Genomic DNA, 56,267 nt, shown 5'->3' on the forward strand with positions numbered 1-56,267 from the left:
AACCCAAACAGAAACAACCACTTCTGCCACTCATCACCGCCTGCAACGTGTGCCCGTCGCCGGCAGCGGATGCGTACTTTACGGATTATCCCGAGGCCGCGCAAGGCCCTCGGGAATAAAAATGTCGCGACCACCGGCTGTGGATGACATGCCCCACGGGCAGAGACGACAACGCCCGCGCGAAGCGGGCGTATCGGGGCATGACTGGCCAGGCTCAGCGGGTGGTCGGCGTGTGCTTCAGCTTGCGCATCACCGCCATCGCCGGTCCGGAGATCACGTAGGCACCGAACAGCAGCAGCAGCATCACCGAGGGCTCGATGGAGATGACCACGAAGCCCAGCACGATGGCCAGCAGGAAGACGAAGGGCACCGGTCCCTTGAGATCCACGTCCTTGAAGCTGTAATAGCGGATATTGCTGACCATCAGTATCCCCGCGGTCCCCACCACGAAGAGCATCAGCAGCTTGAAGCCGAAGGCATCGGCATCGAAGCTGTGGAAGGTCCAGACACTGGCCGCGACCAGGGCCGCCGCCGAGGGGCTGGGCAGGCCGATGAACCACTTCTTGTCGACGCTGCCGATCTGCACGTTGAAGCGGGCCAGTCGCAGCGCGGCGCAGGCCACATAGAGGAAGGCCACCACCCAGCCGGTCTTGCCGATGTCCTGCAGGATCCAGATGAACGCCACCAGGCCAGGCGCCACACCGAAGGAGAGCATGTCGGAGAGACTGTCATACTCGGCGCCGAAGTCGCTCTGGGTGTTGGTCAGGCGGGCCACCCGACCATCCAGGCCATCCAGCACCATGGCGATGAAGATGGCGATCGACGCCGTGGTGAAGTCCCCGTTCACGGCGGCCACCATGGCGAAGAAGCCGGAGAAAAGGGCGGAGGTGGTGAAGAGGTTGGGCAGCAGGTAGACGCCCTTGCGCCGCACCTTCCGGCCATCCTCCTCGGCCTCCTCGATCACCTCCGACTCGCGCACGAAGGTGCTCGCCAGGTCCTCGTCGCCTGGCTGGTCCGGCTCTTGCTCGCTGTGGTGCGCATCCCGACTCATCTGTCTCTTCCATCGGCTTGGGTGTCGCCCCATTCTACACACAGAGCGGCCGACGACTCACGACGATACCGGAAGCGCGACGACTCCAGACGCAGCGAGGGCGCGGAAACCCGCGCCCTCGCATCAGCCGGAACGGATCGCGGGGATCAGTTCTTCGACTTGTCGACCAGCTGGTTGGCGGCGATCCACGGCATCATGCCGCGCAACTTCTCGCCGACCTGCTCGATCGGGTGCTCGGCGTTCAGGCGGCGACGCGCGGTCATCGAGGGATAGTTGCTGTTGCCCTCGTTGATGAACATCTTGGCGTACTCGCCGGTCTGGATGCGCTTGAGCGCATTACGCATGGCCGCGCGGGACTGCTCGTTGATCACCTCGGTGCCGGTCACGTACTCGCCATACTCCGCGTTGTTGGAGATGGAGTAGTTCATGTTGGCGATGCCGCCCTCGTACATCAGGTCGACGATCAGCTTGAGCTCGTGCAGGCACTCGAAGTAGGCCATCTCCGGGGCATAGCCCGCCTCGGTGAGGGTCTCGAAGCCGGCCTTGACCAGTTCCACGGCACCGCCGCACAGCACGGCCTGCTCGCCGAACAGGTCGGTCTCGGTCTCGTCCTTGAAGGTGGTCTCGATGATGCCGCTGCGACCGCCGCCGATGGCCGCCGCGTAGGAGAGCGAGAGCTCCTTGGCGTTGCCGGTGGCGTCCTGGTGGATGGCGATCAGATCGGGGATGCCGCCGCCGCGCACGAACTCGGAGCGCACGGTGTGTCCCGGGGCCTTGGGCGCGATCATCACCACGTCCAGATCCTTGCGCGGCTCGATCTGGTTGTAGTGGATGTTGAAGCCGTGGGCGAAGGCCAGGGTGGCACCCTGCGCCAGGTTCGGTGCGACCTGGTTCTCGTAGATCGCCTTCTGGTTCTCATCCGGTGCGAGGATCATCACCACGTCGGCGTTCTTGCTGGCTTCCTCGACGGAGGCGACCTTGAGGCCGGCGGCCTCGGCCTTGGCCGCGGAGGAAGAGCCTTCGCGCAGGGCGACGGTGACGTCGACACCGGACTCCTTGAGGTTGTTGGCGTGGGCATGGCCCTGTGAACCGTAGCCCACGATGGCCACCTTCTTGCCCTGGATGAGGGAGAGGTCGCAGTCCTTGTCGTAGTAGACGCGCATAGGGGGTCTCCTGAACGTAATAGCGTGGAATCGAGGTCAGCGTTGATGGCCACCCGCGCCGTCTGTCGCGGCGCTGGGATGCGTTGCAGCCGATGGGGATCACCTTACGCCAGCCCTCGCGTTGCGTAAAACGCGATATTTGCAATATCACATCCCGAAATATGCAATACTGGCGACATGGACATGCGCCCCCTCAAGCACTTCCTCGCCCTGGCCGAGACCCTGCACTTCGGCCGCGCCAGCGAGGCCTGCCACGTCAGCCCCTCGACGCTCTCACGCACCATCCGCCAGCTCGAGGAGAGCCTGGGCGTGCGGCTCTTCGAGCGTGACAACCGCCATGTGGTGCTGACCCGCCAAGGCCGCAGCTTCCAGGCCTATGCCCGGGACACCCTGGAGGAGTGGGAACGGCTGCGCCAGTCGCTGATGAGCGAGGCGCGCACCCTCACCGGCGAGATCAGCATCTACTGCTCGGTGACCGCCAGCTACAGTTTCCTCTACGAGCTGCTCAGCGAGTTCCGCACCCGCCACCCCGGTATCGAGCTCAAGCTGCACACCGGGGACCCGGCCCAGTCACTGCCCCGGGTGCTGGCCGGCAACGAGGACATGGCGATCACCCCGCGGCCGCGCCAGGCCCCGGATGCCCTGGCCTTCAAGTCGCTGACCCGCTCGCCGCTGGTGTTCATCGCGCCCCACGAGGCCCATGACTGGATCCCCACCACGCCGGAATCGCCCTCCGCCAAGCAGTGGCGCGAGGTGCCGATGATCCTCTCCGAGGCCGGCCTGTCGCGCCAGTACAGCGACACCTGGTTCCGGGCGCTGGGCGTGGCACCGCGGATCTATGCCCAGGTGGCCGGCCACGAGGCCATCGTCAGCATGGTGGGACTGGGGTTTGGCGTCGGGGTGGTGCCGCGGATCGTGCTCGACACCAGCCCCCTGGCGGAGCGGGTCAGGGTCCTGCCGGTCAAGCCGGAACTGCCCCACTACGACGTCGGGCTCTGCGTGCTCGAGCGCCGTCTGAGGAGCCCGTTGATCGCCGCCCTCTGGGACGAGGTGATAGAGCACTGAACCACCACCCCAGACAGACGAAGGCCGCCCCGAGGGGCGGCCTTTGCGGTGCGGCAGATGGCACACTTGCAGGCACACTTACAGGGAAAGAACCTTGTCGCCGCGGGCAATCCCCGACACCCCGGTGCGCGCCACCTCGAGGATGCCCACTGGCGCCATGGCCTGCAGGAAGGCATCCAGCTTGCCGGCGTCACCGGTGATCTGCACCGTGTAGAGGCTCGGCGTCACGTCGACGATCTGCGCGCGGAAGATGTCCACGGTGCGCTTGACCTCATCGCGGGCCGCGCCCAGCGCCTTGACCTTGACTAGCATCAGCTCGCGCTCGATGTGGTTGCCCTCGGTCAGGTCCACCAGCTTCACCACGTCGATCAGCTTGTTGAGGTGCTTGGTGATCTGCTCGATCACCCGGTCGTCCCCCACGGTGGTCACGGTCAGCCGCGACAGGCTCGGGTCCTCGGTGGGCGCCACGTTCAGCGTTTCGATGTTGAAGTTGCGCTGGGAGAACAGCCCCACCACGCGTGACAGGGCGCCCGGTTCGTTTTCCATCAGAATCGAGATGATATGGCGCATCAGGTCCGCTCCGTCTTGGAAAGCAGCATGTCACGCATGGAGCCCAGGGGCACCTGCATCGGATAGACGTGCTCGTGCGGGTCGACGAGAACGTCGAGGAACACCAGCTCGTGCGTGTCGGCAAAGGCGCGTTCCAGTGCCGGCTCGAGATCCGCCAGTGTCTCCACCCGCAGCGCGGTGAAGCCATATGCTTCGATCAACTGCTGGAAGTCGGGCAGCGACTCCATGTAGGAGTGCGCATGGCGGGACTTGTAGTTGAGGTCCTGCCACTGGCGCACCATGCCCAGCGAGGCGTTGTTGAGGTTGACGATCTTCACCCCCCCACCGAACTGCTTACAAGTCGAGAGCTCCTGCATCATCATCTGGAAGCTGCCCTCGCCGGTGACGCAGATCACCTGCTCCTCCGGAAAGTTGTGCTTGATGCCCATGGCCGCCGGGAAGCCGAAGCCCATGGTGCCGAGCCCCCCGGAGGTGATGAAGCGGTTGGGCTTGTCGAACTTGTAGTACTGGGCCGCAAACATCTGGTGCTGGCCCACGTCGGTGGTCACGTAGGCCTCACCGCGGGTCACCCGGCACAGCGCCTCGATCACCTCCTGGGGCTTGATCGGCTCGCCGGGCTTCGAGGGCTCATAGAGCTTGTCGCGGCGCTCCTCGCGCCAGCCGTCGATCTGCTTCCACCAGTCGCCCAGGGCCTCGGGATTGGCGATCTCCTTGCCCTGCACCATGCTGATCATCTCGTTGATCACGCTGCCGGCCGGGCCGACGATGGGCACGTCCGCGCGCACCGTCTTGGAGACCGAGCTCGGGTCGATGTCCACATGGATGATCTTGGCCGTGGGGCAGAACTTCGAGGTGTTGTTGGTGACGCGGTCGTCGAAGCGCGCGCCGATGGCGATGATCAGGTCGGCATGGTGCATGGCCATGTTCGACTCGTAGGAGCCGTGCATGCCCAGCCAGCCCAGGCACTGGCGGTCGCTCTGTGGGTAGGAGCCGATGCCCATCAGGGTGGTGGTGATGGGATAGCCCAGCCGCTGGACCAGGTCGGTCAGCCCCTCGCTGGCGTGGCCGGTGACCACGCCCCCGCCGGTGTAGAAGACCGGGCGCCGGGCCTTGAGCATCAGCTCCACGGCCTTCTTGATCTGGCCGGTATGGCCGCGGGTGACCGGGTTGTACGAGCGCATCTTCACTTTCTTCGGGTAGACGTACTCGTAGCGCTCGGTAGGTGCGGTCATGTCCTTGGGAATGTCCACCACCACCGGGCCGGGACGGCCGGTCGCGGCCAGGTAGTAGGCCTTCTTGAGGACCTCGGGAATCTCGGTCGGGTGCCGGATCGAGAAGCTGTGCTTCACGATCGGCCGCGTCACGCCGATGATGTCGGTCTCCTGGAAGGCGTCGTCGCCGATCAGGTGGCTCATCACCTGGCCGCACAGCACCACCATGGGGATCGAGTCCATGTAGGCGGTAGCGATGCCGGTGACGGCGTTGGTCGCCCCGGGACCGGAGGTCACCAGCACCGTGCCCGGTTTGCCGGAGGCCCGGGCGTAGCCGTCGGCGGCATGAGTGGCCGCCTGCTCGTGGCGGACCAGGATGTGCTTGACCTTGTCCTGGCGGAACAGCGCGTCGTAGATGTGCAGCGCCGCCCCCCCGGGATACCCATAGATGTATTCGACGCCCTCGTCCTGGAGGAAGCGGGCAATCATGTCTGCGCCGGAAAGCAGTTCCACAGATGTATCTCCCCTGGAGGTCTCGAGTGCGATCCGCGCCCACCGTGTGGACACGAAGTCGAGTGCGGCGGTATGCCGCTGCCGGCCGTGCCGGCACCTGATGCCAAACCCTGGCAAAAAGCCCTGTTGGGGCCTGCACTCTTTCGGGAACGCTGATGCATTGCGACGTGAATCAGCCGTTCCCTTCACGGCGGTTCACCGCGTCGGGGGCGTTGGCCGACCCGGGCGGTTGGCCCGGATTCGGAAGTCCTTCGGCGGGTAGAGGCGCTCGGCCCACCCTTCGCGCGGGAATGGGGGGTTGCCCGCTGGAGTCCGCGCCCGTATCAGGAAGGCTCAAGATTCCATTAGCACTGTGGAAGTGTCAACCGCGGAAACGGCGTGGGTAGCCCAAGATGGGCCATCCGGCAAGGTGGTCGTGTCACCCGGGCCACCACAAAAGAGCCCGTCCACTCGCGGGGAGGGACGGGCAAGGGGGTTACAGGACGCAACCTGATGTCAGTTTAGACCGTCGCCGCCCGGTCGCCCGGGCGGCAAGGTAACGCTTTGTGGCGCAATGTGACGCCGCTTTACGGCGTGCGGTCTCAGCTCTGGAACACCAGCTGGTCGCCTTCCGCCTCCACGTGGATGACCTCGCCCGGCGAGAACTTCCCGGCCAGCAGGTCCTGGGCCAGCGGGTTCTCGATGCGGCTCTGGATCGCCCGCTTGAGCGGCCGGGCACCGAACACCGGGTCGAAGCCTGCCTCGGCCAGCAGGACCAGCGCCGCCTCGCTGACCTCGAGACGCAGGTCGTGCTCCGCGAGCCGCGCGCGCAGGCGGTCGAGCTGGATCTCGGCGATGGCCTGGATCTGCGCCTGGCCGAGGGCGTGGAAGACCACCACCTCGTCGATGCGGTTGATCAGCTCCGGACGGAAGTGGTCGCCGACCACCGCCATCACCATCTCCTTCATCTCGGCGTAATCGCTGTCGTCGCCGCCCATGCGCTGGATAATGTCCGAGCCCATGTTGGAGGTCATCACGATCACCGTGTTGCGGAAGTCCACGGTGCGGCCCTGTCCGTCGGTCAGGCGACCATCCTCCAGCACCTGCAGCAGGATGTTGAAGACGTCGGCATGGGCCTTCTCCACCTCGTCGAGCAGCAGCACCGAGTAAGGCTTGCGGCGCACCGCCTCGGTCAGGTAGCCGCCCTCCTCGTAGCCAACATAGCCGGGAGGCGCGCCGATCAGCCGCGCCACGGAGTGCTTCTCCATGAACTCCGACATGTCGATGCGCACCATCGCCTCCTCGGTGTCGAAGAGGAAGTTCGCCAGCGACTTGCAGAGCTCCGTCTTGCCCACCCCGGTCGGGCCGAGGAACAGGAAGGAGCCGTTGGGCCGGTTGGGGTCGGCGAGGCCGGCCCGCGAGCGGCGCACGGCGTTGGCCACGGCGGTCACCGCCTCGTCCTGGCCGATCACCCGCTCGTGCAGCGCCTCCTCCATGCGCAGCAGCTTGTCGCGCTCGCCCTCGAGCATCTTGGCCACGGGGATGCCCGTCCAGCGCGAGACCACCTCGGCGATCTCCTCCTCGGTGACGTTGGAGCGCAGCAGGGTGTGCTTGGAGGTATCGGCCTCGGCCTCGCTGGACTCGGCGATCTTCTTCTCCAGCGCAGGGATCACCCCGTACTGGATCTCCGACATCCGCGCCAGGTCACCCTGGCGCTTGGCCTGCTCCAGCTCGATGCGGGCCTTGTCGAGCTCCTCCTTGAACTGCCCTGCCCCCTGGATGCTGGCCTTCTCGGCCTTCCAGATCTCGTCGAGGTCGGCGTACTCGCGCTCGAGCTCGTCGATCTGCTCCTCGAGGCTCTCGAGACGCTTCTTCGAGGCCTCGTCGGTCTCCTTCTTGAGGTGCTCACGCTCCATCTTCAGCTGGATCAGCCGGCGGTCGAGGCGGTCCATCTCCTCGGGCTTGGAGTCGAGCTCCATGCGGATGCGCGAGGAGGCCTCGTCGATCAGGTCGATCGCCTTGTCGGGCAGCTGGCGGTCGGTGATGTAGCGGGTCGAGAGCTTGGCCGCGGCGATGATCGCGCCGTCGGTGATGTCGACCTTATGGTGGACCTCATAGCGCTCCTTGAGGCCGCGCAGGATCGCCACGGTGTCCTCCTCGGAGGGCTCGTCCACCAGCACCTTCTGGAAGCGGCGCTCCAGGGCGGCGTCCTTCTCGATGTACTTGCGATACTCGTCCAGGGTGGTGGCGCCCACGCAGTGCAGCTCGCCGCGGGCCAGGGCGGGCTTCAACATGTTGCCGGCATCCATGGAGCCCTCGGCCTTGCCGGCACCGACCATGGTGTGCAGCTCGTCGATGAACAGGATCACCCGGCCCTCCTCCTGGGCCAGCTCCTTGAGCACCGACTTGAGGCGCTCCTCGAACTCGCCGCGGAACTTGGCCCCGGCCAGCAGCGCGCCCATGTCCAGCGACAGCACGCGCTTGTCCTTGAGCCCTTCCGGCACCTCGCCGTCGACGATGCGCTGGGCCAGGCCCTCGACGATGGCGGTCTTGCCCACGCCGGGCTCGCCGATCAGCACCGGGTTGTTCTTGGTGCGCCGCTGCAGCACCTGGATGGTGCGGCGGATCTCGTCGTCGCGGCCGATCACCGGGTCGATCTTGCCGCTGGCCGCCCGCTCGTTGAGGTCCAGGGTGTACTTCTCCAGCGCCTCGCGCTGGTCCTCGGCGTTGGGGTCGTCGACCTTCTCGCCGCCGCGCACGCTGTCGACGGCGCTCTCCAGCGCCTTTCGGGTCACCCCGGCCTGGGTCAGCAGCTTGGTCACCGCGTGGCCCATCTCCAGCGCGGCCAGCAGCACCAGCTCGCTGGCGATGTACTGGTCGCCGCGCTTCTGGGCCTCGCGGTCGGTGAGGTTGAACAACTTGATCAGGTCGCGGGAGGGCTGTACCTCGCCATCGAAGTTGGCGACCTTGGGCAGGTCGTCCAGGTGGCCCACCAGGCCGTCGCGCAGCCGGGCGGCATCGCCGCCGGCCTTCTGCACCAGCGCCTTCACGCCGGTATCGGTGGCCTCCAGCAACGCCAGCAGCAGGTGGCCGGGCTCCAGCTGGTTGTGGCCACGGCCCACGGCCAGCGACTGGGCATCCGCCACGGCGTTCTGCAGCTTGGCGGTGAACTTGTCGAATCGCATTCGCTTTCCTCCATCGGGGTGACGGCGCGGTCGGACGCACCGTTTGGCCCTGTCTATGTGTCTTGACGGTATCAATGGAGTCAGCCTGGGCGGCTTTCAAGTCGACGGCCAGGGAAAGGGCGCGACGAGTTGACGCTGGTCAAGCGGGCAAGGGGCAAGGGGCAAGGGGCAAGGGGCAAGGGGCAAGGGGCAAGGGGCAAGGGGCAAGGGGCAAGGGGCAAGGGGCAAGGGGCAAGGGGCAATCCAGCATCAACCCCGGACTGAAGGCCACAAGGATCTTTTCCTTGTGGCTGGCCGAAGGCCTCGGGGTTTCCTTGAACCTTGCTCCTTGAGGCTTGTGCCTCGCGTCAACGCAACCAGATCACGCTGGCCATGCGGCCGGTAATGCCGTCGTCGCGGCGGTAGGAGTAGAAGCGGGGCTCGCAGGCGGTGCAGAAGTGGCCGCCGCTGATATGGGAGACGCCCAGGCGCTCGAGGCGCAGGCGGGCCAGCTTGTAGAGGTCGCCCATGTAGTGGCCGAGCCGGTAGGGGCTGGGGTCGAAGGCGGCCTCGGCCTCCGGGTGCACGCCGACGAAGGCCTGCTGCACCTCGGGGCCGACCTCGAACTGGGCGTTGGAGATCGCCGGGCCCAGCCAGGCCATCAGCTCCTCAGGCGGCAGGCCCATCGCCCCCACGGTCGCCTCGATCACGCCGCCGGCCAGCCCGCGCCAGCCGGCATGGGCCACCGCCACCCGCTCGCCGCGACGGTCGCAGAGAAACACCGGCAGGCAGTCGGCGGTGAGCACCACGCAGGCATAGTCACTACTCATCGCCACGGCGGCGTCCGCCTGGGGCCGGGCATCGGAGTAGGCCTGCTGTACCCGGGCACCGTGCACCTGGTCGAGCCACAGCAGCGGGCGGCCGTCGCCGACCTCCTTCTCCAGCTGCCGGCGGCACAGCGCCACGTGGTCCGGGTTGTCGCCCAGGTTCTCGGCGGGATTGAAGGCGGCGAAGGGGCCCTGGCTGGGGCCGGTCTCCCGGGTGGTGACGAAGGCGCCCACGCTCTCCGGCGCCGGCCAGTCGGGCAGGATCGGGGTCGGGCGCAGGTCGAAGGTATCGCTCATCACGGGGTCCTTAACGCATGGTCTCGCGGTCTTCGCGCAGGTAGTCGAGCAGCATCAGCAGGTCATCCGGCAGCGGCGCACGGAAGGCCATCCGCTCGCCGCTGACCGGATGCACGAAGGCCAGCTTGCGGGCATGCAGCGCCTGGCGGGGGAACTCGCGCAGGATCTCCTTGAGCGTCTCGCCGGCGCCGGCCGGCAGCTTGAGGCGCCCACCGTAGACCGGGTCGCCGATCAGCGGATAGCGCGCATGGGCCATGTGCACGCGGATCTGGTGGGTGCGGCCGGTCTCGAGCTTGCAGCGCGCATGGGTATGGGCGCGGAAGCGCTCCACCACCCGGTAGTGGGTCACCGCCGGCTTGCCCGAGGCATTCACCGCCTGGCGCTTGCGGTCGCGCGGGTGGCGGCCGATGGGGGCGTCCACGGTGCCGCCGGCGGTCATCACCCCGACCACCACGGCATCGTACTCCCGCGAGACGGTGCGCGCCTGGAGCTGCTCGACCAGGGCGGTCTGGGCGGCCAGGGTCCTGGCCACCACCATCAGCCCGCTGGTGTCCTTGTCCAGGCGGTGCACGATGCCCGCCCGCGGGATGGTGGCCAACTGCGGGTCGTGGTGCAGCAGGGCATTGAGCAGGGTGCCGTCGGGGTTGCCGGCGGCGGGATGCACCACCAGGCCCGGCGGCTTGTCGATCACCAGCACCTCGTCGTCCTCGTACACCACCGTCAGGGGGATGTCCTCGGGCTCGAAGCGGGTGTCGTCCTCGATCTCGGCGGCCAGGACCAGGGCCTCGCCGCCGTAGACCTTGTCCTTGGGCTTGGCGGGTTGGCCATCCAGGGTCAGGGCCCCGCTCTTGATCCAGGCCTTGAGCCGCTCCCGGGAAAAGTCGGCGAAGAGTTCGGCGGCGGCCTGGTCGAGGCGCAGGCCCGCCATGCGTTCGGGAACGCGATGCTGTGCGTCGAGGGTCTGGGACATGGGTCGGGACAGGGCTCTTTGCGCACCGGGAGCGATGACTGCGTTTCGCCGCAAGGTGCTTTATAGTGGGCGGATATCGGCCGATTCTATCACGGCCGTCCGGGTTGTTAGACACGAGGATCACGATGCGCGTTATCACCTCCCCCGCCCGCCTGGCGTCCCTGCTGATGGCCGGCGTCCTGCTGGCCGGCTGCGCCAGCACCGATTCCCAGGAAGACGAGCTCGATGGCGTCGCCGAGCGCCAGCTCTACGAGGAGGGTCGCGAGGCCCTGGAGGATGGCAGTTACACCACCGCCATCAACCGGCTCGAGGCCATCGATACCCGCTTCCCCTTCGGCGAGCATGCCGAGCAGGCGCAGCTGGAGCTGATCTACGCCTACTACGAGACCGACGACTGGGAAGGCGCCCGCGCCGCCGCCAGCCGCTTCATTCGTCTGCACCCGGACCACCCCCAGGTGGACTACGCCTACTACATGCGTGGCCTGGCCGCCTGGCAGGCGGGGCGCTTCAGCCTGGAGCGGCTGCGGCTGATCGATATCGCCAAGCGCGACCCGGGCGCCACCCGCGATGCCTACGCCGACTTCCAGGAGCTGATCCAGCGTTTTCCGGACAGCCAGTACGCCCCGGACGCCCGGCAGCGCATCGTCTACCTGCGCAACGTGCTGGCCCGCCACGAGCTGCACGTGGCCGACTTCTACCTGCGCAAGGGGGCCTACCTGGCCGCCGTGGAGCGCGGCCGCTGGGTGATCGAGAACTACCCGCAGTCCGAGGCCACCCATGATGCCCTGGCGGTGATGGTGGAGGGCTACCTGGGCCTCGAGATGCGCGACCGCGCCCGCGAGACCCTCCAGGTGCTGATCGAGAATGCGCCGGACCACGAGCGCCTGCGCGGCCGCTCCTTCCGCCCGGAGCACGTCAAGGCCGACGCCCTCTCGGCCTGACGCCGCCGAGCGCCGAGCGCCGAGCGCCGAGCGCCGAGTAGGATGATGCCGCCACTGTGGCCGGCATCATCAAAGGTTCTTCGCAGATCAGCGTGAATGCACTGACAGTTCCCTGTGGGAGTGCTGCTTGCAGCGCGATCCGCCGCATAGCGGCGGCCTCAGCGGCGTACCAATCGCTTTGCAAGCAAAGCTCCCACGACAACCTGTCCGGTGGCTCCGCACCCTGTGGGAACGGAATTCATTGGGCGATTGGCGCCGCCAGGCACATAGGGAGTCGCCGATGCATCGCGCAGCAGTGAGGTAGCCCTCTATGAAAGCCCATGATCTCGATAACCGTTTCGATGAAGGTGACGACATCATCGATGAGCTCGACCTGTCGCAAGCCAGTCGTCCGCTCAGGAAGCAGAAGCGCGTCAATGTCGACTTCCCGACATGGATGATCGACTCGCTGGACCGGGAAGCCGCTCGTCTCGGCGTCACCCGCCAGTCCATCATCAAGATCTGGCTGGCCGAGCGCCTGGAGCAGCACGGCTCGCATTCGCACTGACCCTGCCCTCTTGACGGAAGAACGCCACCGCCCGAAAGGGGGTGGCGTTTCTCGTTTCTATTGGCCCGGCGCTTGCGGCTTGACGCCGTCAGTCCCCCGGCTGCCAGCCGTTGACGATGGGGTAGCGGCGGTCGCGGCCGAAGCCGCGCCGGGTGACGCGCACGCCCACCGGCGCCTGGCGCCGCTTGTACTCGCAGCGGTCCACCAGCTTGACCACCTTGTAGACATCCTCACGCTCGAAGCCCGCCTCGATGATCGCCTCGGCGCTCATGTCGCCCTCGATATAGCGCACCAGGATGGCATCGAGCACGTCGTAGTCCGGCAGGCTGTCGCTGTCCTGCTGGTCCGGGGCGAGCTCGGCGGTAGGCGGCCGCTCGATGACCCGCGCAGGGATCGCCGGCGACTGGACGTTGCGCCAGCGCGCCAGGCGGTAGACCCAGGTCTTGTAGACGTCCTTGATGGCGTTGTAGCCACCCACCATGTCGCCGTAGAGAGTGGCGTAACCCACCGCCATCTCGCTCTTGTTGCCGGTGGTCAGCACCATCAGGCCCTTCTTGTTGGAGATCGCCATCAGCAGCACACCGCGGCAGCGCGACTGCAGGTTCTCCTCGGTGGTGTCCCGCTCGGTGCCGGCAAAGCTCTCGGCCAGGGTCGTCATGAACGCCTCGACCATCGGCTCGATGGGCAGCACCTCGTAGCCCACGCCCAGCATCTCGGCCTGCTCGGCGGCATCCTGCCGGGAGATATCCGCCGTGTAGTGGTAGGGCATCATCACCGCATGGACGCGCTGCGGGCCCAGGGCGTCCACTGCGATGGCCAGCGACAGCGCCGAGTCGATGCCGCCGGAGAGCCCCAGCACCACGCCCTCGAAGCCGCTCTTGTTGACGTAGTCGCGCAGGCCGGTGACCAGCGCGCAGTAGAGGTTCTCCTCCGGCTCGACCTCGGGCTCGGTCTCGCCCGGCTGGGGCACCCAGTGGTGCTGGTCGCGCACGAACTGCACCGGCATCAGGCCCACCGCCCAGTGGGGCGCCTGCACCATCAGCTCGCCCTTGGCATCGACGCAGGCCGAGCCACCATCGAAGACCAGCTCGTCCTGGCCGCCGATCTGGTTGACGTAGACGATGGGCAGCGCCACCTCGCGAGCACGCGCCTCGAGCAGCGCCAAGCGCTCGGCAGGCTTGTCCAGGTGGAAGGGCGAGGCATTCAGGGTGACCAGTATCTGGGCGCCGGCATCGCGGGCCTGGCGGACCGGCTTCTCGCTCCAGATGTCCTCGCAGATCAGGATGCCGATCCTGGCGCCCTTGTGCTCAACCACCAGCGGCTGGTTGCCGATGGCGAAGTAGCGTTGCTCGTCGAACACCTCGTAGTTGGGCAGCGCCTGCTTGGCGTACTCGTCGAGCCACTCGCCGTTGTAGAGCACCCCGGCCAGGTTCCAGTTCTGCCCCTCGCGGCGCCCCGGATAGCCGACGATGACCATGACGTCGCGGGCCATCTTCTCGGCCATGTGGGCCCGGGCATGACGCAGGCGAGTCTCCATGGAGGGGCGCAGCAGCAGGTCCTCCGGCGGGTAGCCGGTCAGGAAGAGCTCGGGCAGCACCACGATATCGGCACCATGCTCGATGCGTGCCTCGCGCACGGTCTCGATGGCGAGGTCGGCGTTGCCGGGAATGTCGCCGACCAGAGGGTCGAGCTGAGCCATCACCAGGGTCAGGTCTTGCATGGGCTTGGAAATCTCTCGAGAATCGATGGATATCCGCCATTGTCCCGCAAGGGCGGCCGAGTGGCAAAGCCGGCCACCCCCACCTGGGAGTTCCACAAGGAATGAACCTGTTGCTGATTCGCCTGATCATCTTCGCCGTGCTGTTCTTCGCCGGCCTGAAGCTCTACCGCATGTACCGCGAGTGGAAACTGGACCGCGATGGCCCGCAGCAAGGGGGCGACGACCAGGGCAACCGCATGGTGCGCTGCAGCTGGTGCCAGGTGCACCTGCCCGAGGACGACGCCCTGCGCGAGCGTGGCGACTGGTTCTGCTCCGGCGACCACCGCGACAAGTACCTGGCCGAACAGAAGGAAGAGAAGAAAGAAGAGCAGAAGGAAGAGAACAGGCAGGAAAGGGACGACTGAAGAACCACAAGGGCGGGGAGTGATCCTCGCCCGCTTGCCCCCTGCCTTGCCCCCTCGACCGAGGATGACCTCGCCGACCTCCCGCATGGATGGCGCACAGTAGCCGTTAGCGATCGCCTATGGCCGGGCACCAGTGCCAAGACCATCATCGCCAGCAATACCCCACCGCTGTGCGAGCCCTTGCCCGGCAGTGACGCTAATGACGCCATGACCTACCCTTTTAGATTGGGTCACTTCTCGACGTCCTTGTCCGCTGCGACTCTGCCCACCGCCTAGGGTGGTCATCGCTCCCCGGGCTTGACACGCCGCCAGTGTGTTCTCGTTCAACGAGTTGAAAGCTGGCCACCCCCACATGATTCGCAACCTCTTCAAGAAGACCCCGCTCAAGGCCTGGGTCATCAAGCAGATCGATAAGGGGACCCTGCACCTTTGCGGCCAGGGGATACTGGAATCGACCGAGAAGCCCAGGCGGGTGAGGGAGGCGCTTCATTTCGAGCAATATCAGGGCGGGGTTCGCATGGGCGATACGGGTATCGTGCTCAACACTCGCCGCATCGCCGCAGTGGTGCCGCTTCATCGTCTCAGGCTGGTGGATGAGGGCAGGGTCGCGGAGTGGCAAGGACGCAGCTGGGCCGTCTCCCAGGTACCGCAGCGCTGCTGGGACTACGACGGCCGCCTGGTCACGCAGAAGAATCCCCTATCGACCTCCCCGGCGCTGATCAGCACGGAAGATGTCTCGAATATCAGCAAGCACATCAACCGCGATGGGGCCCCGCCGGGCGAGGTGACGTTCCGCCCCGTCAATGCCCTGGAAGACCCGCTGCAGGACACACGGGCGGCTATCAAGGAAGTACGGGAGCGGCGCAAGCGGTCCGGCAAGGGGTGGAGAAAGGATGGCTCCTGGGGGCCACTTGATGAGACGTCAGACGAGTGACGTCTTGCTCATCAGCAAGACCTGCCCAATCGACTGACGACGACCTCGCCAACCTCCCGCATGGATGGCGCACAGCCGCTGTACGCGATCGCCTACGGCGGGCTGATAGCGCCCGGCTAGCCTGAAGAAAGGACCCACCGAACAGGCCTCCGCCGGGAGGGCACCATGCGCCCTGCTGCCAGTTTCCCGCTTTCTTCGCGCCAGCACGGCCTGACGCTGATCGAGTTGATCGTCGCCATCGCCGTGCTCGCCATCATGGTCACCTGGGCCATCCCGAGCTTCCAGCGTTTCTCTGCCCGCAACGAGGTCGCCGCCGAGGTGATGCGGATCAAGACGGCGCTGGCGTTGGCAAGGAATACAGCGGTGACGAGGCGGACAACGATTTCCGTGTGCCCACGCCCGACGCCTAGCAGCACTAACTGTGACTTCATGGACTGGGCCCATCCGCTCGTAGTGGTGGAGGGTCAGGTCGCCAGCGGCGATCTGACGGATGGCGAGTTGCTCAAGGTACTGGAAGGCAGCGACGGCCCTACCGTCACCTTCAACCGAGATTATCCTGTTCGCTATCAAGCCACCGGCTGGGCCAAGGGGCACAACGGCACCTTCGAGATCTGCGGAAGCCACGGTGATGGGGTGAAGGTCATCGTCAACAATATGGGGCGAGTCCGGATCGGTGGGGAAGCCGATGGTGAGCCGACATGTTGACCCTGTAAATGCAGGGTCCCGGATGATCAATTGAGTGACAGGAGTTGTCCTCTGCTGACAGCAACAATGAGGGTCTATACCTCATTGGTTTCTGCACCTGCGATGACTGAGACCACGATTGAGCCATTGAGGAATGCGAGGCCTCAGGAGGCAGCCTGGCGGGAGAAACTGTACTGTGTGTGTTGAAAGCTTCGGACAAGGTCGAAATCAGCTTCAACAGAGACGACCAGCTCAGTGCGGTTTTCCGCACTGGGCTGGACGCAGAGACATAATGGCACATCCAACGCATGTAGTAGATCATCATTCAAACTATCTATTGACTTAAATAGCGCAGGAAGAACACGCCACAAAGACAACAGAACTACTATTTGTTAGCAACTTTCACCCTACTGAGAAACATCTTCATACCATGCAACAAGTCGAACGCCCTTCCCTCCTTGAGAGAGCAACTTCCATGCCAAACTACTATAGTGGACGCCCATGTTACCACTAATATTAAGCTCCCCGCTTATAATTTCCCCATCCTCATTTACACTGTTGAGAGCCACAATCCCCCCATAAACCTGAGGATTGCCAGAGCTAAACTTAAGAGTTCCGCCCGGCTCTATCAAAATAACCCCTTCATGAGTACTAGTACCTTTATAGTCCAACACAGCACCTTCTCGAACCACAATCACGCCCAAGGTATTTGTGCTGGCCTTTACTGTAACATCAGCCCCTTCTCTCACTTCTATAAATTTAGAAGAAACGCTACCCCAAAAACCACTTGCCTCTAACTCAGAGTCCGAAAAGGAAGAGTCATAATCATCCCTACCACCAACGTTATAGCTTAGCTCATCACCAGTATTCAGCTCGACATCATAGCCCGACCCATCAATAAAATCTATAAAATCATACCAATTTGACTGATCACCGTAAGCATCGTTATACCCGTAAAATTTGTTATCACAAATGGTATAACTGCTCCCATCTGTCTCGTGGCTTGAACAATCCTCCACAACAGGATGGTTCTCATAAGGGACATCCGGATAATACGCATCGTATTCTGTCGGGGCATCCTCATTTTGGCTTGCTATACAAGCATTGCCTTCGCAGTCAAACACCTCTGGAACATGGTAATCTTCACCGGTGAGTTCCGCATTGCCACTTACGGTATCCGAGCAATAAACATCGAAACATGTATATGCAGCGCTATGTGGAGGTATGGGAAGCTGTTTGTATTTAGACACCAGCCTAGCCACTACTTCACCGCGTTCTGCCAGCCCCTTCATCCATAGTGTGACATGCTCAGCATCATAATTTTCAACACAAGAAGAAGGATCGCTAACGGGCGCTCCCCAGCACGCACTTTCTATTTCATATCTAGCATATTCTCCTACTTGCCCATCATTGCTATATGTCAAGTCACCAGACCCTGATGGCCATGCCGTGGTATTTTTCAGCCAGTCATAAAACTTTGACGTCCCAGTTTCGGAAGCCATATATGCCAGCTCCATTGAGCGCTGATTCCCCGTCATAGTTTCTTCCAGTCTAGAAGACTGAACACTGGAGAGCCCTAAGAGCAATGAAACCGTCAGCAGCACCAACCCTACTATTAGCGCGGCCCCCTCTTGTCTTCTCTTCATTACAACCTCCAAAATATAGCCGTTATCTGGCAACGGCCTCTCGATTCGCCACCCTAAAGGTAAAGGTGCTGTCCGATGAAGTCTCTCCAGGCAACGTAGGGAAAGACATAGCCACCTTCACATACCCTGTCTTTAGATCAGCATCCTGAATAGATACAAACTGCTCAAAACTCACATCTTCTATCCCACTCACCAGTGGGTCAGGGCCATAGCTCGCACTATCACACTGGTACGATAAAGACACAGCACCAGAAGAATAACTATAATTTACACTAACTAGATCGTTGCCAGCACCACAATAAGGATCATCAGTTCTACTATCATACTCCAAACTAAGAGTAGCATTATCAGCCGACACGCTAACTCCATTCACAGCCGAACTTCTTACATCCAAAGAAAGAATGTCCACGAAAAAACGCAAGGATTCCTGCCGCACCGACAGTTCTGCAGTCCTATTATAGGACACCTTAGCGGCGACAAAAACTTGAGTAGCCCCAAACACTACCAGTAAACCGATGACCAAGGCCACCATAAGCTCGACCAAGGAAAAGCCCTTCTGGCCACCCACTCTCAGCCTCTCATGAGAAATCATCATGGCTCAGGCTCTCTTCCAGGAAGCTGTATGACATAGGTAAGTGAGGAGACCGCCTCGCCACTCCCATCAATACCAACAAATCGGTCATCATCCCAAGCCACCAAAATGGTATATTCACACCGTACCGTGCTACCCCTTGTGATTGTACTAACTGAAGACATCCCTGGAAGCTTTCCGCTCCAGTGACTTCTCCATGCATCTTCAACAGGGTATGACGCATCATCAGGATCGGGACATTCATTACTCGCAGAACCCAATGCAACCCATAATCTTTCAACCGCATCTTGGGCCGCCAGATTTGCAATGGAACGCTGATAGGAAAGATGCGCACTCTGCATAGACTTCATTTGCAGGGCTGCCACACCTAGCAGCCCAACAGACAATACCAGCACGGCAATTAAAACTTCCAGAAGAGTGAAACCTTTCTGGCGGTTCTGGCGGCCATCCCCGATATATTCTTTAAGGCAATCACGATCCACTACAGCTGCCCTCCTGCGAACTCACCATGCCAGACAACCCAACCGCTACGCATCTTGTATAACTTCCACCATGAGAGATCTCAAATTTAATAGAAGAAGCACCAGATAGACGACCCAGTGAATTAAAAGTCACCTTACCGTCACTGCTCGTTGATATGTTAACCGACGAATTAGTCTTATCTCTCACCTGTAGGCACTCGGCATCCGCAGGGCAGGTTACATCTCCTGTTCCATCATCATGCCAAACCTGTAATTTCCAACCATTTCCATCAGCGTCCGGCGTTATCACAGCGCTAACTTTTTCACGCCTCTTCACCGCTTCACTTCGAGCATAACTGAGACCAGTAAGCACTTCGTTATGGTCGGCTACTAGGCGATTTCTAACAATCATGCTCTGAAAATTAGGCACCGCTATGGTCGCCAAAATAATGGCTACTGCAATAGTCACCAGCAGCTCGATCAGCGTAAAGCCACCATTCTTGGCACTCTTACCAGCAGTCGGCTCCATCAGCTCCCCTAACGCCTTGGTGATTAAGAGTAAAGTTTCCACAACTGTCGTCGGACTGAGCATCCTGAGGCTTTCCAGTGAGCGTATAGGTAGAAGCTGTAGCACTGATATCAATCAAGTAGTACCCTTCATCTGACGGAATGTCAGTACCACTAGGGCAGCTAGCCGCCGTGTAGTCGCTAGTTACTGTATAACACCGCTCCAATTGCCCAGCGACGCTACTCAAAGCCGACATGGCATCGGTCCGCCGCGCCTCCTGCACATACCGCGTGTAGCTCGGATACGCAATCGCCGCCAGAATCCCGATCACGGCTACCACAATCATCAGTTCGATGAGCGTGAAGCCGGCGCTGCGCCGGGTGCTGCCAGAGGGGCCCTGGGGCCTGGGTCGTGTGCTCGTGAGGGTCACGCGCGGCGTCTCCCTGCGGGTCAAGACATTTGTTTCAGTATGTATCAAGATGTGGCGTTTCGATAGGGTGAGGGAGCAAAAATGCCATGCTGCCCGGATGAGGGGCTGCTTACACGCCAGTCTCGGCGGGCCCTGTGGGCTTGCAGGGGCCACACGCGGTCGAGGGGGAGAGTGCGTTTTTGAGGGCGACTGCCATTCCAGCCGCCGGGCGGCGGCACCATCGCTTCGCGATGGATCGCTCAGCCAGCTGAGCTCCTACGAAAACCTGCCCCTACGATGCGAAGACGCCGCCGTCAGGACCCTGACGGCGGCGTTCTGCTGTCTGCTCTGCGAGAGGTTTGCTACTCGCTGGCGATCACCCGCTCGCGGAGCTCGCGGGGCATAGAGAAGGTGATGGTCTCCTCGCGGCCGGTAAGCTCCTCGGGGGCGGTGGCCCCCAGGGCCTGCAGCCGCTCGATCACGCCCTTGACCAACACCTCGGGGGCGCTGGCGCCGGCGGTGACGCCGATCACGCCGACCCCGTCGAGCCACGCCGGGTCGACCTGCTCGGCGCTGTCGACCAGGTAGGCCGGGGTGCCAACCCGCTCGGAGAGCTCGCGCAGGCGGTTGGAGTTCGAGCTGTTGGGGCTGCCCACCACCAGCACCAGGTCGGCGCCATCCGCCAGCTCGCGCACGGCGTCCTGGCGGTTCTGGGTGGCGTAGCATATGTCGTCCTTCCGCGGCCCCTGGATCTCGGGGAACTTCGCGCGCAGGGCATCGATCACCCTGGCGGTGTCATCCATGGAGAGGGTGGTCTGGGTGACGAAGGCCAACCTGCTCGGGTCCTTGACCTCGAGGTTGGCCACGTCCGCCTCGTCCTCGACCAGGTAGATCTGCCCGCCATGGGAGGTGTCGTAGCGCCCCATGGTGCCCTCCACCTCGGGATGCCCCTCGTGGCCGATCAGGATGCACTCCTGGCCGCGACGGGCGTAGCGCAGCACCTCCAGGTGCACCTTGGTGACCAGCGGGCAGGTGGCGTCGAACACCTTGAGCCCCCGGCGCTCGGCTTCCTCCTGCACGGCGCGGGAGACACCGTGGGCCGAGAAGATCACGATGACGTCGTCGGGCACCTCATGGAGCTCCTCGACGAACACCGCCCCCCGCTCGCGCAGGCTGTCGACCACGAAGCGGTTGTGGACCACCTCGTGGCGCACGTAGATCGGCGGGCCGAAGACGTCCAGGGCGCCGTTGACGATCTCGATGGCGCGGTCGACGCCGGCGCAGAAGCCGCGGGGGTTGGCCAGCTTGATTTGCATGGTGTCGGGTTGCATGGGGGCCTTGCCTTGATGCGCGTGCATCTGCCTGTCGATAAGTTGGGTGGCAGCCACCTTCGCGCTGCAAGCAGCGCTCCTACAACAACCGTGGCATCCCGCGTGACATTGTAGGAGCCGTGCTTGCACGGCGATGGATGCTGACGCTTCAGTGGGTCGTCGCGGGCTTCACGTCCAGCACTTCCACCTCGAAGGTCAGGGTACGCCCTGCCAGCGGGTGGTTGAAGTCCACTTCCACCTGCTCGCCCTCGATCTTCCTGATCACCCCGGGCAGTTCGCCGCCGGCGGCATCGGCGAAGGACATCACCATGCCCACCTCCGGCTCGTCGCTCTCGAAGTCGTCGCGCTTGAGCATCTGGATGTTCTGGGGATTGTGCTGTCCGAAGGCGTGCTCGGGGGTGATCTCGAAGCTGCCGGTATCGCCGACCGCCAGCCCCTTGAGGGGGTGCTCGAAACCGGGCGGCAGGTTGCCGTCACCCACCTGGAAGGTGGCGGGCGCCTTGTCACGGGTGGAATCGACCACGGTGCCGTCTTCCAGGCTGAGGGTGAAGTGCAGGGTCACTTCCATGTCCTCGTCGATGCGAAGGCCCTGGGAATCCTGGTTGCTCATGGCGTGTCTCTCGAAGCGTGCATGAAGTTTCACACATGAAGGTCGCGAAGGGTGTGGCGGCTTGGACGGCCGGGCGGCGAGCGGGTTCCTCAGCCACGCCGCCGGGCCCGGCGCCGCTCGGCGAACAGCGACTCCCAGATCAGGCCGATGGCCCCCAGGGTGATGCCGATGTCCGCCACGTTGAAGGCCGGGTAGTACCAGCCGGCCACGTGGAAGGAGAGGAAGTCCACCACGTAGCCGTGCACCAGCCGGTCGTAGAGGTTGCCCAGCGCCCCGCCGATGATCAGCGCCAGCGACACGGCCAGCAGCGTCTCGTCGCGCCTGAGGCGGCGCATCCAGATCGTCAGGCCGATGCTCGCCCCCACCGCGATGGTGGCGAAGAACCAGCGCTGCCAGCCGGGATGGCCGGCCAGGAAGCTGAAGGCCGCGCCGGTGTTGTGCAGCAGCGTCAGGTCGAAGAACGGCAGCACTTCCACCGGCCGGGCGTACGCCAGCCAGGCACTGGCGGCGTACTTGGTGGCCAGGTCCAGCACGATCACCGCCAGCGCCAGCCATAGCCAGCGCAGGGGTCGGTGCATGGGCATGGCCTCGGGCCGGCCGCTCTGGCTGTCGCTCATTCCTGCCTCGCTTCCCTCGGACATCGACATCTCCTCCTGCAGGCCGTCAGGCAAACTGCCGCGTCTCGCCGGGGCCGTCCGGCAGGTTGCTGATGCAGCGCCCGCAGAGGTCCGGATGCGCCGGATGGATGCCCACGTCGTCGCGGTGGTGCCAGCAGCGCTCGCACTTGTTGTTGGGGCTCTCGACCACGGCCACCTTGAGCCCCTCGAGCTCGGTGGCCTCGGCCTCCTTGGCCTCGGCCAGCGGTGCCAGGCGGACCTCGCTGGTGAGCATCACGAAGCGCAGCTCGTCGCCCAGCTTGGCGAGCGTGGCCTGCAGGGCGTCGTCCACGTAGAGGGTGACCTCGGCGGCGAGGCTGCCCTTGATGGTCTTGGCGTTGCGGGCGTCCTCCAGGCACTTGTTGACCGCCTGCTTGACCTCGAGCACCTGCTCCCAGAAGTCGCGGCCCATGGCGGCGTCATCGGCGAGCGTCTCGAGCCCGGTGTAGTACTCGGCCAGCAGCACGCTGTCGCCGCGCTTGCCCGGGATGTTCTCGAAGATCTCCTCGGCGGTGAACGAGAGGATCGGCGCCACCCAGCGCACCAGCGCCTCCACTACGTGGTAGAGCGCGGTCTGGGCGCTGCGGCGCGCCACGGAGTCGGCCTGGGTGGTGTACTGGCGATCCTTGATCACGTCCAGGTAGAAGCCGCCCAGCTCCCGGGCACAGAAGCCGTGCACCTGCTGGTACACGTCGAGGAAGCGGTACTCCTCGTAGGCGATCTCGATGCGCGCCTGCAGCTGGGCGGCGCGGTCCACCACCCACTGGTCCAGGGCCAGCATCTCGCCGAAGGGCAGCGCATCGCGCTCCGGCGCGAAGCCGTTGAGGTTGGCGAGCAGGAAGCGCGAGGTGTTGCGGATGCGCCGGTAGACGTCGGCGGTGCGCTTGAGGATCTCGTCGGAGACCGCCATCTCGCCGGAGTAGTCGGTGGAGGCCGCCCACAGGCGCAGGATGTCGGCGCCGAGCTTGTCCATCACCTCCTGGGGCGCCACCACGTTGCCCACCGACTTGGACATCTTGCGGCCTTGGGCGTCCACGGTGAAGCCATGGGTCAGCAGCCCGCGGTACGGCGGGTGGCCGTCGATGGCGCAGCCGGTCAGCAGCGAGGAGTGGAACCAGCCGCGGTGCTGGTCGGAGCCTTCCAGGTAGAGGTCGGCAATCGGCCCCTGCTCGTGGCCGTGGGGGTGCGAACCGCGCAACACGTGGCGATGGGTGGTGCCGGAGTCGAACCAGACGTCCAGGGTGTCGGTGACCTTGTCATAGTCGGCGGCCTCCTCGCCCAGCAGCTCCGCCGGGTCGAGGCGGAACCAGGCGTCGATGCCCTCCTGCTCCACGCGGCTTGCCGCCTCTTCCATCAGGGCCACGGTGCGCGGGTGCAACTCGCCGGTGGCCTTGTGCAGGAAGAAGGGGATCGGCACGCCCCAGTTGCGCTGGCGGGAGATGCACCAGTCGGGACGGTTGGCGATCATGCTGTGCAGGCGCGCCTTGCCCCAGGCCGGGGTGAAGGTGGTGGCCTCGATGCCCTCCAGCGCCCGCTCGCGCAGGGTCCTGCCGTCCTTGCCCTGCACATCCATGCCCACGAACCACTGGGCGGTGGCACGGTAGATCACCGGGCTCTTGTGGCGCCAGCAGTGCATGTAGCTGTGGGTGATCACCTTGTGGGCCAGCAGCGCCCCCACCTCCTCGAGCTTGGCGACGATCTGCGGATTGGCCTTCCAGATCATCTGGCCGCCGAAGAACGGCAGGCTGTCGGCGTAAACGCCGTTGCCCTGCACCGGGCTCTCGATCTCGTCGAAGGTCATGCCGTGGGCGCGGCAGGTGACGAAGTCGTCGACGCCGTAGGCCGGGGCCGAGTGAACGATGCCGGTGCTGCCCACCTCGGATTCCACGTAGTCGGCGAGATACACAGGCGAGAGGCGATCATAGAAGGGGTGGCGGAAGCGGATGCCGTCGAAGGCCTCGCCCTTGGCGGTGGCGATCACCTGGCCCATGAGACCGAAGCGCTCCAGGCACGACTCCACCAGCTCCTCGGCCAGCACCAGCAGCCGCTCGCCGGTGTCCACCAGGGCGTAGGTGAACGCCGGGTGCACATTGAGCGCCTGGTTGGCGGGGATGGTCCAGGGGGTGGTGGTCCAGATGACGATCGCCGCCGGCTTGGGCAGCTCTGCGAGGCCGAAGGCGGCGGCCAGGCGATCGGCATCCTCCACCGGGAAGGCCACGTCGATGGCGTCGGACTTCTTGTCCTGGTACTCCACCTCGGCCTCGGCCAGGGCCGAGCCGCAGTCGAAGCACCAGTTCACGGGCTTGAGCCCCTTGAACACATAACCCGCCTCGACCATGTCGGCCAGCGCGCGGATCTCGCCGGCCTCGTTGGCGTAGTCCATGGAGCGGTAGGGGTTGTCCCAGTCGCCGATCACGCCCAGGCGCACGAAGTCGCTGAGCTGCCCCTGGATCTGCTCGGCGGCGTACTCGCGGCACAGCTCGCGGGCACGCGCCGGCTCGAGGTGCTTGCCGTGGGTGGTCTCCACCTTGTGCTCGATGGGCAGGCCATGGCAGTCCCAGCCGGGCACGTAGGGGGCGTCGAAGCCGGCCAGGTTCTTCGACTTGACGATGATGTCCTTGAGGATCTTGTTGACGGCGTGACCGATATGGATGCTGCCGTTGGCGTAGGGAGGGCCGTCGTGGAGGACGAACAGCTCCCTGCCCCGGCGCTCCTCGCGCAGGCGATGGTAGAGATCCATCTCCTTCCACTGCGCCACCCGGGCGGGCTCGCGCTTGGGCAGCATGCCGCGCATGGGGAAGTCGGTTTCTGGCAGGTTCAGAGTGTGCTTGTAGTCGCTCATATCCTGGGGGTCAGCCGTCGTCGTGGTCGGCGGGCGTACCCGCCGAGGAATCGGAAGTCACGGCCTCGCGCGCCAGCGGCGCCGATGCCAGAGGAAGATCATCACCGTCGCCGGCCTGTCGGTCGGCGGCGTGGTTCGCGAAGTAGGCACGGGCCCGCTTGAGGTCGAGACTGATCTGGTGTTTCAGGGCCGCGAAGTCGTCGAACTTCACCTCGCCGCGCAGCTTGGCGCAGGGGAACGCCGTCAGCCGCCTGCCGTAGAGGTCGCCGTCGAAATCGAAGAGATGCACCTCGAGCACCGGCCGCTCACTGCCCACCGTGGGGCGCCAGCCGATGTTGGCCACGCCGGGCAGGCGGCGCCCGTCGGGGAGCTCGGTAACCACCGCATAGACGCCCTGCAGGGCCAACGACCGGGCCGGCTGCGGCAGGTTGGCGGTGGGCACGCCGATGGTGCGGCCCAGCTGCCGGTCGGGCACCACCCGGCCGCCCAGCCGGTAGGGGCGGCCCAGCAGGCGCGCCGCGGCGGCGAAGTTACCGCTGGCCAGCAGGGTGCGCACCCGGGTGCTGGAGACCCGCTCGTCGTCGATGGTGAACGTGCGGGTATGCTCGACGCCGAAGCCGCGTGTCTCGCCCACCTCGGTGAGCAGGTGGAAGTCGCCGCGACGGTCGCAGCCGAAGCGGAAGTCGTCACCCACCACCAGGTGGCGCACGCCCAGGCCGTCCACCAGCACCCGCTCGATGAACTCCAGGGCGGTGAGGCTGCGCAGGGCATCGTTGAAGGGCAGGCAGAGGATGCGGTCGACCCCGCACTCGCCGAGCAGCGCCACCTTGTCGCGCAGCCGGGTCAGCCGCGGCGGCGCCTGGTCGCCGGCGAAGAACTCCCGGGGCTGGGGCTCGAAGACCACCACGGTGACGGGCAGGCCGAGCCGGGCGGCCTGTTCGCGGCACTGGTCGAGGATCGCCCTGTGGCCGCGGTGCACGCCATCGAAGTTGCCGATGGTGGCCACGCAGCCGCGATCCTCGTCACGCAGGTTGTGCAGTCCTCGAATCACTCGCATGGGCGTCATCACGCTGGGAAATAAAGTCCACGATTATAACGGACCGGGGGGCCCTTGACAGCCGGCGCGGCTTGGTCTTTCCCCGCCGCCTCTTGTGGAGGCCGGTGATCGGCTGCTTTTTGTGGGAGCTGACGGTTCGACGCTTCGACTTGCACGGCGATTTGCCGCCATGGGCCATCCGAAGCTGCCTCCATCGCGGTGCAAGCACCGCTCCCACATGCCCCCCAGCCACCGTCCATGAATTGTGGGAGCAACGCTTGCGTCGCGATCCGTCGCGGAGCGGCGGTTGGTTGGCATCCTTCAGCCCTTCATCCGAAAATGGCGAAGCCGCACCCCGAAGGCCGCCAGCCAGGCGAAGTAGACCGCCACCCCGGCCGAGACCAGCACCGCCAGCCAGCCGGCGCGGGTCCAGACGCTCCACTCGAGCCAGGCCTGCCACTCGGGGGCCAGCCAGGCCAGCCCCACGCCCATCACCGTGCAGCCGCCGAGCAGCTGCACGGCGTAGCGCCCCCAGCCGGGCTGGAAGACCAGTACGCCCTGCTTGCGCAACAGCCAACCCAGCAGGCCGGCATTCAGGAAGGCCGAGAGCGCCGTGGCCAGCGCCAGGCCGGCATGAGCCAGGGGCCAGATCAGGATCAGGTTGAACACCATGTTGGCGACCATGGCGATGATGCCCACCTTCACCGGCGTGGCGGTGTCCTGGCGGGCGAAGAAGCCCGGCGCCAGCACCTTGATCAGCATGAAGGCCACCAGGCCGAAGGCATAGGCCCGCAGGCTCATCGCCGCCATGGCGATGTCGCGCTCGGTCATGGCGCCGTAGTGGAACAGCGAGATCAGCAGCGGCTCGGCGAGCACCGCCAGGGCCAGCGCCGCGGGCAGGCCGAGCAGCAGCACGGCGCGGATTGCCCAGTCGAGCATGGCGGCGAAGTGCTCGCCGGACTGCTCGGCATGGCGCTTGGAGAGCGCCGGCAGGATCACCGTGCCGATGGCGATGCCGAACACCCCCAGCGGCAGCTCCACCAGGCGGTCCGAGTAGTAGAGCCAGGAGACGCTGCCCGCCGCCAGCAGAGAGGCCAGCACGGTGTCGAGCAGCAGGTTGATCTGGGAGACCGAGACGCCGAACAGCGCCGGCGCCATCAGCCGCAGGATGCGCCGCACGCCGCTGTGGGCGAAGTCGGGCCAGGGCCGCGGCAGCAGCCCCAGCCGCGCCAGGAAGGGGACCTGGAAGGCCAGTTGGGCGCCGCCGGCGATCAGCACGCCCCAGGCCAGCGCCATGGCCGGCTCCTCGAACAGCGGCGTGAGCAGCACCGCCGCGCCGATCAGCGAGAGGTTGAGCAGCACCGGGGTGAAGGCCGGCACGGCGAAGCGGTTCCAGGTGTTGAGCGTACTGCCGGCGAAGGCCGTAAGCGAGATCAGCAGCAGATAGGGGAAGGTCAGCCGCAGCATGTCGGCGGTCAGCGCCAGCTTCTCCGGGTCGCGCCCGAAGCCCGGCGCGAAGGCCCACACCAGCCAGGGGGAGGCCAGCATGGCCAGCGCCGTGATCAGCGCCAGCACCGCGGTGAGGCTGCCGGCCACCGCATCGAGCAGCTCCTTCACCTCGCGCTTGCTGCCGCGGGTGGCGTATTCCGAGAGCACCGGCACGAAGGCTTGGTTGAAGGCCCCCTCGGCGAACAGGCGGCGCAGGAAGTTGGGGATCTTAAAGGCGACGAAGAAGGCGTCCGCCCCGTTGCCGGCACCGAACAGGGTGGCGATCACCACGTCGCGCGCCAGCCCCATCACCCGCGAGAGCATGGTCATCACGCTGACCACCAGGCCGGAGCGCATCAGGCCGCCCGCCTTGGGCGCCACCGCGCGGTCGTGGTCGTCGACGGCCGGCGGGCGGGGGCCGCCCTCAGGTGTCTGGCGTTCGTCGTCCCGGGGCTCGGGAGGCTGTTCGTGATCCGTCACCGTCTGTTCCTCGTTCGGCGCCTCGGCGGGCGCTCGGCAAGAATCGCGGACACAAAAAAACCGGCCGCAGCCGGTTTTTCTGCTGGCGCTCCCGACTTACGCCGCGAGTGCCTTGATGCGCTTGTTCAGGCGGCTCTTCAGGCGCGCGGCCTTCTTCTTGGAGAGCACGTCCTTGTCGGCGATGCGGTCGATGACCGGCTGCGCCTGCTTGAAGGCGTCCATGGCCTGGGCGTGGTCACCGCCCTGGATGGCCTTGATGACGCGCTTGATGTAGGTACGGACCATGCTGCGCTGGCTCGCCTTCAGGACACGACGACCTTCCGCCTGACGGGCACGCTTGCGGGCTTGCTTGCTGTTCGCCACTGACTGTCTCCTTGGAGAAAGTTGTGGTCGCCATCTGTGGGCGACACTTGATAACTGTATGATCCAACAGGGAAATAAAAAATCCCCGCCGGCCTGGCCATGTTGCCGACTGCGCCATCGAGCGCAGTCGCTTAGGGGCCGTGTCTGAGAGGATGGCGTATCCTATCATGCCAACCCCGTGCTTGCCATAGCCCAACGATTGTGCAAAGCGAGAAGCGCCGGGGACGGGGCGAAGAGGGGGTCCTACGCCAGGGATGGCGTCGGTAGCGCCCAAGGAGGGGTTCACAGCGCCCCCTCGCAGACCTGTCGCCGGAACAGCTTCGAGCGTCACCACCATCTGCGATGATTCAGCCGGTAGTTGCTAGAGCACCACCAGATTGTCGCGGTGGATCAGCTCCGGCGCCTCCATGTAGCCGAGGATGGCCTCGATCTGGTGGCTGGGCTTGCCGACCAGCAGGCGCGCCTCGTCGGCGCCGTAATTGACCAGCCCCTTGGCCACGCGATGCCCCTGGTCGTCGACGCAGAGCACCATGTCGCCGCGGCGGAACTGGCCGCTGACCGCGGTCACCCCCACCGCCAGCAGGCTGGAGCCACTGCCCTTGAGCACCTTCACCGCGCCGGCGTCCAGGGTCATGCTGCCGCGCACCTGCAGCTGTCCCGCCAGCCAGCGCTTGCGCGCCGCCATGGGGGCCTGCTCGGGCAGCAGCAGGGTACCCAGCCGCTCACCCTCGGCCAGGCGGCCGAGCACGTCCGGCTGGCGACCGCTGGCGATCACCGTGACCGCGCCAGAGCGGGCCGCCAGCTGGGCCGCGCGCACCTTGGTGGTCATGCCACCGCGACCGAGCGCCCCGCCACCGCCGGCCACCGCGGCCAGGCTCGGGTCGTCGGCGCGCCCCTCGGCGATCAGCCGCGCCTCGGGATGGCTGCGCGGGTCGGCATCGAACAGCCCCTCCTGGTCGGTGAGGATCACCAGGGCGTCGGCCTCCAGCAGGTTGGCGACCAGGGCGCCCAGAGTGTCGTTGTCGCCGAAGCGGATCTCGTCGGTGACCACGGTGTCGTTCTCGTTGACCACCGGCACCACCCGCAGCGCGACCAGGGTGCGCAGCGCCGACCGGGCATTGAGGTAGCGCTTGCGGTTGGAGAGGTCGTCGTGGGTGAGCAGCACCTGGGCGGTGAGCAAGCCATGGCGGGCGAAGTGGCCCTCGTAGCACTCGGTGAGGCCGTTCTGGCCCACCGCCGCCGCGGCCTGGAGCTCGTGAACCGCCGAGGGCCGGGCCTGCCAGCCCAGGCGCACCATGCCGGCGGCTACCGCCCCCGAGGAGACCAGCACCACCTCGATGCCCCGGCGATGCAGCGCGGCGATCTGGTCCACCCAGCCGCCAATGGCCGCCTCGTCGAGGCCGCGGCCGTCGTTGGTCAGCAGCGCGCTGCCGATCTTCACCACCACCCGGCGGGCGCCGATCAGCGCCTCGCGGCCTGCCACCTGCTCGTTGCTTTCCATCCTTTCCTCGGCTCACCCGTCAACGGGCACCCAGCTTGCGGATCGACCGCCCCTCAGGGCGCGTACTCGACCTCGACGTCATAGTCGTCGTCATCCTCGTCATCGCGCTTGCGCTTGCGGCCCAGGCGGGCCTCGGTGCGGGCCACCGCCTCGTCCTCCATGCGCGCGCGCATCTCGCGGGCCCGCTCGGCGGCCTCCTCGTCCTCGTTCTCGAGGCGGCGCTGCTCGGTGAGCCAGCGATAGGCGGCCTGGACCAGGGCATCGGTGCCGTCGCTGGAAATCGCCGAGATGCGGAACACCGGCCCTTCCCAGCCCAGACGACGGACGATCTCGTCGGCCACCGCCTCGCGCTCCTCGGTCGGCAGCAGGTCGAGCTTGTTGAGCACCAGCCAGCGCGGCAGCTCGGCCAGCGCCGGGGAGAACTCGCCCAGCTCGTGGATGATCGCCTCGGCGGCCTCCACGGGGTCGGACTCGTCGAAGGGCGCCACGTCGACCACATGGAACAGCAACCGGGTGCGGGTCAGGTGCTTGAGGAAGCGCAGCCCCAGGCCGGCGCCGTCGGAGGCCCCCTCGATCAGGCCGGGCACGTCGGCCATCACGAAGTGCTCGTGCAGGCCAAGCTTCACCACGCCCAGGTTGGGCACCAGGGTGGTGAAGGGGTAGTTGGCGACCTTGGGCTTGGCCGCGGAGACCGAGCGGATCAGCGTCGACTTGCCAGCATTGGGCAGGCCCAGCAGGCCCACGTCGGCCATCACCTTCATCTCCAGGCGCAGGTTGCGGCGCTCGCCCTCGGTGCCCGGCGTGGTGCGCCGCGGCGCCCGGTTGGTGGAGGACTTGAAGTGGATGTTGCCGAGCCCCCGACGACCGCCCTGGGCGACCAGCACCACCTGGCCGATCTCCGTAACGTCGGCGATCACCTCGAGGGTATCCTCGTCGATCACCGTGGTGCCCACCGGCACCTTGACGTGCAGGTCCTCGCCGGCGCGCCCGCTCATCTGCCGGCCCATGCCGGGCTGGCCGTTCTGCGCCTTGTAGAAGCGCTGGTACTTGAAGTCGATGAGGGTGTTGAGGGCATCGTCCCCGATCAGGTAGACGGTGCCGCCATGGCCCCCATCGCCGCCGTCGGGGCCGCCCTTGGGCACATACTTCTCGCGGCGGAAGCTCAGGCAGCCATTGCCGCCCTTGCCGGCTTCCACGATGATCGAGGCTTCGTCGACGAACTGCATCTCTTACTCTCCTGACGGCCCATGCCGCCATGATACAAGAAGGCCCCGCCTGGGCGGGGCCTTCTCGCTGCAAGCGTCAGGGATCTCAGGCAGAGACGACACTGACGAACTTGCGGTTCTTCGGACCCTTGGTCTCGAACTTGACCACGCCCTCGTCCAGCGCGAACAGGGTATGGTCCTTGCCGATACCGACGCCGGTGCCGGCGTGGAACTTGGTGCCACGCTGGCGGACGATGATGTTGCCCGGGTTGACGACCTGGCCGCCGAACAGCTTGACGCCGAGGCGTTTGGATTCGCTGTCGCGACCGTTACGGGTGGAACCCGCTGCCTTCTTGTGAGCCATTGCAAATACCTCGCTCGTTCAGGGGAACAGCCGCTTACGCGGAGATCCCGGTGATCTTGACTTCAGTGAACCACTGGCGGTGGCCCTGACGCTTCATGTGGTGCTTGCGACGACGGAACTTGATGATGGTGACCTTGTCGCCACGACCGTGGGAGACGACCTCGGCCGCCACCTTGGCACCGTCGACCAGCGGGGCGCCAACGGTGACGTCCTCGTCATTGCCCACCAGCAGGACCTCGTCGAACTCGATGGTGTCGCCGGTCGGCACTTCCAGCTTCTCGAGCTTGAGAGTCTGGCCTTCCTGAACGCGGTACTGCTTGCCACCGCTCTTGATAACTGCGTACATGCTTTTCTCTCCAGGACTCATCGGGTGTTGGCTCTTCATCGACCTGCTGCGAGTGGCGCCCCTTCCGGCAGCCATCTGACAGGGAGCGTGATGAGTGGGTCGCGGATTATAACCGCGGGCGAACGACCGCACAACCCGTGGAGCGCCCTCCCGGGGGCGTGGCCGGCACCCCGGCCGAGGGCCCACCAGCACCGGCTTGACGCCCCCATGGGGGCCCCATAGCATGGCCGGCAACCCGATGCCAGAAGGGGCGCCCGTCGCCCCGGCCCCACCTACCCGCGAAACCGCCTCCATGCCAGCCAACGCCGCACCGCCCCAGTCACCCGCGCTCGCGTCGCCCCTTCATGCCGCGGTGGCCGATGATTTCCTCGCCGTGAACCGCACCATCATGGACCAGCTCGCCTCGCGCATCCCGCTGGTGGAGACCATCGGCCAGTACATCATCGAGAGCGGCGGCAAGCGGCTGCGCCCGCTGCTGGTGCTGCTGGCGGCGCGCTCACTGGGCTACGCCGGCGACCGGCACATCACCCTGGCCACGCTGGTCGAGTTCATGCACACCTCGACGCTGCTGCATGACGACGTGGTCGACGAGTCCCACATGCGACGCGGCAAGGCCACGGCCAACGATGCCTGGGGCAACGCTCCCTCGGTCCTGGTGGGCGACTTCCTCTACTCCCGCTCCTTCCAGATGATGGTGGAGGTGGGCTCCATGCGCATCATGGACGTGCTCTCGCGGGCCACCTGCACCATCGCCGAGGGCGAGGTACAGCAGCTCACCAACGTGGGCAACCCCGACACCGACGAGGCGGCCTACTTCGAGACCATCCAGGGCAAGACCGCCATGCTCTTCGAGGCGGCCTCCCACAGCGGCGCCATCCTCGCCGACGCGAGCCCCGACCAGGAGGCGGCCCTACAGCATTACGGCCGCTACCTGGGCCTGGCCTTCCAGCTGATCGACGACCTGCTCGACTACCAGGGCGACGCCGAGGCGATGGGCAAGAACGTGGGCGACGACCTGGCCGAGGGCAAGCCGACCCTGCCGCTGATCCAGGCCATGGCCGCCGGCTCCCCCGCGCAGCGCAGCCTGGTGCGCCAGGCCATCCGCCAGGGCGGCCTCGACCACCTGGACGAGGTGCTGGCCATCGTGCGCGACACCGGCGCCCTGGACTACACCCGGACCCGCGCCGAGGAGATGGCCGACAAGGCCCTGGCACAGCTCGAGGTGCTGCCCGAGAGCCCCTTCCGCGACAGCATGGCCGAGCTCGCCCGACTGGCCGTCGACCGGCAGAACTGAGCGGCGCAAAGCCGCTCAAGGGGCTTGCATGCCGGCAAGGCTTGCGTATAATGCGCTCCGTCGGTCAGCACAGACCCGACGCAAGAAAGAATCGGAGTATAGCTCAGCTTGGTAGAGCGCTGCCTTCGGGAGGCAGAGGTCGTAGGTTCGAATCCTGCTACTCCGACCAGAGAACACAGTAAAAAACCGCCACTTACGGATCATTCCGAGTGGCGGTTTTGCGTTACTGGTCTTCCTGGTAGCGGTTATCGCCGCATGAAGGTACTCCGCTCAGCGGCGCAGCTTACGCACGTTAGACTGCGTCTTGGTACTGTAGGGCTTCAGCGCCGCCGCCGTGATCCGTACGGGATCGGCACCGCTGGCCGCCGCCACTGCCGCTCGCTCGCTCGCCGTGGCGAAGATCGTCGCCTTCTCCATCATCATGCCCATGGCATCGGGGCCGGTCATCCCGCCACTGGCCATCATCATCATGCGACGGGCGATCACCTCACCGGCAGAAAGCGTCATCCTGTTGTAGGAAGAGGCCACCTTCATCCACTCAAACATCATATTCATCGGGTTATTCGTCATTTGGTCTGGCACTCCTCGTCCTTTCGGTCTCCGATCTTGCGCTTTTTCATAATATATTTCTCCGGAGAATGACTGGTATCAACGCCTGAACCTCGGCTTGAAGTCAACGAGACGCAGGGTTGGTTCAAGATACTCTTGCCGGCGATCTTTGTCGGTGCGCTGGCCCACCCTCGTCGCCACGATACTTGCCCTCATGCCATGGCCGCTGGGCTTGTCCGGCAACGGGAGAGCTTCGGCAGCCAGGCTGAGCGGATTACCGGTCCGCTTGTGTCGCCCGACTTCCTGGGGCGTCATGCCGCATGGCTTGCGGCGAGTCTACAGGGTGGGGGTACCCGGGAACGCAAGGACCGTGGCCATGCACCAGCAGAGCCGGGCATGTCCTGACGACCTCATTTGAAGAAGCACCGGGTCCTTATGTCCAGGTGCGTGCCGTTGCCCCGGCACCGACCGCCTGATGAAGGGGCAAGACCATCGAGCATCCGGCCCCCTGACTCATCAGGTCACGGTAATGACGGTGCAACCGGCGGTATGGCTGACCTTGTGGGAGACGCTGCCGAACACCATGCCACGCACGTCGCTGACGCCGCGGCTGCCCATGACGATGGCATCGACACCGAGTTCCTCGGCCTCGCCGGTGATCAGCTCCGCCGGGCGCCCCTGGCGCACCACCTCCTTGACCTCGATGCCGGAGAGATCGACGGTGGCGCGCGCCTTGTCGATCGCCTTGTGGGCCTCCTCCTTCATCCCCGCCGCCAGCTTCTCGCGCTCCTCCTCGGAGAAGGGTTCCGCCGTGCCACCGGTGAACAGGCCGATGTTGTCCGGCGGAAACTCGGCCACGGTCATCAGGTGCAGGACGGCGGACGTCCCCTTCGCCAGCTGGGCGGCCACCTGGAGTGCCTTCTCGGCATGGCTGGAACCGTCGATGGGAACGAGGATTGACTGGTACATGATTTCTGTCCTTTCAGTGACATACCGGGATACCCCGCGGCACCCCTCCTGAATCCTAGCCTAGGCGCCTGTCGGGCTTAACGCTAATCTACTGAGAGAGTCGGTCAAACCCGACAGGCGCCAGACGCTGACGGCAATCCGGCAATGTCCTGGATCAAACGCTCCAGCCGAAACCCAGCACCGGCATGGCCAGGGCAAACACCACCAGGGTGATGACCATGACCGCCGCCAGCCCCACCAGGGCCCCGGCGCGCATCATCTCCGCCACGCTCAGCCGGCCGCTGCCGAAGACCACGGCATTGGGCGGGGTGGCCACCGGCAGCATGAAGGCACAACTCGCCGCCATGGCCACCGGCACGGAGAGCAGCAGCGGGCTGGCACCGAGGCTCACGGTCAGCGAAGCCGTCAGCGGCAGGATCGCCGCCGCGGTGGCGGTATTGCTGGTCACGTGACTCATCAGCATCACCACCACCACGACCATCGCCACCAGGCCCCAGGTCGGCCAGGCACCGAAGGCCCCCAGCCCCTCGGCCACCGCCGCGGCCAGGCCGCTACCCTCGATCGCCGTGCCCAGGCTGAGCCCGCCGCCGACCAGCACCAGTACTCCCCAGGGCAGCTGACGGGCGCTGTCCCAGTCCATCAGGAACTGGCGCTGGCGCCAGCGGGCCGGCACCACGAACAGCAGCAGGGCCCCGATCACGGCGATGCCGGCATCGCTGAGCGACACCTGCAGCCAGGATTCCAGCAGCGGGCGGGTGACCCAGGCCAGGGCGACGAGGGCGAAGACCGCCGCCACGCGCTGCTCGGGACGGCTCATGCGGCCCAGGTCCTCGGCCTGCTCGCGAAGGATCTCCGCCACCCCCGGCAACTCGTCGTGGCTCACCGGGTAGATCCAGCGGGTCAGCAGCCACCAGGCGAGCACCAGCAGCAGCAGGGCGGGGGGCACGGCCACCAGCATCCACTGGGCGAAGCCGATCTCGATGTCGTAGTTGTCGGCCATGAAGCCGGCCAGCAGCGCATTGGGCGGCGTGCCGATCAGGGTGCCCATGCCACCGATGTTGGCGGCCAGGGCGATCCCCAGCAGCAACGTCAGGGCCATGTGGTGGCTGGCGCCCTCGCCGCCCTCCCGCTCCAGCATGCTCAGTACCGAGATACCGATGGGCACCATCAGCGCGGCGGTGGCGGTATTGCTGACCCACATGCTCAGGGCCGCCGTGGCGACCATGAAGCCGCCCACCAGTCGGTCCGGACGCAGTCCGGAGACGCGCAGCACCAGCATGGCGATGCGGCGGTGCAGGCTCCAGCGCTGGATCGCCTCGGCCAACAGGAAGCCGCCGAGGAAGAGGAAGATCAGCGGATTGGCATAGGGCGCCGCCACCTGGTCGATGGGCGCCACCCCCATGAGCGGCAGCACGGCCACCGGCAGCAGGGCGGTGACCGCGATGGGCACCGGCTCCAGCACCCACCAGATCGCCATCCAGGCGGTCAGCGCCACCACCTGCCAGGCCGCCGCTGGCATCTGTGCCGGCGCTTCCACCAGCGCCAGCAGCAGGAAGGCCAGCGGCCCCAGCGCCAGCCCCAGCGGGACCTTGAGGCGCGCCAGGCGTGACGGCGATGCCTCCGGGGCATCCACGGACGTCGAGTCGGACATGGCTCCTCCCTGTCGTCGGCTGTTCCCAGCATACACGGGGGACGGAAGGCGTCAGAGCCAGGGCTCCAGCCCCAGCACGCCGCTGAGCCAGGCGATCAGACGCGCCCACGACGAGCCCGGTTCACGCTCGAGGTGAACCGGCCGGCCATCGATCAGCGTCAGCCAGTGCAGCCGTCCCCGGTCATCGAGCTCGAGGGCATAGCTCTGCTGGGGGCTCGCCCCCTCGGCCACGAACGCCATGAAGTCGTCGAACAGCGGCCCGCTCTCGGCGAGCACCCCCACCTCGGTGTTCCACCACACCGAACGGGGATCGGCATTGGCCGAGCCCACGAAGAGCCGATCCCGATCGATGCCCAGCGCCTTGATGTGCAGCACCGAGCCAGAGCTGCCGAGATGCTCGTCGCGCGAGTCGCCGTCACCCTCCAGGTCGCCGCGCAGCTCGAAGAGCGCCACGCCACTCTCCAGCAGCGCCGCCCGGTAGGGCGCGTAGGCGCCGTGGACGACCGGCATGTCGGAGGCCTCCAGGGAGTTGGTGACCACCGTCACCTCGACGCCCGCTTCGGCAAGAGCCTGCAGCCGGCGGCTGCCCGCCTCGGTGGGCACGAAATAGGCGGAGACCAGCAGCAGCCGCGACTCGGGGGCCACCCGCTGCGCCAGCTGGCCGGCCATGGTCTCGGCCAGTGGTGGCCGACCGCGGCGCGCCGGCTTGCCGGGCGGGTCCCAGAGGGCCTCGGCCCCTCCCCAGTGGAGGGCATCGGCCAGCCGGGTGCGGGAACGGCTCTCGTAGCGCTCGCGCAGGGCCATGAAGTAGGTCGAGTCGCTGCGCGCCTCGAGCCAGGCGGCCAGCCGGTCGCGCAGCACCCGCCAGGCGCCGGGGTCGGCCTGGCGATAGCGGCCGATGGGCTGGGCCAGGCCATGGTTCCAGTAGAGGTCGAAGCTGCGCGACAGCGGCTCCATCACCGGGCCCATGACCAGCAGGTCCAGGTCGGCGAAGTTGCGCGGAGAGCCCGCGCTGAAATACTCGTCGCCCAGGTTGCGCCCGCCGACGATGCCCAGGGCGTTGTCGGCGAGCCACAGCTTGTTGTGCATGCGCCGGTGCTGGCGGCCGGCCACCGGCAGCGAGGCCAGTACCCGGCTGGCCAGGTGGCCCCGCCCCAGCGGCACGGCGTTGTAGACCCGCACCTGGATGCGCGGGTGGCTGTCCAGGGCGGCCAGGCGCGCATCCTGGCCGACGGCCCCGATGTCGTCGAGCAGCAGCCTCACCGTCACGCCGCGCTCGGCGGCCTCCAGCACTCGGTGCAGCAGGGCCCGGGTGGTGATGCCATCGCCCATCAGGTAGGTCTGGATGTCCAGGCGCCGCTCGGCCCGGGCGGCGAGCAGCGAGCGCACGGCGAAGGCATCGCGGCCGTCGGCGAGCAGCGCCAGGCCGTTCAGCCGACCATGGGGCGCGGCCTGGTCGAGGGCCCAGCGGCCCAGGGCGGTGGAGGCGATCGCCTCGGGGGGCAGGGCCGAGGCGTGTTCCCGGGCGACCGGGGAGGCCGCACAGCCGGCCAGCAGCAGGGTCAGCGCCAGCAGCCCACCCCGCCACAGGCACCCTGCGACCCGGTCAGTCCACATCGCCATCATCGTCGGCTAGGCGCCTGGCCATGGCCTTGCGCGCCTTGTTGCGGCGGTAGAGGCGCACCAGGGCGATCCACAGGGCGGCCGTCACCATGGCCGCCAGGGTCCAGCCCTGCCAGGGGCGCGCGGCATCCCCCATCAGGGTCTCCAGGGTGATGATCAGGATGAAGCCCGTCGCCTGGCTGGCGATCGCCAGGGCGCGCAGGGTATCGAAGGCCGGTCGTGCCATGAGTGCTCCCGCTGGATGACAGCCCTGCCCGCCGGCAGTAGGCTTGGCGAATCGAACTCGCCCAGTGTAACCGCTGCGGCGCCCGCCGCCGACCTCTCGGGAGTCACCGCCACGACATGGATGCCATCGCCCTGGGGCCCGTGCTGATCGCGCTGCCGCGCCTCTATGCCTTCCTCGCCGCCCTGGCCCTGCTGGCGGCCAGCGCCTTCCTGCTCGGCCTGCCCCGGCGCCGCCATGCCCGCTGGTTCAACGGCCTGCTGCTGGCCTGGCTGGTCGGCGCCCGCCTGGGGCATGGGCTGATGAACCTGGGCACCTATGTCGAGGCGCCCCTGGACATCCTCAAGTTGTGGCAGCCCGGCTACCATGGCCTCTGGGGCCTGCTGGCCGCGCTGGGCTGGACCGCCTGGTCGCTGCGCGACCGGCTCGGGGCGATGCTGGGCGGCATGGGCCTGGCGCTGGGCGCCTCGCTGCTGTGGCTGACGCTGGTCACCCTGGCCCCGCTCGGCGGCGGCATGGCCCTGCGCGAGCTGCCCGACCTCGCCCTGGAGAACCTCGACGGCGAAGAGGTGAACCTGCAGTCTCTGTCCGGCGAACGGGTGGTGGTCAACCTCTGGGCGACCTGGTGCCCACCCTGCCGTCGCGAGATGCCGCTGCTGGCCGAGGCCGACACCCGGGAGGGGGTCACCGTGGTGATCGTCAACCAGGGCGAGGAGCTGCTGCAGGTGGTGCGCTACCTCGACGACCAGGGCCTCGACTTCGGCCATGCCCTGCTCGACCCGCGCCAGCGGCTGATGGTGCTGGCCGAGTCGCCGGGCCTGCCTACCACCCTGCTGTTCGATGGCGAGGGGCGCGCCCTGGATCAGCACGTGGGGGAGCTCACCCGGGCGCAGCTGTCGACATGGCTGGAGGAGCGCTGATCGGAGGGAGTGCTTAAGCCGCGCCGGGCTTTGCTGTAAGATACCGCGCCCTGTCGCCGCCGGGCCGGGTGTGGCCAGCGGCACCGAACCGATCCCAAGCATCCCCGAGGCACCATGAGCGACTACTCTCCCGGCCAGCGCTGGATCAGCGACGGCGAGGCCGAACTCGGCCTGGGCACCATCCTCAACGTCGACGCCCGCAGCGTCACCGTGCTCTTCGGCGCCAGTCAGGAAACCCGCACCTACAGCAGCCGCAATGCCCCCCTGACCCGGGTGGCCTTCGGCGGCGGCGACCGCATCCAGTCCACTGAGGGCTGGCAGATGACCGTCGACGACAGCAAGGAGGTCGGCGGCCTGATCGTCTACATCGGCGAGGACGACGCCGGCGAACTCTGCGAGCTGCCCGAGGCGCGGCTCGCCGACACCATGCAGTTCGACCAGGCCCGCGACCGCCTGCTCACCGGCCAGGTCGACCGCAACGACTGGTTCGACCTGCGCTTTCGCACCCTGCACCACTTCCACCGCATCGAGCAGAACCCGGCGCTCGGGCTGGCCGGCCCGCGCATCGACCTGATCCCCCACCAGCTCTACATCGCCGACGAGGTGGCCCGTCGCCACGCGCCAAGGGTGCTGCTGGCCGACGAGGTGGGGCTGGGCAAGACCATCGAGGCGGGGCTGATCCTGCATCGCCTGCTGCTCACCGGTCGCGCCGAGCGGGCGCTGATCCTGGTGCCGGCGAGCCTGACCCACCAGTGGCTGGTGGAGCTGCTGCGCCGCTTCGCCCTCGAGGTCACCCTGCTCGACGAGCAGCAGAGCCAGGCCCACGGCGACGCCAACCCCTTCGAGGCCGGCCAGCTGGTGCTGGCCAGCCAGGACTGGCTGTTCGCCAACCCCCATCGCCAGCAGCAGGCGCTGGCCTGCGACTGGGACCTGCTGATCGTCGACGAGGCCCACCACCTGGACTGGAGCCCGGAACAGAGCGGCCCCGGCTACGCCTGCGTGGGGCGCCTGGCCGCCCAGGTGCCCGGCATCCTGCTGCTCACCGCCACCCCGGAGCAGATGGGCCTGGAAAGCCACTTCGCCCGCCTGCGCCTGCTCGACCCGGATCGCTACCACAGCCTCGAGGCCTTCCGCGAGGAGGAGCAGCACTACGTGGAGGTCGCCGAGGCGATCGACGCTCTGGAGCGCCTGCCGGGCGAGGACGCCGACCGCTCGCGGGTCGCCGCGGTGATCGCCGAGCCCGACAGCCTGGCCCTGCTCGATACCCTGGCCGACCCCGAGCGCGGCGACGACCAGCACGCCGCCGCCCGCGACCAGCTGCGCGACCAGCTGCTGGACCGCCATGGCACCGGCCGGGTGATGTTCCGCAACAGCCGCCGCCACGTGGGCGGCTTCCCGGAGCGCCGCCTGCACATCGCCGAGCTCGAGGCGCCCTCCTCCTACCGCCGGGTGCTGCGCCGCCTGGCGCGTGACGAGGACTACCTCGACGAGCTGCTGATCGAGACCGGCCTCGACCATCCCGAGGTGCTGATCTACCCCGATGCCATGTACCGGGCGCTGACCGACGACCCGCTCAACACCGAGCCCTGGTGGCAGTTCGACCCGCGGGTGACCTGGCTGCTGGAGCGCCTCGCCGACGACGAGGGCGGCTTCGCCGATGACAAGGTGCTGGTGATCGCCCATGACCGCGAGACCGCCCTGGGCCTGGCCGAGGGACTGCGGGTGCTCGGCGGCTACCAGGCCCCGGTGTTCCACGAGGGGCTCTCGCTGGTGGAGCGCGACCGCGCCGCGGCGGCCTTCGCCGACCAGGAGGAGGGCTGCCAGGTGCTGGTCTGCTCGGAGATCGGCTCCGAGGGGCGCAACTTCCAGTTCTGCCGACACCTGGTGATGTTCGACCTGCCGCTGCACCCCGACCAGCTCGAACAGCGCATCGGCCGGCTCGACCGCATCGGCCAGCGTTACGCCATCGAGCTGCATGTGCCGGTGTTCGCCGGCAGCCCCGGCGAGAAGCTGCTGCGCTGGTATCACCAGGGCATGGACGCCTTCAGCGCGCCCCATGGCCTGGGCAGCGAGATCCATGCCGCCTTCGGCGACGCCCTGGCCGACAGCCTGCTCGACGACGAGAGCCTCGAGGAGGTGATCACGGAGACGCGGGCGCTGTTCGAGGCGCGCCTGGCCGAGCGCGACGCCGGCCGCAACCGCCTGCTGGAGCTCAACGCCTGCCGTCACGAACGCGCCGATGCGGTCATCGAGGCGATCCGCGAGCTCGACGCCGACAAGGCCCTGACCCGCTACCTGGACCAGGCGCTGGACATCTTCGGCGTCGACAGCCAGGAGCTGGGCGGCGACATCCTGCACCTGCAGCCGAGCCCGCAGATGCTCGACGGCCTGCCGGGCCTGGTGAAAGGCGAGGAGGGCTTCTCGGCCACCTTCTCCCGCGCCCGCGCGCTGGCCCGGGACGACGTCCAGCGCCTCTCCTGGGAGCATCCGCTGCTGCGCGAGATGATGGGCCGGATCCTCGACGGCCCCATGGGCAACACCGCCCTGGCGCTGCTCAGGCACCCGGCGATTCCCGCCGGTCGCCTGATGGTCGAGCTGGTCTTCCGCACCCACTGTCCCGCGCCGAAGCGCCTGCACCTCAACCGCTTCCTGCCGCCCACCGCGGTGCGCGTGCTGCTCGACGAGTCCGGCGCCAACCTGACCGACAAGATCTCCTTTACCGGCCTTTCCAGGGCGGTGCAGAAGGTCAAGAAGGCGGTCGCCCGCGACCTGATCAAGAGCCGCCACGACCGGCTGCGCGAGCTGCTCGACGGCGCCGAGACCGAGGCCGAGCGGGAGTTGCCGAGCATCGTCGAGGCCGCCCAGGTGCGCATGCGGGCCGAGCTCGATGCCGAGCTCAGCCGCCTCGAGGCGCTCTCGCGGCTCAACCCGGCGGTACGCGCCGACGAGCTCGAGGCGCTGCGCGCCGAGCGTGCCGCTCTGGACGAGGCGATCGAGGGCACCCGGCTACGCCTCGATGCGGTACGGGTGATCGTCACCGTGGGTGACGAGACGCGCTGACGCCGCGGGTCGGGGCTGATCCGGGGACAGGCCTGCGAGGAGGCGCTGTGAACCCTTCCATGGGCGCTACCGATGCCCTGCTGTGCTCTCGCATCCTGCTCCGCTTGCAGGGCCGGTGCTGGCCATCCATGGCCAGCCCGTTCGGAGGAATCCTCCTCACCCCTGGCATAGGACCTCCTCTGCGACCTGTCCCCGGCGCCCCTCGATGCGTTTCGGGAGGTCTTGTAGGCTGGATAAGCCTAAGTCGCAGCCGGAGAGTCATGCCCGGCGCCCTGGCGCTTACCGGTCCAACTTGGCGGCTTGGCGGCTTGGCCGCTTGGCTGCTAGCCCAGAATATCGGCCAGGGCCTTTTCCAGCGTCGGGAACCTGAACTCGAAGCCCGCCTCGAGCAGCCGGGCCGGGCGCATGTCGGCACCGGTCAACAGCAGCCGCGACATCTCGCCGAAGGCGGTCTCCAGGGCAATGGCCGGCACCGGCATCAGGGCGGGACGCCCCAGCTGCTTGGCCAGGGTGCGGGTGAACTCGGCATTGGTGACGGGATGGGGCGCGCTGCCGTTGAAGGGGCCCTCCAGGTCCTCGCGCTCGAGCAGGAAGAGGATCGCGCTGACCAGGTCCTCGCGGTGGACCCAGGGCATGAACTGCGTGCCGTCGCCGAAGCGACCGCCCAGCCCCAGCTTGAAGGGCGGCAGCATCTTCTGCAGGCTGCCGCCGCCGGCATCGAGCACCAGGCCGATGCGCAGCAGGGCCACTCGCACGCCGAAATCCGCCGCCTCCCGGGCGGTGTCCTCCCAGCGCTTGCAGAGGCGGTGGGCGAACTCGTCATGGGGCGGAGTCTCTTCGGTGACCTCGCGATCGCCCTGGTCGCCGTAGTAGCCCATCGCCGAGGCCGAGACCATCACCCGGGGTGTCCGGCCCTGGCTGGCCTGGAGCTGCTCGCAGAGCATCACCAGGTCGCCGGTGACGTTGACCCGGGAATCGATCAGGCGCTTCTTCTGGTTGTCGCTCCAGCGCCGGGCGGCGATCGACTCGCCGGCCAGGTTGACGATGGCGTCCGGCGGCGTGTCGACGAAGTCCAGCACCGAACGGCGGATATCGCAGCCCTCCGGCAGGCGGTCGCGCACCTGCTCCGGCTCCCGCGACACCACCAGCAGGCGATGCCCGGCCTCCTTCAGCCGCCGGCAGAGCCGCTGCCCGACGAAACCGCTGCCGCCCGTGATCAGCACTCGCATCCGGAATCCCTCCCAAGCCACCGTGAGTTATACAGCCGTTGTACACTTCTGCTAGTCTAGCGATGAACGCCGTTGACTGCACGAGATGACCATGCCCCAGCCTCCCGTTTCCACCGCCATCATCGGCGCCGGTATCGCCGGCCTCGCCTGCGGCCAGGCCCTGCGCGCGGCCGGCCTGCCGGTGCGCCTCTTCGACAAGGGTCGCGGCCCCGGGGGGCGCATGTCCAGCCGACGCCTGCCGGGCGCCGTGGTCGACCTGGGCGCGCAGTTCTTCAGCGTGCGCGACCCGGCCTTCCGTCGCCGGGTCACCGCCTGGCAGGACGCGGGCCACGTCGCCCCCTGGCCCGAGACCCTCTGGCAGGTGAGCGAGACGGGCTGGCAGCGTCACCGGGACGACGTCGAGCGTTTCATCGGCACCCCGCGCATGAGTGCCGTGACCCGCCGGCTAGCCGAGGGGCTCGAGGTCGCCACCGGCACGCGCATCGAGCGCCTCGAATCCCGTGACGGCCATTGGTGGCTGCTGGACCAGCACGACGAGCGCCACGGCCCCTTCGCCCGGGTGGTCATCGCCGTACCGACGCCCCAGGCCGCGACGCTGCTGGCCGGGCACGAGCCGGCCCTGGCGGAGGCCTGCGAGGCGGTGATCCAGCGTCCCTGCTGGGCGGCCTGGGCGCGCTTCGATGCGCCGCTACCGTCCCTGCCGGGGGTCGGTGACGACTGGCAGGCGGTGCGCCTGGACCTCGACCAGGACCGGGCGCCGGCCGCCGATGCGCTGCGCTTCGTCAGCCGCAACGACCACAAGCCCGGCCGGCACGGCCAGGGCGAGAGCCTCAGCCTGCTGGCGCGACTGGAGTGGAGCGAGGCCCACCTCGAGCGCGATGCCGAGGCCGTGGCCCGGGCGCTGCTCGACGCCTTCCGAGGGCGCCTGCCACGCGGCGTCGCGCTGCCCGAGCCCACCGACCTGGGGGCCCACCTCTGGCGCCACGCCCAGCCGGACGTCTTCGCCGGGGGCGAGGCCGTCAACCGCGACTACCGCCGCTCGTCCTCGGGGCTGGCACTGTGCGGCGACGGCTGGCGCGGGCCCCGGGTCGAGGATGCCTGGCTCTCCGGCCACCATCTCGGCGAGGCCCTGACGGCCGACGCCCCCTGATCCCATCGCGACTGGAGACTCCCATGTCCTATGCCCAGATCCTGCTCGCCCACGGCTCCGGCGCCCCGCACTGGCGGGCCCCCTTCCCACACTGCGCCGAGCAGGCAAGGGAGTCGGCACGCTCATGAATGACGAGGCAAGGCGTCCGGCCGACACCCCGCTCTACCCGATCCGCGAGGTCTCCCGGCTGACCGGGGTGAACTCCGTCACCCTGCGCGCCTGGGAGCGACGCTACGGCCTGATCAAGCCGCAGCGAACCCCCAAGGGGCACCGCCTCTATGCGCGCGAGGATATCGAGCGCGTCGAGCGCATCCTGCAGTGGCTGAATCGCGGGGTGCCGGTCAGCCAGGTCCGCGAACTGCTCGACCAGCCGGAGACCGCGGAGGCCCCGGCGCCGGCGGCCGGTGATTGGCCCGGCCAGCGTCGCCTGCTGGTGAGCGCCGTGCAGGCCCTGGACCTGACGCGCCTGGAGGAGCTATTCAACCAGTCGCTGGCGCTCTACCCGGTGCCGACCTGCCTGGCCGAGCTCTGGCAGCCGGTGGTCCGTCAGCTCGAGGAGGGCTGGGGGGAGCAGCTGGGCGACGTGCTGCAGCGCCGCACCCTGGAGACCTTCCTGCGCACCCGCATCGGCACCCGGCTCCTGCATGCCAACCGGCTGGGCAGGGGACCGACGCTGCTGGTCGCGCCCCTGCCCGACGACCCGTCCCCGCTGTGGGTGCTGCTCACGGCCCTGGCCGCCAGCGACCGCGGCTATCGGGTGCACCTCTTCGACGCCCCGCTGCCCTGCAGCGAACTTCCGCTGGCGGTGGAACGCTTCCAGGCGACGGCCCTGCTGCTGGCCAGCGGCAAGGCCGAGAAGGCCGAGCTGGTAAGGCGCCAGCTGCCGCGCCTCGCCGAGCAGCTCGAGGTGCCGCTGATGGCCTGCGGTCCCATGGCCCGCATCCGCGAGGCCGACCTGGAAGAGACCCGGGTGGAGCTGCTGGGCGATGACCTTGGCGAGGCCATGGAGCGCCTCCAGGCCCACCTTCCCGTGCGCTGAACCGGAGCCGTCCATGACCCGCCCCGTGATCGCCTGGTTCCGCAGCGACCTGCGCCTCCAGGACAACGCCGCCCTGGCCGCGGCCGCCCGCCAGGGGCCCGTGATCGCCGTCTTCCTGCGCAGCCTCCCCCACTGGCAGCGCCACGGGCACGGCGCCAACAAGCTCGACTTCTGGGGCCGCGGGGTGGCCGCCCTGCACGACGGCCTGGGCGGCCTCGGCATTCCGCTGCTGCACCGCGACATCGACGACTTCGGCGAGGCCCCGGCGGCCCTGCTGGCCATCGCCCGGGAGACCGATGCCGCCGCCCTGCACTTCAACCGCGAGTACCCGGTGGACGAGCGGGCCCGCGACGCCGCGGTGATCGAGGCCTTCGACGCGGCGGGCCTCAGCGCCACCGGTCACCATGACGCCGTGGCCTTCGCGCCCGGCGAGCTGCTCACCGGCAAGGGCGACTACTACGGGGTCTTCACCCCCTTCGCCAAAGCCTGGCACCGCCAGCTGACGCCGGAACGGATCGCCCTGCACGACACCCCGCCGCCCCAGGGGCGGCTCGACATCGCGTCCGACCCGCTGCCCGAGCTTCCCGGACTGAAGGACACGCCCGTCGACGGCCGCCAGTGGCCGGCCGGCGAGGGACCCGCCGCCGACCGCCTGGAGCGCTTCCTGCGCTTCCGGGGACGCCACTACGCCGCTCAGCGCGACTTCCCGGCCATCCGCGGCACCAGCGAGCTCTCGCCCTACCTGGCGCTGGGCATGATCTCCCACCGCCAGTGCCTGCAGGCGGTGCTGGCCGAGAACGACGGCGACCTGGCCGAGGGCGACGCCGGGCTCACGGCCTGGGTCAACGAACTGGTGTGGCGGGAGTTCTATCGCCACGTGGCCGTCGGCTTCCCGCGGGTCTGTCGCCATCGCCCCTTCCAGCGGCACACCGAGCGGCTGGCCTGGCGCGACGACGAGGCCGGCTTCGCCGCCTGGTGCGAGGGACGCACCGGCTACCCGCTCGTCGATGCCGCCATGCGCCAGCTCGTCGCCACCGGCTGGATGCACAACCGCCTGCGCATGGTCACCGCCATGTTCCTCGCCAAGCACCTGCTGATCGACTGGCGCCGCGGCGAGGCCTTCTTCCTGCGCCACCTGGTGGATGGCGAGTTCTGCGCCAACAACGGCGGCTGGCAGTGGGCCGCCTCCACCGGCACCGATGCCGCCCCCTACTTCCGCATCTTCAATCCCACGACCCAATCGACGCGTTTCGACCCCGACGGCCGCTTCCTCGCCGAGTGGCTGCCGGCGCTGGCCGGGCTGCCGGCGAAGGCCCGTCATGCCCCCTCACGCGACCTGCTGGGCGGCGTCGACTACCCGGCCCCGATCGTCGACCACCGGGCCGCCCGAGCTCGCGCCCTGGAGGCCTTCAAGGCCCTGAACGCGGCATAATGGCCATCTGACAAGGGAGACCCTGCCATGCGCCAGGCACCTGACCTGGAGGCCTTCTGCGCCTTCTTCAATAAACTGGACAAGACCTGTACAACGAAGCTATACGAGGTATACACTGACGACGTCGACTTCATCGACCCGCTGCACCAGATCAGGGGTCGGGAGGCGCTGGAGGCCTACTTCCGCACCCTGTACGACAACGTGACATCGTGCCGCTTCACCTTCCACGAGACGCTGCAACGGCACGACACGGCATTCGTCACCTGGACGATGCACCTGGTGCATCCCCGCCTCGACGGCGGACGCGAGGTGGAGGTCGAGGGATGCTCGCACCTGCGCTTCGCGGAGGACGGCCGGGTGGCCAGGCACCGCGACTACTTCGATGCCGGCGCCCTGCTCTACGAGCGCCTGCCCCTGCTGGGGGGCGCGATACGACTGGTGAAGCGACAACTGGCCCACTGAAGGCCGCCGAGAACGGGGAGAGACCATGAGCACAGCGAGCGACAGGCAGCGCATCTGGCTGACCGGGGCCACCTCGGGCATCGGCCGTGCCCTGGCCGAACGCCTGCTCGACGAGGGGCACCGGGTGGCGCTCAGCGCGCGCAGCGAGACGGCGCTTGGTGAACTCGCCGCCGGTCGCGACAACGCCCTGCTGCTGCCCCTGGACGTGGCCGACCGCCAGGCCGTGCGCCAAGCCGGCGAGCGGCTGGGCGCGGCATTCGGCGGCCTGGACCTGGTGATCCTCAATGCCGGGACCTGCGAGTACCTGGACGTCCGCGACTTCGATGTCGACCTCGTCGAGCGGGTCTTCGCCCCCAACTTCTTCGGTGCCGTCTACGGCGTCGCGGCCGCCCTGCCCCTGCTGCGCCGGGCCCGCGCCGAGGGCGGGCGCCCGCTGCTGGCCGCCACCTCCAGCGCCGCGGCCTACCTGCCGCTGCCGCGCGCCGAGGCCTACGGCGCCTCCAAGGCCGCACTGAGCCACTTCCTGGAGTCGCTGCGCCTCGACCTGGCCGCCGAAGGCATCGACGTGAGCCTGATCCACCCCGGCTTCGTCAAGACCCCGCTGACCGACCGCAACGACTTCGCCATGCCCATGCGCGTGACCGTCGACGAGGCCGCCACGGCGATCCTCGAAGGCCTCGCCAGGCGCCGCCTGGACATCCACTTCCCGCGACGCTTCACGCTGCTGGTGCGGCTGGCGGGCATCCTGCCCCCGGGCCTGCGCCTCCGCCTGGGACGGCGCATGACACGCCAGGAGACCCGCCGATGACCGCCTCGTTCACACCGCCGCACCCGCCCCGTGACGCTGCCCGCCGGCATGCTGCCCGACGCATTGCCGTGATCGGCAGTGGCATCGGTGGCATGGCCGCTGCCTGGTACCTGTCGAGCCGCCACGAGGTGACGCTGTTCGAGGCCGCCGACCGCCTGGGCGGCCATACCGCCACCGTCGATGTCGAGCTGGCGGGCAGGCACTACGCGATAGACACCGGCTTCATCGTCTTCAACGACTGGACCTACCCGCATTTCCAGCGGCTGATGGCGAGACTCGACGTGGCCAGCCAGCCCACGGAGATGAGCTTCTCGGTGCACGAGACGGCACGCGACTTCGAGTACAACGGCCACACCCTGGCGAGCCTGTTCGCCCAGCGGCGCAACCTGCTGCGACCCAGCTTCCATCGCCTGCTGCGCGATATCCTGCGCTTCAACCGCGAGGCGACCCGGGCACTGGAGGAGGGCCGGCTCGACCCCGCCATGACCCTGGGCGGCTGGCTTGAGGCCAACGGCTTCGACGACGACTTCCAGCACCACTACCTGCTGCCCATGGGCGCGGCGATCTGGTCGGCCAGCATCCGCGACCTGCGCGACTTCCCGCTGCTGTTCTTCGTGCGCTTCTTCCGCCACCACGGCCTGCTGTCGGTCAACGACCGGCCCCAGTGGCACACCCTGGTGGGCGGCTCGCGCAGCTACATCCCGGCGCTGACCGCGCCCTGCGCCGGCCGCATCCACCTGGCCACCCCGGTGCGCGGCATCCGCCGCCATGCCGACTGGGTCGAGGTGCGCACCGCGGGCGGCATCCAGGCCTTCGACCAGGTGGTGCTGGCCTGCCACGCCGACCAGGCGCTGGCGATGCTCGACGACCCGAGCGCCGCCGAACGCGAGATCCTCGGCGCCCTGCCCTACGCCGACAACGAGGTGGTGCTGCATACCGACACCCGGCTGCTGCCACGCCGCCGGCGCGCCTGGGCGAGCTGGAACTACCGCCTCGATGGACGCGGCGACGACGCCCGGGTCTCGGTGACCTACGACATGAACATCCTGCAGCGCATCACCGCCCCGCATACCTTCTGCGTGACCCTCAACGACAGCGCCGCCATCGACCCCGCCAGGGTGCTGGGCCGCTTCACCTATGCCCATCCCCAGTTCACCCTGGCCGGCCAGGCGGCCCAGGCCCGCCATGCCGAGATCTCCGGGCCCGAGCAGCGCACCCACTACTGCGGCGCCTACTGGCGCAACGGCTTCCACGAGGACGGTGTCTGGAGTGCCCTGCGGGTGGCCCGCGCCCTGGGCTGCGACGAGGACGACCATCACGAGGTGCAGCCGGCCATGCCGGCACCGGCCGCCGAGGAGCGCGTGGCATGACCCGCTCGCCGCGCTCGCGCATCTATCGTGGCACCCTGCGCCATCGCCGCTTCCTGCCACGACCGCATGCCTTCGAGTACGGCCTCTGGATGGCCTGGCTCGACCTCGACGAGCTCCCCGAGCTGTTCGACGGCGTGCCCGGCTTCAGCGCCCGACGCCCGGCGCTGGCGCGCTTTCGCCGCGAGGACTACCTGGCCCCCCACGACCGCCCCCTCAAGCAGGCGGTGCGCGAGGAGCTGGAGCGCCAGCTGGGCAGTGCCCCGGACGGGCGCATCTGCGTGCTGACCCAGCTGCGCACCCTGGGGCTGGGCTTCAACCCGGTATCGCTCTACTACGCCTATGATGCCCGCGGCGAGCTGCGCGCGGTGCTCGGCGAGGTGAGCAACACGCCCTGGGGGGAGCGCACCCGCTATGCCTGCGCCGTGTCGCCTCGGCGCCACGGCCATGTCGCCGAGTTCGACAAGGTCATGCACGTCTCGCCCTTCAACCCCATGGACATGACCTACCGCTGGCGCTTCGACACCCCCGGCGAGACCCTGTCGATGCACATGGAGAACTGGAAGGACGGCGAGCGCCACTTCGACGCCACCCTGACCCTGCAGGCCCGACCGGCCACCCGCGGCGTGCTGCTGGCCACCCTGGCCCGCCAGCCATGGATGAGCCTGAAGACCCTCGCCGGCATCCATTTCGAGGCGCTGCGACTCTGGCTCAAGCGCATTCCCGTCCATGACCATCCCGGCCAGGACCCCCCTTCCCGTGAGGAGAGCTCGTCGTGAACACCCTTCGCTCCGCCACTGCCCGCCCCCTGGCCCCCGAGGGCGACCGGCTAACCCGCTGGCTCAAACCCCGGGTGCTGGCCCAGCTCGACCGCCTGGAGGGCGGCAACATCACCCTGATCGACGGTCACAAGCGCCATCACCTGGGCCAGGGAGGGCCGCTGCGGGCCACCCTGGTGGTGCGCCACCACCGGGCCTGGAAACGCCTGGCACTGGGCGGCACCGTGGGCGCGGCCGAGGCCTACATGGAGGGGGACTGGGATGCCGACGACCCGGTGGCCCTGGTGCGACTGTTCGCCGCCAACCTGGAACGGGTCAACGGCGAGATCGAGAACGGCCCCGCACGCCTCGGACGCTGGCTGCTCGGCGCCCTCTACGGCCTGCAGCGCAACAGCCTGAGCGGATCGAAGCGCAACATCGCCGCCCACTACGACATCGGCAATGCGCTGTTCGCCACCTTCCTCGACCGTGACCACCGCATGTACTCCAGCGCGGTCTTCCCGCACCCCGAGGCGAGCCTGGAGGAGGCCTCGACCCACAAGCTCGACCTGATGCTCGAGAAGCTCGATGTCCAGCCCCACCACCACCTGCTGGAGATCGGCACCGGCTGGGGCGGGCTGGCCATCCATGCGGCGAAGACCCGCGGCTGCCGCGTGACCACCACCACCATCTCCGCGGAACAGTATGCCTTCACGGCGCGGCGCATCGAGGAGGAGGGGCTGGGCAAGCGCATCACCCTGCTCCAGCAGGATTACCGTGAGCTCGAGGGCCAGTACGACCGGCTGATCTCGGTGGAGATGATCGAGGCGGTGGGCCACCAGTACCTGGGCACCTACCTGGCGACCCTGGACCGGCTGCTCACCGATGACGGCCAGGCGATGCTGCAGGCGATCACCATCCGCGACCAGCGCTACGAGGAGGCCAAGCGCGAGATGGACTTCATCAAGCGCTACATCTTCCCGGGGGGCTTCCTGCCGTCGCACCGCGCCATCCTCGACGGACTGACCCGCCACACCTCGCTCAACGTCGTCGACCTGGACGAGATCGGCCAGCACTACGCCCGCACCCTGCGCGAGTGGCGTCATCGCTTCGAGGCCAGCCTGGAGACCGTGCGCCGGCTCGGCTATGACGAGCGCTTCATCCGCATGTGGCGCTACTATCTCTGCTACTGCGAGGGCGGCTTCATGGAGCGCACCATCGGCACCTGCCAGCTGCTGCTGGCCAAGCCCGGCGCACGGCCGGCGCCGCTCACCGGGGCGGCGTGATCCGCGATGGCCACCCGATCCGATAGCCCCGTGAAGCTGCTGGCCAACCTGGCCGCCTTCCAGGCGGGCTGGTTCGCCTGCGTGCTGGGCGGCTCGGGGGTCGGCCTGCTGGTCGCCGCGATGATCCTCACCCTGCACCTGGCCTGGCTGGCGCGCCCCGGGGAATGGCGCTGGCTGGCGGGCTTCGCCGCGCTGGGGCTGGTGGTGGACGGCGGCCTGACGCTGGCCGGCGGCTTCGACTTCGCTGACGGGACGCCCCTGCTCGGCGGGCTACCGCCCTGGCTGTGGCTACTCTGGCCCCTCTTCGCCACCCTGATCCACCACTCGCTGGCCTGGCTCTGGCAAAGCCCATGGCTGGCCGTGCTCGGCGGCGCCACCAGCGGCCCGCTCTCCTACTACGCCGGCGCCCGCCTCGCCGGGGTGGAACTCGCCCCCTGGCTGCTGCCCGCCGAGGCGCTGGCCTGGGCGCTGATCTGCCTGGTCCTGAGTCGACGCCTCGGCAGTCCGCTTGCCCTGACAAGGCCGGCCCGCTGAGGCCAGCCCCGCCTCTCCCGCCTACGGCGTGCATTCATCGTGTGTGGACAGTAGACTAGGCACAGCCGCCCGGCGGCCCCGGGCCGCTTTCGGCACACAATGATCTCGACTCTCGGAACGATTCAGTGACCAAGCAACACTCCTTTGATCGCGAAGAACTGCTGGCCTGCTCACGCGGCGAGCTGTTCGGTCCGGGCAATGCCCAGTTGCCGGCCCCCAACATGCTGATGCTCGATCGCATCATGCACATCCATGAGGAAGGCGGCGATCACGGCAAGGGCGAGCTGATCGCCGAGCTGGATATCCACCCCAACCTGTGGTTCTTTGGCTGCCACTTCCCCGGGGATCCGGTGATGCCCGGCTGCCTGGGCCTGGACGCCATGTGGCAACTGGTGGGGTTCTACCTGGGCTGGCTCGGCCACCCCGGTCGGGGCCGCGCCCTGGGCTGCGGCGAGGTCAAGTTCAGCGGCCAGATCCTGCCCGACGCCCGGAAGGTCACCTACCGGATCAACATCAAGCGCATCATCACCCGGCGCCTGATCCTGGGCATGGCCGACGGCACCGTATCCGTCGACGGCCGCGACATCTACCAGGCCAACGACCTGCGCGTCGGCCTGTTCACCTCCACCGCGAATTTCTGAACAGGAGGCTCCCATGCGACAAGTGGTAGTCACCGGCCTGGGCATCGTGTCCTGCCTGGGCAACGACGCACAACAGGTTCTGGAGGCGCTCAGGAGCGGGCGCTCGGGCATCCGCTTCAAGGAAGACTATGCCGAGCGAGGATTCCGCAGCCAGGTGGCCGGCAGCGTCGACATCGACCTGGACGCCCTGATCGACCGCAAGCTGCGCCGCTTCATGGGCGACGCCGCGGCGTTCGCCTATGTCTCCATGGCCCAGGCCATCGAGGACTCGGGGCTGGCGCCGGAGATGGTCTCCAGCGAGCGCACCGGGCTGATCGCCGGCTCCGGCGGCGCCTCCAGCGCCAACCAGGTGGAGGCCGCCGACCTGATGCGCGAGAAGGGGCTGCGCCGAGTGGGTCCCTACCGGGTCACCCGCACCATGGGCAGCACCGTCTCGGCCTGCCTGGCGACCCCGTTCAGGATCAAGGGCGTGAACTACTCCATCTCCTCTGCCTGCGCCACCTCGGCCCACTGCATCGGCAGCGCCGTGGAGCAGATCCAGATGGGCAAGCAGGACGTGGTCTTCGCCGGCGGCGGCGAGGAGGAGCACTGGACCCTCTCCTGCCTGTTCGACGCCATGGGCGCCCTCTCGACCCACTACAACGACACCCCCGACAAGGCCTCACGGCCCTATGACCAGGCCCGCGACGGCTTCGTCATCGCCGGCGGTGGCGGCATGCTGGTGCTCGAGGAGTTGGAGCACGCCCGGGCCCGCGGCGCGAAGATCTATGCCGAGGTGACCGGCTACGGCGCCACCTCCGACGGCCACGACATGGTCGCCCCCTCCGGCGAGGGCGCAGTGCGCTGCATGCGCCAGGCCATGGCCACCGTCGACGGCAAGATCGACTACATCAACACCCACGGCACCTCGACGCCGGTGGGCGACGTGGCAGAGCTCAAGGCGATCCGCGAGGTCTTCGGCAACTCCACGCCGGCGATGAGCTCCACCAAGTCGCTGACGGGCCACTCCCTGGGCGCCACCGGCGTGCAGGAGGCGATCTACTCGCTGCTGATGATGGAGAACGACTTCATCGCCGCCTCCGCCAACGTCGAGACCCTCGACGAGCAGGCCGACGGCTTCGATATCGTCACCCAGCGCCGCGATGGCGTGACGGTCGAGCGGGTCCTCTCCAACAGCTTCGGCTTCGGCGGCACCAACGCCTGCCTGGTGCTGGAGAAGTTCCGCGACTGATCCCTCACGCTGCTCCGACCACAACGCAAGAGGCGCCCCATGGGGCGCCTCTTGCGTTGCGGGGGCGATCAGCGTCAGGCCAGCGGCTGCTCGGTGGCCGGCGGTGCGGCCGTGGCCGGGCGCGGCACTTCGGAGATCTCGGCCAGCCGAGCCTCGATCCACGCCTCCACCTCGACCAGCACCTCCTCGGAGGTGCGGCCGGCGGTCTCGATGGGCTCGCCCACCTCCAGCGACAGACGCCCCGGGCGCTTGACCCAGTGACGTCCCGGCCAGCGTTCCCCGGCATTGTGGGCCACCGGCACCACCGGCACGCCGGCGCGGCAGGCAATCACCACACCACTCTTGCTGTAACGCCGCCGGCTTCCCGGTGCCACCCGGGTACCCTCGGGGAAGATCAGCACCGAGAGCCCCTCGTCGAGACGAGACTTGCCCTGGGTGAGCACCTGCTTCATGGCCCGGGCAGGCCTGCTGCGATCCAGAGCGATGGGATGCAACAGCTGCAGCCCCCAGCCGAAGATCGGGATGTTCAGCAGCTCCCGCTTGAGGACCGTGCAGACCGGCGGATGGAGCAGCTGCAGATAGACGGTCTCCCACTCGGACTGGTGGTTGGCGAGGATGACGCAGGGGCCCTCGGGCAACCGCTCATGGCCGTGGAAGTCGTAGCGCACCCCGCAGACCAGGCGGAACCAGGCGATGATGAAGTGGTTGTAGAGGTTGAGCAGGCGATAGCGGGAGCGCAACGGCAGGAAGGGCGCCGGCGGCAGGAAGAGCACGCCGCAGACCAGCATGGCCAGAAAGTAGCCGGCATAGAAGACCAGGCTGCGGATAACGTTCATCTTGACATCGACTCCTCTTGCGCCTTGCCGTCATCCCTCGCCAGGCACCAGGTATCCAGCATGCGCCCGACCTCCAGGCGCCAGGGCTTCTGATGGACGCCGAACACGTCCAGTACCCGCCGGCAGTTCAGCACGCGACGCAGCGGCTGGTCATGATGGTGGTTCAGCGCCTTGACGCTGCCCAGCGCGACCCGTTCGCCACGGCCTTCGAGCCGCGTGGCGAGTTGGGTACGCACCATGGAGACGAAGGTGTAGGCGCTCACCGGCTCGGTGCCGGCCAGGTGATAGCTGCCCCAAGCCTCGGCCCCGCAGTGCTGCTGCTGGAGCATGCCGATCAGCGCCATGGCCACGGCATCCGCCGAGGTCGGGCAGAAGATCACGTCGGACTCGGCCCGCACCTCGCCACCATCCATCAGGGTGTCAAGCAGCTCGCTCAGCCAGGCCTGGCTGCCCTCCAGGGCGAACAGCGGGCCCAGCCGCACGATGAGGTGCCGGGGATATTCGGCACGGATCCGGTCGCCGGTGCGGATCAGCCGCCTCAGGCTGTCGTCGCGGGGCTCGGGGATCACATGCTCGTCGATGGGGACGTCGAGGCCGTCTTCATAGAGCTGGTCGGAGACGCACCACACCAGCGGGATGTCCGCCTCGCGACACGCCTCCATGCAGGCCTCGACCGCCTCGGCATGGGCCGTGACGGCCGCCGGCTCGGCGGTGATCGGCCGCGACAGCGGCGGGATCACCAGCGCATCCGGCCGCAACTCCTCGAGCAACCGGAGGCTGGGCGCCAGGCCCGGCTCGATGGTGAGCTCGGTGTCGCTGCGCCGGTTGGCCTCGCGAGCCAGCGCCAGGCTCAGGCAGTGCCCGGCCTCCAGAATCAGCAGCTTCACGGCTGGCCCCTGCTTAGAACGGGATCTCGTCATCGAAATCGTCGAAGCTGCCCGGGTCCGGGGCACCGTAGTTGCCGCCCTGCTGCTGGCCGCCACCCTGCTGCGGGGGAGCCGGCTGCGGGGCCGGACGCTGGGGCTGGCCGCCACCGACGTTGCCGCCCTGCTGCGGGGGGTTGCCGTAGCCGCCCTGCTGGGGCTGACCGCCGACGTTGCCGCCCTGCTGGGGCTGTCCGCCGTACTGGGCGCCCTGCTGACCGCCGACGTCGCCGCCGCGGGAGTCCAGCATCTGCATGTCGTTGGCGACGATCTCGGTGCTGTACTTGTCCTGGCCGTTCTGGTCCTGCCACTTGCGGGTCTGCAGGCGGCCCTCGATATAGACCTTGCTGCCTTTCTTGAGGTACTGCTGGGCGATTTCGGCGGTCTTGTTGAACAGCACGACA

Annotated in this window: 53 protein-coding genes and 1 tRNA gene (1 of these 54 running past the window's edge); 21 read left to right on the plus strand and 33 right to left on the minus strand. The window is 67.4% G+C overall.

All coding sequences use genetic code 11. The features are described from left to right. Nucleotides 1-214: 214 nt before the first annotated feature. Entirely contained in the window at nt 215-1,051 is an 837-nt protein-coding gene (gene pssA, locus QLQ83_RS04875; protein WP_282734430.1) for a CDP-diacylglycerol--serine O-phosphatidyltransferase, read from the minus strand. Nucleotides 1,052-1,197: 146 nt separating this feature from the next. After that, nucleotides 1,198-2,214 carry a ketol-acid reductoisomerase gene (ilvC, locus tag QLQ83_RS04880; RefSeq protein WP_282734431.1) on the minus strand — a complete coding sequence of 339 codons (1,017 nt, stop codon included), beginning with the start codon at nt 2,212-2,214 and terminating at the stop codon, nt 1,198-1,200. Between the two features lie 177 nt (nt 2,215-2,391). Between ilvC and ilvY the strand changes: the two genes are divergently transcribed. Continuing rightward, complete coding sequence (gene ilvY, locus QLQ83_RS04885; RefSeq protein ID WP_282734432.1) at nt 2,392-3,279, plus strand: HTH-type transcriptional activator IlvY; 888 nt, start codon at nt 2,392-2,394, stop codon at nt 3,277-3,279. Between the two features lie 78 nt (nt 3,280-3,357). Here the strand turns inward: ilvY and ilvN are convergent, their stop codons facing one another. The 5 genes from ilvN to rluD form a co-directional block, all read right to left on the minus strand. Beyond that, nucleotides 3,358-3,849: an acetolactate synthase small subunit gene (gene ilvN, locus QLQ83_RS04890; protein WP_040183026.1), complete on the minus strand. Its 492-nt coding sequence runs from the start codon at nt 3,847-3,849 to the stop codon at nt 3,358-3,360. Continuing rightward, complete coding sequence (locus tag QLQ83_RS04895; protein ID WP_282734433.1) at nt 3,849-5,573, minus strand: acetolactate synthase 3 large subunit; 1,725 nt, start codon at nt 5,571-5,573, stop codon at nt 3,849-3,851. The genes ilvN and QLQ83_RS04895 overlap by 1 nt, the downstream gene beginning before the upstream one ends. A gap of 581 nt (nt 5,574-6,154) precedes the next feature. After that, complete coding sequence (clpB, locus tag QLQ83_RS04900; protein WP_282734434.1) at nt 6,155-8,737, minus strand: ATP-dependent chaperone ClpB; 2,583 nt, start codon at nt 8,735-8,737, stop codon at nt 6,155-6,157. A gap of 347 nt (nt 8,738-9,084) precedes the next feature. After that, complete coding sequence (gene pgeF / locus QLQ83_RS04905) at nt 9,085-9,840, minus strand: peptidoglycan editing factor PgeF (protein WP_282734435.1); 756 nt, start codon at nt 9,838-9,840, stop codon at nt 9,085-9,087. A 10-nt stretch (nt 9,841-9,850) separates the two neighbouring features. After that, a complete protein-coding gene (gene rluD, locus QLQ83_RS04910) occupies nt 9,851-10,810 on the minus strand; it encodes a 23S rRNA pseudouridine(1911/1915/1917) synthase RluD (RefSeq protein WP_282734436.1) in 960 nt (319 codons plus the stop codon). A gap of 125 nt (nt 10,811-10,935) precedes the next feature. On the opposite strand from rluD, the gene QLQ83_RS04915 reads away from it, so the two are divergent. Beyond that, a complete protein-coding gene (locus QLQ83_RS04915; protein WP_282734437.1) occupies nt 10,936-11,751 on the plus strand; it encodes an outer membrane protein assembly factor BamD in 816 nt (271 codons plus the stop codon). Nucleotides 11,752-12,061: 310 nt separating this feature from the next. Next, nucleotides 12,062-12,298 (plus strand): type II toxin-antitoxin system BrnA family antitoxin, encoded by a 237-nt coding sequence (gene brnA / locus QLQ83_RS04920; protein ID WP_282734438.1) that lies wholly within the window; start codon nt 12,062-12,064, stop codon nt 12,296-12,298. An 88-nt stretch (nt 12,299-12,386) separates the two neighbouring features. On the opposite strand, the gene QLQ83_RS04925 is transcribed toward brnA, so the two are convergent. Further along, nucleotides 12,387-14,018 (minus strand): NAD+ synthase, encoded by a 1,632-nt coding sequence (locus QLQ83_RS04925; protein WP_282734439.1) that lies wholly within the window; start codon nt 14,016-14,018, stop codon nt 12,387-12,389. Nucleotides 14,019-14,119: 101 nt separating this feature from the next. Here QLQ83_RS04925 and QLQ83_RS04930 point away from each other — a divergent pair, with 101 nt between their 5' ends. From QLQ83_RS04930 to QLQ83_RS04940, 3 genes are all read left to right on the plus strand, one after another. Beyond that, nucleotides 14,120-14,422: a PP0621 family protein gene (locus QLQ83_RS04930; RefSeq protein ID WP_282734440.1), complete on the plus strand. Its 303-nt coding sequence runs from the start codon at nt 14,120-14,122 to the stop codon at nt 14,420-14,422. A gap of 352 nt (nt 14,423-14,774) precedes the next feature. Next, complete coding sequence (locus QLQ83_RS04935; protein ID WP_282734441.1) at nt 14,775-15,356, plus strand: hypothetical protein; 582 nt, start codon at nt 14,775-14,777, stop codon at nt 15,354-15,356. A 165-nt stretch (nt 15,357-15,521) separates the two neighbouring features. Then, entirely contained in the window at nt 15,522-16,061 is a 540-nt protein-coding gene (locus QLQ83_RS04940) for a GspH/FimT family pseudopilin (protein WP_282734442.1), read from the plus strand. Between the two features lie 386 nt (nt 16,062-16,447). On the opposite strand, the gene QLQ83_RS04945 is transcribed toward QLQ83_RS04940, so the two are convergent. From QLQ83_RS04945 to rplU, 16 genes are all read right to left on the minus strand, one after another. Further along, the gene (locus QLQ83_RS04945; RefSeq protein WP_282734443.1) at nt 16,448-17,686 is read right to left on the minus strand and encodes a PilX N-terminal domain-containing pilus assembly protein; all 1,239 of its coding nucleotides are present in this window, start codon (nt 17,684-17,686) and stop codon (nt 16,448-16,450) included. A gap of 22 nt (nt 17,687-17,708) precedes the next feature. Continuing rightward, a complete protein-coding gene (locus QLQ83_RS04950; protein WP_282734444.1) occupies nt 17,709-18,281 on the minus strand; it encodes a PilW family protein in 573 nt (190 codons plus the stop codon). Further along, on the minus strand, nt 18,278-18,760 hold the full coding sequence (pilV, locus tag QLQ83_RS04955) for a type IV pilus modification protein PilV (protein ID WP_282734445.1): 483 nt from the start codon (nt 18,758-18,760) through the stop codon (nt 18,278-18,280). Before pilV ends, QLQ83_RS04950 begins: the two co-directional genes overlap by 4 nt. Beyond that, on the minus strand, nt 18,750-19,331 hold the full coding sequence (locus QLQ83_RS04960) for a GspH/FimT family pseudopilin (protein WP_282734446.1): 582 nt from the start codon (nt 19,329-19,331) through the stop codon (nt 18,750-18,752). Before QLQ83_RS04960 ends, pilV begins: the two co-directional genes overlap by 11 nt. Further along, a complete protein-coding gene (locus QLQ83_RS04965; RefSeq protein ID WP_326521400.1) occupies nt 19,249-19,830 on the minus strand; it encodes a type IV pilin protein in 582 nt (193 codons plus the stop codon). Before QLQ83_RS04965 ends, QLQ83_RS04960 begins: the two co-directional genes overlap by 83 nt. A 188-nt stretch (nt 19,831-20,018) precedes the next feature. Continuing rightward, on the minus strand, nt 20,019-20,972 hold the full coding sequence (gene ispH, locus QLQ83_RS04970; RefSeq protein WP_411971116.1) for a 4-hydroxy-3-methylbut-2-enyl diphosphate reductase: 954 nt from the start codon (nt 20,970-20,972) through the stop codon (nt 20,019-20,021). Nucleotides 20,973-21,135: 163 nt separating this feature from the next. Further along, complete coding sequence (fkpB, locus tag QLQ83_RS04975; RefSeq protein ID WP_282734449.1) at nt 21,136-21,597, minus strand: FKBP-type peptidyl-prolyl cis-trans isomerase; 462 nt, start codon at nt 21,595-21,597, stop codon at nt 21,136-21,138. A gap of 89 nt (nt 21,598-21,686) precedes the next feature. Beyond that, nucleotides 21,687-22,238: a signal peptidase II gene (lspA, locus tag QLQ83_RS04980; protein WP_282734450.1), complete on the minus strand. Its 552-nt coding sequence runs from the start codon at nt 22,236-22,238 to the stop codon at nt 21,687-21,689. Between the two features lie 22 nt (nt 22,239-22,260). After that, entirely contained in the window at nt 22,261-25,095 is a 2,835-nt protein-coding gene (gene ileS / locus QLQ83_RS04985; RefSeq protein WP_282734451.1) for an isoleucine--tRNA ligase, read from the minus strand. Nucleotides 25,096-25,105: 10 nt separating this feature from the next. Continuing rightward, nucleotides 25,106-26,152: a bifunctional riboflavin kinase/FAD synthetase gene (gene ribF / locus QLQ83_RS04990; protein WP_282734452.1), complete on the minus strand. Its 1,047-nt coding sequence runs from the start codon at nt 26,150-26,152 to the stop codon at nt 25,106-25,108. Nucleotides 26,153-26,452: 300 nt separating this feature from the next. Continuing rightward, nucleotides 26,453-27,976 (minus strand): murein biosynthesis integral membrane protein MurJ, encoded by a 1,524-nt coding sequence (gene murJ, locus QLQ83_RS04995; RefSeq protein WP_282734494.1) that lies wholly within the window; start codon nt 27,974-27,976, stop codon nt 26,453-26,455. Between the two features lie 219 nt (nt 27,977-28,195). Further along, nucleotides 28,196-28,462 (minus strand): 30S ribosomal protein S20, encoded by a 267-nt coding sequence (gene rpsT, locus QLQ83_RS05000; protein WP_282734453.1) that lies wholly within the window; start codon nt 28,460-28,462, stop codon nt 28,196-28,198. A gap of 361 nt (nt 28,463-28,823) precedes the next feature. After that, complete coding sequence (gene proB, locus QLQ83_RS05005; protein ID WP_282734454.1) at nt 28,824-29,963, minus strand: glutamate 5-kinase; 1,140 nt, start codon at nt 29,961-29,963, stop codon at nt 28,824-28,826. A 53-nt stretch (nt 29,964-30,016) separates the two neighbouring features. Further along, the gene (gene cgtA / locus QLQ83_RS05010; protein ID WP_282734455.1) at nt 30,017-31,189 is read right to left on the minus strand and encodes an Obg family GTPase CgtA; all 1,173 of its coding nucleotides are present in this window, start codon (nt 31,187-31,189) and stop codon (nt 30,017-30,019) included. Nucleotides 31,190-31,274: 85 nt separating this feature from the next. After that, complete coding sequence (rpmA, locus tag QLQ83_RS05015) at nt 31,275-31,532, minus strand: 50S ribosomal protein L27 (protein ID WP_040183062.1); 258 nt, start codon at nt 31,530-31,532, stop codon at nt 31,275-31,277. A 34-nt stretch (nt 31,533-31,566) separates the two neighbouring features. After that, the gene (gene rplU, locus QLQ83_RS05020) at nt 31,567-31,878 is read right to left on the minus strand and encodes a 50S ribosomal protein L21 (RefSeq protein WP_040183063.1); all 312 of its coding nucleotides are present in this window, start codon (nt 31,876-31,878) and stop codon (nt 31,567-31,569) included. 292 nt (nt 31,879-32,170) lie between these two features. Between rplU and ispB the strand changes: the two genes are divergently transcribed. Both ispB and QLQ83_RS05030 read left to right on the plus strand, forming a co-directional pair. Then, a complete protein-coding gene (gene ispB, locus QLQ83_RS05025; protein ID WP_282734456.1) occupies nt 32,171-33,172 on the plus strand; it encodes an octaprenyl diphosphate synthase in 1,002 nt (333 codons plus the stop codon). A gap of 92 nt (nt 33,173-33,264) precedes the next feature. Further along, a tRNA-Pro gene (locus QLQ83_RS05030) sits at nt 33,265-33,341 on the plus strand. A 101-nt stretch (nt 33,342-33,442) separates the two neighbouring features. Here QLQ83_RS05030 and QLQ83_RS05035 read toward each other — a convergent pair. The 5 genes from QLQ83_RS05035 to QLQ83_RS05055 form a co-directional block, all read right to left on the minus strand. Continuing rightward, nucleotides 33,443-33,742 carry a hypothetical protein gene (locus tag QLQ83_RS05035; protein WP_282734457.1) on the minus strand — a complete coding sequence of 100 codons (300 nt, stop codon included), beginning with the start codon at nt 33,740-33,742 and terminating at the stop codon, nt 33,443-33,445. Between the two features lie 495 nt (nt 33,743-34,237). Continuing rightward, nucleotides 34,238-34,690: a universal stress protein gene (locus QLQ83_RS05040; protein ID WP_282734458.1), complete on the minus strand. Its 453-nt coding sequence runs from the start codon at nt 34,688-34,690 to the stop codon at nt 34,238-34,240. A 154-nt stretch (nt 34,691-34,844) separates the two neighbouring features. Next, nucleotides 34,845-36,341, minus strand: coding sequence for an SLC13 family permease (locus tag QLQ83_RS05045; RefSeq protein WP_282734459.1), 1,497 nt, complete (start codon nt 36,339-36,341; stop codon nt 34,845-34,847). A gap of 51 nt (nt 36,342-36,392) precedes the next feature. Beyond that, nucleotides 36,393-37,958, minus strand: a complete 1,566-nt coding sequence (locus QLQ83_RS05050) for a phospholipase D family protein (RefSeq protein WP_282734460.1) — start codon at nt 37,956-37,958, stop codon at nt 36,393-36,395. Then, nucleotides 37,948-38,190, minus strand: a complete 243-nt coding sequence (locus QLQ83_RS05055) for a hypothetical protein (protein ID WP_282734461.1) — start codon at nt 38,188-38,190, stop codon at nt 37,948-37,950. The genes QLQ83_RS05050 and QLQ83_RS05055 overlap by 11 nt, the downstream gene beginning before the upstream one ends. A gap of 116 nt (nt 38,191-38,306) precedes the next feature. On the opposite strand from QLQ83_RS05055, the gene QLQ83_RS05060 reads away from it, so the two are divergent. Together QLQ83_RS05060 and rapA are read left to right on the plus strand one after the other, a co-directional pair. Continuing rightward, entirely contained in the window at nt 38,307-39,107 is an 801-nt protein-coding gene (locus QLQ83_RS05060; RefSeq protein ID WP_282734462.1) for a TlpA family protein disulfide reductase, read from the plus strand. A gap of 114 nt (nt 39,108-39,221) precedes the next feature. After that, entirely contained in the window at nt 39,222-42,167 is a 2,946-nt protein-coding gene (rapA, locus tag QLQ83_RS05065) for an RNA polymerase-associated protein RapA (RefSeq protein WP_282734463.1), read from the plus strand. A 323-nt stretch (nt 42,168-42,490) separates the two neighbouring features. Here rapA and QLQ83_RS05070 read toward each other — a convergent pair whose 3' ends face one another. Beyond that, nucleotides 42,491-43,396, minus strand: coding sequence for a TIGR01777 family oxidoreductase (locus tag QLQ83_RS05070; protein WP_282734464.1), 906 nt, complete (start codon nt 43,394-43,396; stop codon nt 42,491-42,493). A 91-nt stretch (nt 43,397-43,487) separates the two neighbouring features. On the opposite strand from QLQ83_RS05070, the gene QLQ83_RS05075 reads away from it, so the two are divergent. The 11 genes from QLQ83_RS05075 (at nt 43,488) to fabB (ending at nt 54,104) form a co-directional block, all read left to right on the plus strand. Further along, nucleotides 43,488-44,546 carry an NAD(P)/FAD-dependent oxidoreductase gene (locus tag QLQ83_RS05075; protein WP_282734465.1) on the plus strand — a complete coding sequence of 353 codons (1,059 nt, stop codon included), beginning with the start codon at nt 43,488-43,490 and terminating at the stop codon, nt 44,544-44,546. Between the two features lie 124 nt (nt 44,547-44,670). Then, on the plus strand, nt 44,671-45,585 hold the full coding sequence (locus QLQ83_RS05080) for a MerR family transcriptional regulator (protein WP_282734466.1): 915 nt from the start codon (nt 44,671-44,673) through the stop codon (nt 45,583-45,585). A gap of 13 nt (nt 45,586-45,598) precedes the next feature. Next, the gene (phrB, locus tag QLQ83_RS05085; RefSeq protein ID WP_282734467.1) at nt 45,599-47,017 is read left to right on the plus strand and encodes a deoxyribodipyrimidine photo-lyase; all 1,419 of its coding nucleotides are present in this window, start codon (nt 45,599-45,601) and stop codon (nt 47,015-47,017) included. A gap of 27 nt (nt 47,018-47,044) precedes the next feature. Further along, nucleotides 47,045-47,479 carry a nuclear transport factor 2 family protein gene (locus QLQ83_RS05090; RefSeq protein WP_282734468.1) on the plus strand — a complete coding sequence of 145 codons (435 nt, stop codon included), beginning with the start codon at nt 47,045-47,047 and terminating at the stop codon, nt 47,477-47,479. Between the two features lie 25 nt (nt 47,480-47,504). Beyond that, nucleotides 47,505-48,287: an SDR family NAD(P)-dependent oxidoreductase gene (locus tag QLQ83_RS05095; protein ID WP_282734469.1), complete on the plus strand. Its 783-nt coding sequence runs from the start codon at nt 47,505-47,507 to the stop codon at nt 48,285-48,287. Then, a complete protein-coding gene (locus QLQ83_RS05100) occupies nt 48,284-49,657 on the plus strand; it encodes an NAD(P)/FAD-dependent oxidoreductase (protein WP_282734470.1) in 1,374 nt (457 codons plus the stop codon). The genes QLQ83_RS05095 and QLQ83_RS05100 overlap by 4 nt, the downstream gene beginning before the upstream one ends. Next, the gene (locus QLQ83_RS05105) at nt 49,654-50,433 is read left to right on the plus strand and encodes a DUF1365 domain-containing protein (protein WP_282734471.1); all 780 of its coding nucleotides are present in this window, start codon (nt 49,654-49,656) and stop codon (nt 50,431-50,433) included. The genes QLQ83_RS05100 and QLQ83_RS05105 overlap by 4 nt, the downstream gene beginning before the upstream one ends. After that, nucleotides 50,430-51,698 (plus strand): SAM-dependent methyltransferase, encoded by a 1,269-nt coding sequence (locus QLQ83_RS05110; protein ID WP_282734472.1) that lies wholly within the window; start codon nt 50,430-50,432, stop codon nt 51,696-51,698. Before QLQ83_RS05105 ends, QLQ83_RS05110 begins: the two co-directional genes overlap by 4 nt. A gap of 6 nt (nt 51,699-51,704) precedes the next feature. Beyond that, nucleotides 51,705-52,232: a DUF2878 domain-containing protein gene (locus QLQ83_RS05115; RefSeq protein ID WP_282734473.1), complete on the plus strand. Its 528-nt coding sequence runs from the start codon at nt 51,705-51,707 to the stop codon at nt 52,230-52,232. A 125-nt stretch (nt 52,233-52,357) separates the two neighbouring features. Next, nucleotides 52,358-52,873 (plus strand): 3-hydroxyacyl-[acyl-carrier-protein] dehydratase FabA, encoded by a 516-nt coding sequence (gene fabA, locus QLQ83_RS05120; protein ID WP_282734474.1) that lies wholly within the window; start codon nt 52,358-52,360, stop codon nt 52,871-52,873. A gap of 13 nt (nt 52,874-52,886) precedes the next feature. Then, nucleotides 52,887-54,104 (plus strand): beta-ketoacyl-ACP synthase I, encoded by a 1,218-nt coding sequence (gene fabB / locus QLQ83_RS05125; RefSeq protein ID WP_282734475.1) that lies wholly within the window; start codon nt 52,887-52,889, stop codon nt 54,102-54,104. 74 nt (nt 54,105-54,178) lie between these two features. Here fabB and QLQ83_RS05130 read toward each other — a convergent pair whose 3' ends face one another. The 3 genes in view from QLQ83_RS05130 to ssb are tightly spaced (at most 13 nt apart) and all read right to left on the minus strand, a layout consistent with a single transcriptional unit that may run on beyond the window. Further along, complete coding sequence (locus QLQ83_RS05130) at nt 54,179-54,940, minus strand: lysophospholipid acyltransferase family protein (RefSeq protein ID WP_282734476.1); 762 nt, start codon at nt 54,938-54,940, stop codon at nt 54,179-54,181. After that, on the minus strand, nt 54,937-55,827 hold the full coding sequence (locus QLQ83_RS05135; protein WP_282734477.1) for a sugar nucleotide-binding protein: 891 nt from the start codon (nt 55,825-55,827) through the stop codon (nt 54,937-54,939). Before QLQ83_RS05135 ends, QLQ83_RS05130 begins: the two co-directional genes overlap by 4 nt. A gap of 13 nt (nt 55,828-55,840) precedes the next feature. Next, a protein-coding gene (gene ssb, locus QLQ83_RS05140) for a single-stranded DNA-binding protein (protein WP_282734478.1) crosses the window boundary here: on the minus strand, nt 55,841-56,267 show its 3' portion. Its footprint extends 167 nt past the window's final position; the window shows 427 of its 594 coding nt (coding positions 168-594); its start codon lies beyond the right edge, outside the window; the stop codon is at nt 55,841-55,843.

It is taken from the genome of Halomonas rhizosphaerae (assembly GCF_030010555.1).
GTDB classification, from domain to species: Bacteria; Pseudomonadota; Gammaproteobacteria; order Pseudomonadales; family Halomonadaceae; genus Halomonas; species Halomonas rhizosphaerae.

Bases quoted from the DNA above. Each gene is read 5' to 3' on its own strand.
- QLQ83_RS04945 (WP_282734443.1), bottom strand. From the start codon at position 17,686: ATGAAGAGAAGACAAGAGGGGGCCGCGCTAATAGTAGGGTTGGTGCTG.
- QLQ83_RS04935 (WP_282734441.1), top strand. From the start codon at position 14,775: ATGATTCGCAACCTCTTCAAGAAGACCCCGCTCAAGGCCTGGGTCATC.
- QLQ83_RS04960 (WP_282734446.1), bottom strand. From the start codon at position 19,331: ATGCTCAGTCCGACGACAGTTGTGGAAACTTTACTCTTAATCACCAAG.
- QLQ83_RS05090 (WP_282734468.1), top strand. From the start codon at position 47,045: ATGCGCCAGGCACCTGACCTGGAGGCCTTCTGCGCCTTCTTCAATAAA.
- ispH (WP_411971116.1), bottom strand. From the start codon at position 20,972: ATGCAAATCAAGCTGGCCAACCCCCGCGGCTTCTGCGCCGGCGTCGAC.
- QLQ83_RS04925 (WP_282734439.1), bottom strand. From the start codon at position 14,018: ATGCAAGACCTGACCCTGGTGATGGCTCAGCTCGACCCTCTGGTCGGC.
- rpmA (WP_040183062.1), bottom strand. From the start codon at position 31,532: ATGGCTCACAAGAAGGCAGCGGGTTCCACCCGTAACGGTCGCGACAGC.
- QLQ83_RS04915 (WP_282734437.1), top strand. From the start codon at position 10,936: ATGCGCGTTATCACCTCCCCCGCCCGCCTGGCGTCCCTGCTGATGGCC.
- QLQ83_RS05050 (WP_282734460.1), bottom strand. From the start codon at position 37,958: ATGTGGACTGACCGGGTCGCAGGGTGCCTGTGGCGGGGTGGGCTGCTG.
- QLQ83_RS04930 (WP_282734440.1), top strand. From the start codon at position 14,120: ATGAACCTGTTGCTGATTCGCCTGATCATCTTCGCCGTGCTGTTCTTC.
- fkpB (WP_282734449.1), bottom strand. From the start codon at position 21,597: ATGAGCAACCAGGATTCCCAGGGCCTTCGCATCGACGAGGACATGGAA.
- phrB (WP_282734467.1), top strand. From the start codon at position 45,599: ATGACCCGCCCCGTGATCGCCTGGTTCCGCAGCGACCTGCGCCTCCAG.
- ribF (WP_282734452.1), bottom strand. From the start codon at position 26,152: ATGCGAGTGATTCGAGGACTGCACAACCTGCGTGACGAGGATCGCGGC.
- pssA (WP_282734430.1), bottom strand. From the start codon at position 1,051: ATGAGTCGGGATGCGCACCACAGCGAGCAAGAGCCGGACCAGCCAGGC.
- brnA (WP_282734438.1), top strand. From the start codon at position 12,062: ATGAAAGCCCATGATCTCGATAACCGTTTCGATGAAGGTGACGACATC.
- fabB (WP_282734475.1), top strand. From the start codon at position 52,887: ATGCGACAAGTGGTAGTCACCGGCCTGGGCATCGTGTCCTGCCTGGGC.
- QLQ83_RS05095 (WP_282734469.1), top strand. From the start codon at position 47,505: ATGAGCACAGCGAGCGACAGGCAGCGCATCTGGCTGACCGGGGCCACC.
- QLQ83_RS05070 (WP_282734464.1), bottom strand. From the start codon at position 43,396: ATGCGAGTGCTGATCACGGGCGGCAGCGGTTTCGTCGGGCAGCGGCTC.
- QLQ83_RS05130 (WP_282734476.1), bottom strand. From the start codon at position 54,940: ATGAACGTTATCCGCAGCCTGGTCTTCTATGCCGGCTACTTTCTGGCC.
- ilvY (WP_282734432.1), top strand. From the start codon at position 2,392: ATGGACATGCGCCCCCTCAAGCACTTCCTCGCCCTGGCCGAGACCCTG.
- QLQ83_RS05075 (WP_282734465.1), top strand. From the start codon at position 43,488: ATGCCCCAGCCTCCCGTTTCCACCGCCATCATCGGCGCCGGTATCGCC.
- QLQ83_RS05060 (WP_282734462.1), top strand. From the start codon at position 38,307: ATGGATGCCATCGCCCTGGGGCCCGTGCTGATCGCGCTGCCGCGCCTC.
- ispB (WP_282734456.1), top strand. From the start codon at position 32,171: ATGCCAGCCAACGCCGCACCGCCCCAGTCACCCGCGCTCGCGTCGCCC.
- QLQ83_RS05045 (WP_282734459.1), bottom strand. From the start codon at position 36,341: ATGTCCGACTCGACGTCCGTGGATGCCCCGGAGGCATCGCCGTCACGC.
- lspA (WP_282734450.1), bottom strand. From the start codon at position 22,238: ATGTCCGAGGGAAGCGAGGCAGGAATGAGCGACAGCCAGAGCGGCCGG.
- rluD (WP_282734436.1), bottom strand. From the start codon at position 10,810: ATGTCCCAGACCCTCGACGCACAGCATCGCGTTCCCGAACGCATGGCG.
- cgtA (WP_282734455.1), bottom strand. From the start codon at position 31,189: ATGCAGTTCGTCGACGAAGCCTCGATCATCGTGGAAGCCGGCAAGGGC.
- ilvC (WP_282734431.1), bottom strand. From the start codon at position 2,214: ATGCGCGTCTACTACGACAAGGACTGCGACCTCTCCCTCATCCAGGGC.
- ilvN (WP_040183026.1), bottom strand. From the start codon at position 3,849: ATGCGCCATATCATCTCGATTCTGATGGAAAACGAACCGGGCGCCCTG.
- QLQ83_RS05080 (WP_282734466.1), top strand. From the start codon at position 44,671: ATGAATGACGAGGCAAGGCGTCCGGCCGACACCCCGCTCTACCCGATC.
- pgeF (WP_282734435.1), bottom strand. From the start codon at position 9,840: ATGAGCGATACCTTCGACCTGCGCCCGACCCCGATCCTGCCCGACTGG.
- rplU (WP_040183063.1), bottom strand. From the start codon at position 31,878: ATGTACGCAGTTATCAAGAGCGGTGGCAAGCAGTACCGCGTTCAGGAA.
- QLQ83_RS05100 (WP_282734470.1), top strand. From the start codon at position 48,284: ATGACCGCCTCGTTCACACCGCCGCACCCGCCCCGTGACGCTGCCCGC.
- rapA (WP_282734463.1), top strand. From the start codon at position 39,222: ATGAGCGACTACTCTCCCGGCCAGCGCTGGATCAGCGACGGCGAGGCC.
- QLQ83_RS05105 (WP_282734471.1), top strand. From the start codon at position 49,654: ATGACCCGCTCGCCGCGCTCGCGCATCTATCGTGGCACCCTGCGCCAT.
- QLQ83_RS05055 (WP_282734461.1), bottom strand. From the start codon at position 38,190: ATGGCACGACCGGCCTTCGATACCCTGCGCGCCCTGGCGATCGCCAGC.
- clpB (WP_282734434.1), bottom strand. From the start codon at position 8,737: ATGCGATTCGACAAGTTCACCGCCAAGCTGCAGAACGCCGTGGCGGAT.
- ileS (WP_282734451.1), bottom strand. From the start codon at position 25,095: ATGAGCGACTACAAGCACACTCTGAACCTGCCAGAAACCGACTTCCCC.
- murJ (WP_282734494.1), bottom strand. From the start codon at position 27,976: ATGCGCTCCGGCCTGGTGGTCAGCGTGATGACCATGCTCTCGCGGGTG.
- QLQ83_RS05115 (WP_282734473.1), top strand. From the start codon at position 51,705: ATGGCCACCCGATCCGATAGCCCCGTGAAGCTGCTGGCCAACCTGGCC.
- QLQ83_RS04950 (WP_282734444.1), bottom strand. From the start codon at position 18,281: ATGATGATTTCTCATGAGAGGCTGAGAGTGGGTGGCCAGAAGGGCTTT.
- QLQ83_RS04940 (WP_282734442.1), top strand. From the start codon at position 15,522: ATGCGCCCTGCTGCCAGTTTCCCGCTTTCTTCGCGCCAGCACGGCCTG.
- proB (WP_282734454.1), bottom strand. From the start codon at position 29,963: ATGGAAAGCAACGAGCAGGTGGCAGGCCGCGAGGCGCTGATCGGCGCC.
- QLQ83_RS05040 (WP_282734458.1), bottom strand. From the start codon at position 34,690: ATGTACCAGTCAATCCTCGTTCCCATCGACGGTTCCAGCCATGCCGAG.
- QLQ83_RS05035 (WP_282734457.1), bottom strand. From the start codon at position 33,742: ATGACGAATAACCCGATGAATATGATGTTTGAGTGGATGAAGGTGGCC.